Origin of the sequence: Kitasatospora sp. NPDC049285, assembly GCF_040678815.1 — a bacterium.
Classification (GTDB): Bacteria; Actinomycetota; Actinomycetes; order Streptomycetales; family Streptomycetaceae; genus Kitasatospora.
Genome location: NZ_JBFAQR010000008.1, coordinates 112,831 through 170,120, shown reverse-complemented (window position 1 = coordinate 170,120; position 57,290 = coordinate 112,831). Strand labels below are relative to the sequence as shown.

Genomic DNA, 57,290 nt, shown 5'->3' with positions numbered 1-57,290 from the left:
CCGCGGTGATCCTGCTGCTGGCCTTCCTGATCGTGCCGGTGCTGCTCGGCTTCGCCCTGTCCTTCACCAACGCGCGGCTGGTCTCGCCCGAGCCGCTGCGCTTCGTCGGACTCGACAACTTCGTCCGCGCCTTCACCGTCGACCCGACGTTCTTCCGCTCGGCGGTCAACACCTTCGTCTTCGCGGCCGTGGTCGTCCCGGTGCAGGCCGGATTCGGGCTGTTCCTGGCGCTGCTGGTCAACCAGAAGATCCGCGGCGTCACCGCGTTCCGGGTGATCTTCTTCATCCCGGTCGTGACCTCGATCGTCGTGGTCTCGATCCTGTGGAAGTTCATGTACCAGCCGGACGGCCTGGTGAACTCCTTCATCAACTCGATCACCTTCGGCGCCTGGCAGGGCACCGCCTGGCTGAACAACCCCAGCACCGCACTGTTCGCCGTCATCGTGCTGTCGGTCTGGCAGGCCGTCGGGTTCCACATGCTGATCTGGCTGTCCGGCCTGCAGACCATCCCGGAGGAGCTCTACGAGGCCGCCCGGATGGACGGCGCGGGCGCCTGGCGGCAGTTCAAGGACGTGACCTGGCCGTGCCTGCGCCCGACCAGGATCTTCGTCCTGATCACCATCTCCATCGCCGCGCTCGGCCTGTTCGTGCAGATCGACGTCATGACCCAGGGCGGCCCGATCGACTCCACCTCCACGCTGGTCTACCACGCGGTGCTCACCGGCTACCGCCAGCAGCAGATCGGGTACGGCTCCGCGCTGTCGCTGGTCTTCTTCGTGATCGTGCTCGTCATCGCGCTGATCCAGCGTCACCTCACCCGCGACAAGGACTGACCCATGGCCGAGAACGTACGCGCGCCGCGGGCGCGCACCGACGTGAGCGAGCGACAGCTGCGCCGGCGCCGCCGGGTGTGGACCTACCTGGTCCTGGTCGGTCTCGCGGTGTTCTTCCTGTTCCCGCTGGTGTTCATGTTCGTCTCCAGCCTCAAGCCGGACGGGCAGCTGCTCTCCGACATCGGCGGCTGGCGGGCCTTCCTCCCGGTCGGCGACATCAGCCTGCACAACTACGGCGCCGTCTTCGACCGGGTGCCGGTCGGCCGGTTCCTGCTGAACTCGCTGCTCGTGACGGTGGCGATCGTCGGCCTCGGACTGGTCGTCAACTCGATGGCCGGCTTCGCCCTGTCCCGGCTGCGCTGGCGCGGGCGGGGCCTGGTCCTGAGCGTCGTCATCGCCACCCTGATCGTCCCGTTCGAGACGATCGCGGTGCCCCTGGTGTACTGGGTCGCGCACCTGCCGATCCTGTTCCTCCAGGACGGCGCCGTGGTGTGGGACATCGGCTGGCTCAACAGCTACCAGGTGCAGATCATCCCGTTCGTCGCCAACGCCTTCTCCGTCTTCCTGTTCAGCCAGTACTTCTCCACCATCCCGACCTCGCTCGACGAGGCCGCCAGGATCGACGGCGCCGGCTGGTTCACCATCTACCGCAGGATCGTGGTGCCGCTCTCCGGTCCGGCGTTCGCCACGGTGGCGATCCTGACCTTCCTGCCCGCCTGGAACCAGTACCTGTGGCCCACCATGGTGGTCCAGGACGAGAAGCTCCGGCCCGTCATGGTCGGCATGCAGTACTTCTTCCAGGACAACCCGGCCTGGGGCGAGGTCATGGCGTACACGTCGATGATCACGCTGCCGGTGCTGGTGGTCTTCCTCGCCTTCCAGCGCGCCTTCGTCAGCAGCGTCGCCGCGAGCGGCGTCAAGGGCTGACCCCTCCTCCTCCGCGTGACGACCCCGCCGCCGTCCCCGCCGCGGCCGACGGGTCCCCCACGCCTGCCTCCGAAAGGCCCGCATGTTCACGCTGCCCGACTCCTGGGTCTGGGACTTCTGGTTCGCCGACGACGGCGAGCGCCACCACCTGTTCTTCCTGTACGCCTCGCGCGCCCTGCACGACCCCGAGGCCCGGCACTACCGCGCGTCCATCGGCCACGCCGTCTCCACCGACCTGCGGAACTGGACCCGGGTCCCCGACGCCCTGGTCCGCGCCGACGCCCCCGCCTTCGACGACCTCGCCACCTGGACCGGCTCGGTGGTCCGGCACCCCGACGGCACCTGGTTCCTCTTCTACACCGGCTCCACCCGCGCCGCCGACGGCAAGAACGTCCAGCGGATCGGGTACGCCACCTCCACCGACCTGACCACCTGGCACAAGGCCGGCGCCAACCCGGTGCTGAGCGCCGACGCCACCTGGTACGAGACCCTCGACGCCGGCCAGTGGCACGACGAGGCGTTCCGCGACCCGTGGGTGTTCCCCGACCCGGACGGCGACGGCTGGCACATGCTGATCACCGCCCGGGCCACCACCGGACCGGCCTTCGAACGCGGCGTGGTCGGCCACGCCGTCTCCGCCGACCTGCGGCACTGGGAGCTGCGCCCGCCGCTGTCCGCGCCCGCCGTGCACGGCTTCGGCCAACTGGAGGTCCTCCAGAGCGAGATCGTCGACGGCGAGCCCCTGCTGCTGTTCTCCTGCCTCGCCGAGCACGCCTCCGAGGCCCGCCGCGCCACCGGCACCCGCGGCGGCATCTGGGCCGCTCCCGCCGGGAGCCTGCTCGGCCCGTTCGACATCGGCGCCGCCCGGCAGGTCACCGACGACCGCTACTACAGCGGCAAGCTGGTCCGCCGCCGCGACGGGTCCTGGGTCCTGATGGGCTTTCACCACATCGGCCCCGACGGTGGTTTCGCCGGCGGCGTCAGCGACCCGATGCCGGTGTCCTGGGACGGACGCCGACTGACCGTCGCGGGCCTGCCCGACCCCGCCGGGCGCGAGCTCACCCGGGCCGCCCCGGCCTGCTGAGCCGAACTCCCCCCACCCACCCGAAAGTCCAGGAGTCGAGCATGACCCCACGCTCCTCGCTCCACCGGCTGCGGCTCGGCCTCGCCGCGCTGTTCGGCCTCGTGCTGACCGCCGCCGCCGTCATCGCCCCGGGGCCGGCCGCCCCGACCGCGGCCCGGGCGGCGGACAGCCGCCGGTCCGTCTACCACTTCACCGTGCCCGACCACTGGAAGAACGACCCGCAGCGGCCGCTCTGGTTCGACGGCGCGTTCCACTCCTACTACCTCTACAACGCCGACTACGGGCAGGCCGTCGGCACCGCCTGGCGGCAGGCCACCAGCACCGACAACGTGGCCTTCCACGACCAGGGCGTCGCCGCGCCGAAGCAGACCAACGCCAACTACGACCTGTGGTCCGGCTCCGCCGTGGTCGACACCGACGACACCGCCGGGTTCGGCGCCGGCGCCGTGGTCATGATGGTCACGCAGATGGACCACCCCACCCCCGCCCAGATCGCCGACGCCTCCGGCCCGCAGGCCCAGTTCCTCTGGTACTCCACCGACCGCGGACGCAACTTCCGCCCCTACGGCGACACCCCCGTGCTCCCCAACGGCGGCCGCAAGGACTTCCGCGACCCCAAGCTGGTCTGGGACGCCGACCGGCACCGCTGGGTCGCGCTGCTCGCCGAGGGCACGAAGATCAGCTTCTGGACCTCGCCCGACCTGAAGAACTGGACCTGGGCCTCCGACTCCGCCCACACCGGCCTGGGCACCCTCGAATGCCCCGACCTGTTCCGGCTCCGCGCCGACGACGGCACCCTGCACTGGGTGATGGGCGCCAGCGCCAACGGCTACCTCACCGGCGCCCCCAACACCTACGCCTACTGGACCGGCAGCTTCGACGGCACCTCCTTCACCCCCGACACCGCCGCCCCGCAGTGGCTCGACCACGGCTTCGACTGGTACGCCGGCGTCACCTGGGAGGATCCCGCCGCCCCGCTCGACCACCGGTACGCCACCGCCTGGCTGAACAACTGGACCTACCCGTACACCACCCCGACCTGGGCCTCCGACGGCTTCAACGGCACCGACGCGATCACCCGGCAGCTCTCCCTCAAGCACTACGCCGACGGCTACGCCCTGGCCTCCCGCCCCGCGCCCGGCCTCGACCAGCACGCCGCGCGGACCACCGACCTGGGCACCGTGCAGGTGAACGGGCTCACCACGCTGCCCTACCGGGGCACCGCGTACCGCCTGGACGCCGACGTCAGCTGGAACGTCCTGGACAACCTCGGCGTCCAACTGCGGGTCTCCGCGGACGGCACCCGGCACGCCGACGCCGGGATCTACCACGACGTCAGCTACCTGAACCGCGGTCAGACCGGCAACCCCTCCCCGGACGGCTCGCACCTGGAGTCGCACGCCCCCTGGGATCCGGCCCGGACCAGCGCCCACCTGACGGTCCTGGTCGACCGCACCAGCGTCGAGTACTTCGTCGACGACGGCCGCCACGTCCACTCCGACGAGGTCTTCGCCGACCCCGCCGACGACGGGCTCAAGCTGTTCACCAGCGGCGGCGCCGCCACCTTCGCCCACCTCACCGTCACCGAGTACACCGACCTCGCCCAGCGGCCCGCCCGGCTGCTCGCCGACTTCGAGGGCGGCGCCTACGCTCCCGGCTGGGTCGCCACCGGCGACCTCGCCGGCACCGCCCCGACGGTCGAACAGCTCCCCGGTTCCGTCGGAGCCGCCGTCCTCGACACCTTCGCCGGCCGCGACACCGCCACCGGCACCCTCACCTCACCCGCCTTCACCCTCGACCGCAGCACCCTGCACCTGCTCGTCGCCGGCGGCAACCACCCGCTCGGCTCGCCCGGCGCGACCAGCGTCAACCTGCTGGTCGACGGCCGACCCGTACGCACCGCCACCGGTGGCGACAGCGGCAGCCTCCGCCCCGTCGACTGGGACCTGACCGACCTCCAGGGCCGCAGCGCCCAACTCCAGATCCTCGACGACGCCACCGGCGCCTGGGGGCACCTGATGGTCGATCAGGTCGTTCTCAGCGACTGACACCCGAAGGCGGCGCGCCCGGGCCCCTGGCGCGCCGCCCGCACCCGACCCCGGACACAGGAGCAGCCGAGCACCATGGCAGAGCCCACCACCGCAGACGTCGACTTCCTCGTCATCGGCGAGTGCGTCGCCGACATCGTCCGCACCCCCGGCCGTCCCGACCACCCGCACCCCGGCGGCAGCCCCGCCAACGTCGCCTACGGGCTCGCCCGGCTCGGCCGTCGCACCGCCCTGCTCACCCAACTCGGCGACGACCGGTACGGCGAGCTGATCCGCGCCCACCTGGCGGGTGGCGGCGTCACGGTCCTGACGGACGGTCAGCCGGTCGCCACCCCCACCGCCCTGGTCACCCTCGACCCGGCGGGACGGGCCGCGTACGAGTTCGCCATCGACTGGAGCCTCGCACCGACCGCGGTGCCCCGCGCCCGGCACGTCCACCTCGGCTCCCTCGCCTCCGTGCAGGAGCCCGGTGCGGCGGTCGCCCGGCGGCTGCTCCGCGAGGCCAGGACCGGGGGCGCCACCGTCTCCTACGACCCCAACGTCCGACCCGCGTTGTTCGGCGACCACCGCTCGGGAGTCGCGGCCGTCGAGCACTGCGTGGGCCTCAGCGACCTGGTCAAGGCCAGCGACGAGGACCTCGCCTGGCTCTACCCCGGCGTTCCGGTCCGCGACAGCGCCGCCCGCTGGCTCACCCTCGGCCCCGCCGTCGTCATCGTCACCCAGGGCGGCGAAGGGGCCTTCGCCCTCACCGCCGACGGCGAGACCCGTACCGACGCCCCGCCGACCACCGTCGTCGACACCGTCGGGGCCGGCGACTCCTTCATGTCCGCCGTCCTGGCCGCCCTCGACCTCCCCCGCCCGGCCCCGGACGCGCTGGCCGCCGCGCTGCGGACCGCCGCCACCGCCGCCGCGATCACCGTCTCCCGGGCCGGAGCCACCCCGCCCACCGCCGCCGAACTCGCCGCGGGCGCGGGCGAGGCCGGAGGAATGTGAAGGAACGGCGCGTATTTTTACCTGGTGATGGACTGGGCTTGGTTCTTCCTTAAGGTGTTCCCATCTGTCATTCGAGGCCCAGGGGGAGCGCGCAGCACATGGGGGACTATTTCCGGGTCGAGGTGAGCGAGCTCGATCGGCTGCTGCGGCAGTTGAAGGAGAGTCGGCAGGAGATGCGCGAGGCGCTGAGCGCCATGCGGGACACCGGGCCGAAGACGACGGGGAGCAAGGCGCTGGACCGGGCCTGTGACGACTTCGACGACAGCTGGCAGGACGCGATCACCAGGATCGCGCAGGGCGTCGAGGCGATCGAGGGCAAGTTGCGGGAGACCAGCCGGAACTACGCGGAGACGGACGAGGCGATCCGGGCCGCGTTCGCCAAGGGGGCGGCGTGAGCGGGAGGGCCGACTTTCCGGCGCTGGGGTTCGATCCGGCGCCCGGGAACCCGGAGAACGTGGACGGGCTGGTCGCCAAGCTGAACCGGGCGGCGGGGGCGATGGAGAGTGCCCACCGGACGCTGGTGGCGGTCGGGCGCGGGGGCAGCATCTGGGAGGGCGACGCGGCGAAGGGCTTCGCGGGGAAGGTCGGCGAGCTGCCGACGTACCTGAGCGACAGCGTCGACGCGATGAAGACGGCGTCGACGCAACTGGGCAACTGGCGCACGCAGCTGACCTCGTACCAGGACGTCGCCCGCCGCTACGAGCAGCAGGCGGCGGACGCCAAGCGGCGGAAGGAGGCCGCGCAGGACCAGTGGGGGCAGGCCGCCAACCGGTACCAGAGCGCGTCGGAGAATCCGGCGTTCGCGCTCGCCGGGAAGTCCTTCGGCGACGACGCGTCGCTCGCCGACGCGCAGCGCAGGATCAACGTCGCGGCGGCCGAACTTCGCACGGCAGAGAGCGAGTTGGACACCGCCCGGCGCGACCTGGAGTCGATCCAGGACGAGCTGGAGGCGATCGTCAAGCAGGCGAGGGAACTGCTGGAGCACCACCACGACGATGCCGACCGGACCGCGAAGGCGCTGCGCAGGGCCAACCAGAACGCGCCCGAGATCGGCATGTGGGAGAAGATCGGCAACGGCTTCAAGGGCATCGGCAACAAGATCAAGGACTGGGCGACCAGGAACGCCGGCCTGCTGAAGAAGATCGGCGACATCGCGGGCGGCGTCTCCGCGGTGCTCGGCATCGCCGCGCTGGCCACCATGTGGTGCCCGCCGCTGTCGGCCGCGCTCGGGGTGGCCTCGGCGGGTGCCTCGGCGGTCGCGCTGGGCTCGCACGGGCTGGCCAAGCTCGGTGGGGCGGACGTGAGTTGGTCGACGATCGCGCTGGACGGGGTGGGCGTGGTCCCGTTCGTCGGGGCGGTCGGCAAGGCCGGCAAGGGCGCGGTGATGGGGGTCAAGGCCATCGCCAAGGGCGAGGGGGCGATCGCCGCCGGGTCCAAGCTGGCCGAGGCGGGCCGCTCGATCGTCAACACGCACATGGCGGGCGGCCTGCTGCACAGCAAGGTGCTGACGCCGGTGTTCACCAAGACCCCGCTGAAGAACCTGCCCGGCATCGCCTCGATCGGTGAGGCGGGGCAGAAGGTGTTCTCGCTGCCGGCCACCTCGTGGTGGTCGCGCGGCACCCAGATCGGCATGAAGACGGGCGGCCTGATCTGGAACGCGCCCAACCTCTACCACCAGGTGACGGGATCGTGACGGCGGATCAGATCGAACGGACGGACGCTCCCGGGGACGACATCCGGTGGGAGGTCCCGGTGCAGTTCCACTCCCTGGGCGTCGAGCTCTCCGAGGAGCAGCGCGAGGCGCACCTGGGCGAGGTCGCGGCGGAGGTGTGGTCCGGCGGCACCGAGTTCCAGCGGAGCACCGTCGCGTCCTGGTACCGGGAGATCGCCGCGTCGGCCGCGGAGGACGGGGCGGTCTACTCGGGTTTCCTGCTCGGCGGCACCGAGGACGACCGGGTCACGATCGCGACGCTGGTCATCCAGGCCGACGAGGCCGACACCTCGGACGCCGAGGTGGCCGCCGCGGCGCTGCACGACCTGCTCTCGCTCGACCCGGCGGACGAGGTGTTCCGGGCCCAGGCGCCGGTCGGGCCGGTGGTGGTGACGGTCTCCGGTTCGCTGGTCGAACTCCCCGACGAGGGCGAGGGCGCGACCACGCTGGAGCTGGCGCAGGCCTGCGCGTACGTGCCGGTGCCCGGGGCGGACACGCTGGTGACGATGACGCTCAGCACCCCGTCGCTGGTCGACTTCCCCGAGTACGTGGCGATGCTGGCCGGCATCGTCGACACCGTGGTGTACGACCGGCCCGGGGTTCCCGGGGAGGTGGCGCCGGTGGTGCCGGGGCAGGCCGCGGCGAACATCACGGAGGCGTTCGGATGACCACTCGTCACACCCCCGCGCCGCCCGGCGTGGAGACCGGCCCGCTGCCCGCGCGTTCCGAGGTGGGCCTGGCGCTGCAGTTCTGGCTGCAGTGGATCTGGCTGCTGCCGCGGGTGGTCTACGACGTCCTGGACAACGGCGGCGACCCCGACGAGGGCACCGCCGAGCCCGGCCCGTCCAAGCTCGTCCTCACCTCCGCCCGCTACCGGCTGGAGCGCCGCGGCACCCCGCAGGACTGGTCCGACTTCGCCGACCGGGCGATCGCGCGCGGCATCGAACGCGGCCTGCGGATCGCCGACGAACGGCGGGACTGGAACGACAGCGGCAAGTACCGCTACCAGTGGAAGGACACCGCCGCCCACACCTTCGTCCGCAAGCGCTACTACCGCGGCATCGGCCTCGCGGGCGTCGCCGCCCTGGCGGCCCGCCGCGGCTGGGAGGTCGACTGGGAGCGGTCGCGGGACGGGGACGTGGCGCACCTGGTGCTGCGGCGGGAGCAGGGCTGACGGGGCGTCAGCGTTTGAGGTAGGCGAGGACGGCGAGGACGCGGCGGTTGGCGTCGGGGGTGGCGTCCAGGTGGAGTTTGCCGAAGATCGCGGCGGTGTGCTTGGCGACGGCGCTCTCGCCGATGTGCAGGGTGGCCATGATGGCGGCGTTGGAGCGGCCCTCGGCCATCAGGCGCAGGACGTCGAGTTCGCGGGGCGTGAGGTCGGCGGTGGTGCCGCGGGCGGTGGAGCGGGCGAGCAGTCTGGCGATCACCTGGGGGTCCATGACGGTGCCGCCGGACGCGACGGTGCGGACGGCGTCGACGAACTGGTCGGTGCGGGTGACCCGGTCCTTGAGCAGGTAGCCGACCGCGCCGTGGCCGTCGGCCAGCAGTTCCTGGGCGTACAGCTGCTCGACGTACTGGGAGAGCACCAGGACCGGCAGGGCGGGGCGTTCGGCGCGGGCGGTGAGCGCGGCGCGCAGCCCTTCGTCGGAGTGGGTCGGGGGCAGGCGGATGTCCACCACGGCGACGTCGGGGCGCAGCTCGCGCAGGGCGCGGAGCAGGGCGGGCCCGTTGTCGACCGCCGCGGCGACCTCGAAGTCGTGCTCCTGGAGGGTGCGGGTCAGGCCGTCGCGGAGGAGGAAGAGGTCTTCGGCGAGGACGACGCGCACGGCAGCTCCAGGGTGGCGGTGGTGGGCCCGCCCGGCGGGCTGTGCAGGGTGAGGGTCCCGTCGAAGGCGGCCAGCCGGCGGGTGATGCCGCGCAGGCCGGTGCCGCGCGCGGGGTCGGCTCCGCCGCGGCCGTCGTCGGTGACGGTGATCCGCAGCAGCCCGTCCCGGCGGCGCAGCCGGATGCGGACCTCGCGGGCGTGGGCGTGCTTGCCCGCGTTGGCGAGCAGTTCGGCGACCGCGAAGTACCCCGCGCCCTCGACCGCGGCCGGCAGCCGCCCGGGCAGCTCGGCGTCGACGTGGACGTCCAGGAAGGAGTCCAGGGCGAGCGAGCGGACGGCGTCGGGCAGGCCGCGGTCGGCGAGGACCGGCGGGAGGATGCCGTGCACCAGTTCGCGCAGGTCCTGCAGGGCCCGCGCCGAGCTGGCCCGGACCTCGCCGAGCAGCCGGCGGGCGGCCGCCGGGTCGTCGTCCAGCAGCCGCTCCGCCTGATCGAGGGTCAGGCCGAGCGAGACGAGCCGGGCCTGGGCGCCGTCGTGCAGGTCGCGTTCGATCCGGCGGAGCTCGGCGGCCTGGGAGTCCAGCGCGTCGGCGCGACGGTCCGTCAGCTCGTCGATGCGGCGGGTGAGGTGGGCGGTGGTCCGGGGTCCGGCGAGGGCGCGGGCGGTCCAGGCCGCGTGCCGGTCCAGGACGGCCGGGGCGAGGCGGACGGCGGCCGCCAGGAAGACGGCGCCGAGCAGTGCGGCGGCCAGGGCGGTGGCGGGGGAGTGCACGGGGACGAAGGCGTACCAGTTGCCGTCGCCGAACCGCCGCCACAGGAACGGCTGCACCAGGGCGCCGAACAGCCCGTACTCGGCGAACGCCGGCGGGAGGGCGACCAGCAGGCCGCCGGTCCACGGGGCGAGGCAGGCCCAGAGCAGTTCGCGGCGCAGGGCGTCGTCGCCCAGCAGCGCGGCGGTGCGGTGGTAGGCGTTGCCGGTGTCCGGGAGCGGTGCGGGCGCGAGGGCGGCGACGCCGGTGCGGGCTGCGGCCCGGCGACGGGCACGGTCGGCGGTCGCGCGGAGGCCGCGGGCCGCGGGCGGGAGGAGGAGGAATCCCAGGCCGACGGGGAGCAGCAGCAGCGCCCCGGTGACGGCGAGGGCGCGGAGTGCGGCGGCGAGGGCGGCGAGCCAGTGGAGTTGGCAGCGCGCGAGGGCGGCGGGGCCGCGGCCGAGCGATCGTCGGATGGTCTGGCGATCCGTCATGTCAGCGCGATGCTATCCGGCGGAGCCGGGCGGGCAGTGGGCGGTGCGGGAGTGGACTGCGGTGCGGGCACGGCGGGCCTTTCGGAGGGTCGCTGCGGGTGACGGCCTGCAGTGTGACGTCAGGTCAGGGCGGGGCGGGCCGCGCGGGGCCGGAGGGCCCAGGGCAGGGCGGTGGCGGTGGCGGCGAGGGCGAACAGGAGCATCGGGAGGGTGTCGCCGGTCTCCTCGTCCAGGACGAGCAGCATGCCGAGGTTGACCAGGGCGTGGAAGCCGCCGGAGAGCAGGAGGCGGTTGGCGGGGAGGCGTTCCTGGGCGAGCCCGAGGACGACCGACATGGCGACGGTGGCGATGAGGAAGCCGGCCGCGTAGGGCGCCGACCGGGCGAAGACCTGGACGTGCCAGCAGCCCCACAGCAGGCCGACCGTGATCGAGGAGGCGAGCGGGCCGAAACGGGTGCGCAGCAGGGGCTGGAGGAAGCAGCGCCAGCCGAGCTCCTCGCCGCAGGCGCCGAGGAGTTGGGCCGCGGCGACGACGGCGAACGGGGCGGGGAGGGTGGCCGGGTCGGTGAACGGGAGGTGCCCGCGGAGCAGCAGGTGCGCGAGGGCGGCGAGGGCCACCAGCAGCGGGCCGCTGAACAGGAGCGCCGGGGCGGCGGAGCCCTGGCCCGGGCCGGGCAGCGCGCCGGCCAGCCGGTGCCGGATCCGGGCGGGCCGGCCGAGCGCGACCGCGGCGACGCCCAACGTCGGTCCGAACTGGGTGAGTTGCAGCACGTCCGTGGGGAGGCCGGTGGCGGGCTGCAGCGCGCCGAGGGCGCCCGCCGCGGGGAAGGCCACGGCGAGGAACACCGCGGCCTCGGCGAGCCACGGGCGCGCGGGGGTGGGGCGAACGGCGGTTCGCCGGAAGGAGGGCTTGGGCACGACTGGGCCTCGTTCGGTAGTGGAGGGGTTCCGTCCCCGACGACGATTCCGTGCCGCGCCGCCCGTGCCATTGCGTCCAGCTACCCGCTGGGGGTGCAGCCAGCTGTACCCCCGTCACCCATGACATCCGTCATGCCGGTTGGTGGAGCGCCGGCACTGACCCCGCCTCCGGTCCGCCCGGCAGAGTGGGACACGTCGCAGGGAGCGGCAGCAGGGACACGGGGAGCAGACATCATGGCCATCGGCATCGCCACCGCACCGCAGCAGCGCAACGCCCGCACCGACGCGCTGCGTCCGCTGCTGCTGGACGTCGCGCTCCCGGTCGGCGTGTACTACGGGGCGCATGCCGGGCTCGGACTCGGCACCGTCGCCGCGCTGGCGCTCAGCTCGGCGGTGCCCGCGGTCCGCACGGTCGGGGAGCTGCTGCGCGGGCGGTCCGCGAGCCCGCTGGCGGCGCTGATGCTGGTGGTCAACCTCGCCGCGATCGCGCTCTCCTTCCTGAGCGGCGACCCGCGGCTGATGCTCGCCAAGGACGGCGCGGTCAGCAGCGTCGTCGGCGCGTCGATGATCGTCACCGCGCTGCTCGGCCGGCCGCTGATGACCGCCGCACTGAAGCCCTTCGTGGTCAAGGGCGACGCCGCCCGGGAGGCCGCCTGGGAACGGGTGTCCGGGACCGTCGCCTTCCGCCGCGGCGCCCGCGCCTTCTCGCTGGCCTGGGGCGTCCCGCTGGTGCTGGAGTGCGCGGCCCGGGTGGTCGGCGCCTACACGCTGCCGGTCGACACCATGGTCTGGCTCGGCACCGTCCTGCTGCTGGGCGCGCTCGGCGTCGGCGTGCTGGCGGGCGGCGCCCCGGCGAACCGGATCGCCGCACTGGTCGGCGCAGAGGTGAAGGCGGACGCGGTGCGAAACGCCCGGTAGTTCGCTCGAACGGGTGGAGTTCGGCATTCGCACGGCCCAGCGGGGTAGCGGTGACGGCGGGCCCTTGGGCTCGTTAGGCACAGCGCCGATTCACGTCGACTAAGGGGCGGGGACCCAGTGGCTCAGCCGTTCGAACTTCCGGACTTCTACGTGCCGTATCCGGCGCGGATCAACCCGCACTACGAGGAGGCCCGGGTCCACACCAAGGAGTGGGCACGGGGGTTCGGGATGCTGGAGGGCTCCGGGGTCTGGGAGGAGCACGACCTCGACTCGCACGACTACGCGCTGCTCTGCTCGTACACCCACCCCGACTGCGACGCCGAGGCGCTGTCGCTGGTCACCGACTGGTACACCTGGGTCTTCTTCTTCGACGACCACTTCCTGGAGATCTTCAAGCGGACGCTGGACCGCGAGGGCGGCAAGGCCTACCTGGACCGGTTGCCCGCGTTCATGCCGATGGACCTGGCGGACGGCTTCCCGGAGGCCACCAACCCGGTCGAGGCGGGGCTCGCCGACCTGTGGCAGCGCACCGTCCCGCACATGTCCGCCCACTGGCGGGCGCGGTTCGCCGAGTCCACCCGCAACCTGCTGAACGAGTCGCTCTGGGAGCTCTCCAACATCGACGAGGGCCGGGTCGCCAACCCGGTGGAGTACATCGAGATGCGGCGCAAGGTCGGCGGCGCGCCGTGGTCCGCCGGGCTGGTCGAGTACGCCGCGCAGGCCGAGGTGCCGGAGGCGGTCGCCCACTCCCGTCCGCTGCGGGTGCTGCGGGACGCCTTCTCGGACGGCGTGCACCTGCGCAACGACCTGTTCTCGTACGAGCGGGAGATCGGCGAGGAGGGCGAACTCTCCAACGGCGTGCTGGTGTTGGAGACCTTCCTGGGCTGCTCGACGCAGCAGGCCGCGGACGCCGTCAACGACCTGCTCACCTCCCGGCTGCAGCAGTTCGAGAACACCGCGCTCACCGAACTCGCCCCGCTCTTCGCCGAACACGCCCTGGACCCCGGGGAGATCACCCGGGTCCTGGCGTACGTGAAGGGACTGCAGGACTGGCAGTCCGGCGGCCACGAGTGGCACATGCGCTCCAGCCGCTACATGAACGGCGGCGGCGCCGGCGCCCCCGCGCTCGGCCCCAGGGGGCTCGGCACCTCCGCCGCCAACCTGCGCCTGGCCGCGGGCCTGCGCGGTCTGCGGAGCTTCACCCACACCCCGCGCCGCACCGGCCCCTCCGTGCTGCCTGAGCTGCCGATGCCGTACCCCACCCGGCTCAGCCCGCACCTGGACGCCGCCCGCGAGTACGTCGTCGGCTGGGCGCGGGAGACCGGACTGCTGGAGCCGGAGCCCGGCGTACCGGCCACCGACCTGTGGAGCGAGGCCAAGCTCCGCGACTACGACTTCGCGCTGTGCGCGGCCGGCATCGACCCCGACGCCACCCCCGCCGAACTCGACCTCAGCTCCGCCTGGTTGACCTGGGGCACCTACGCGGACGACTACTACCCCGCGGTGTACGGCCGGGGCCGCGACCTGCTCGGCGCGAAGCTCGCCAACGAGCGGCTGCACGAGCTGATGACCCTGGACGGCAGCCTGCCGTTCGCCCCGCGCAACGCGCTGGAGCGCGGGCTCGCCGAGCTGTGGGCGCGGACCGTCGCGCCGTTCGGCCCGCCCGCGCGGGAGAGCTTCCGCCGGGCGGTCGGCGACATGATCGACAGCTGGCTGTGGGAGCTCGCCAACCAGGCGCAGAACCGTATCCCCGACCCGGTCGACTACATCGAGATGCGACGCGCCACCTTCGGCTCCGACCTGACGATGAGTCTGGCCCGGCTGGCGCGCGGCTCGGTGATCCCGGAGGAGGTCTACCGGAGCGGCACCGTGCGGGCGATCGAGAGCTCGGCGGCGGACTACGGCAGCCTGGTCAACGACCTGCACTCGTACCAGAAGGAGATCGAGTACGAGGGGGAGTTCCACAACCTGGTGCGGGTGGTGGAGTCCTTCTTCACCTGCGACTACGCGGTCGCGGTCGACATCGTGGCGGACCTGGTCGCCTCCCGGATGAGCCAGTTCCGGCACCTGGTGGCGGGTGAACTCCCGCTGGTGAAGCAGGACTTCGGGCTGGAGGGGGAGGCCGCGGCGGCCCTCGACGGGTACGTGGAGGAGCTGCAGGACTGGATGGCCGCGGTGCTGAACTGGCACCAGCGGACGCGGCGGTACACGGAGGACGTGCTGAAGCGGCACTTCGCGCCGTCCACGGCGGTGCCGGAGGTGCGGGAGGCCGTGCTGTTCGGCGGGCCGGTGGGGTTGGGGACGTCCGCGGTGCGGATCCTGGCGGAGCTGAGGGGGTAGCCGCCCGGGGAACCCCGCGCCCGGTCGGGGCGCGGGGTTCCTGTTACTACTGCCAGGAGTTCTGCGGTTGGGTGGGCTGGGACTGCTGGGGGATCGGGGCGTGCGGCGGGCGCCGGCGGCCGCGGGGGTGGCGGGTGAGGGAGTAGCCGGCGACGCCGGCGAGGGCGGCGAGGATGCCGCCGGCGGCGGTCCACCACCAACGGGTGTTCCAGCCGGAGAAGAGGTCGGAGTACCAGTGGGTGACGGCGGCGACCGGGGCCGCCGCGTGGGTGGCGGAGGCGGTGGGCGTCGGGGTGGCGGCCGCGGCGCTCGCGGTGGAGCCGGGGTTGACCGGCGGGACCAGCGGGGCCTTGAGCGCGCCGCCCTCGGGCTGGGCGTCGTCCGCGCCGCCCTTGGTGGCGACGTGCAGGTGGACCTGGGCGGCGAGGCCGAGGTCCTGCTGCTGGACGTCGGAGGCGGAGAGCCGGACGTAGTAGGTGCCGGGCAGCGGGTCGCCGTCCCAGGGCTCGGCCCAGGAGCGGATCTGCCGCAGGGTGCAGCTCATCGACAGGGTGCCGGCGGTCTGCTCGGCGGTGCCGCTCTGCGGTCCGGCGGTGCAGGACTGGCGGCGGCGCAGGCCGTCGAAGAGCTCGACGGTCCAGGTCTGCGGGCCGTGCCGGTCCGCCGCGTCCGGCAGGGTGACCTTGACCTGGACGGTCGGGGTCTGGCCCTCGGAGGCGGGGAACGCCCAGTACAGGTAGTCGCCGGTGGAGACCGGGACGTCCGCGTCCTGTCCGGCGGCCAGCGTGGTCGCGGTCAGGAAGCTGGTGCCGACCGAGTTCACCACCGGCTTGCCGGACGAGGAACTGGAGGCGGACGGCGCCGAGGAGCCCGCGCCCGCGGCGGACGCGGCGGCGGACGGGGAACCCGCGGCGGGCGCGGAGGCCGACGGCGAGGGTGTGGCGGAGGGGGAGGCGGCCGAGGCCGCAGGGGCGGTCAGGGCCAGCAGCGCCGCAGCGGCGGTCGCGGGGAGCAGAAGCTTTCGCATGGTCAGTTCTCCCGCCAGACGGCGATCCGCCAGCGTGCCAGCCAGCCGAAGATCAGACCGGTGAGCAGGCCGGCCAGGGTGAGGACGCCGAGCAGGATCCAGCCACGGCCGAGGCCCATCGCGGGGCCGTCGGGCGCGGGGGAGGCGGCGACGACGTCGACGGTCAGCTCCAGCGGCAGACCGGGGTCGGCCTGGACGCCGGCCTGCGAGGCGAAGGAGTTGCTGACGACCAGGCAGACCGTCTGCGTGTCGGTGGAGTTGGCGCCGGCCGAGGCGGAGGCGGAGGGCGAGGCGGAACCGCCGTCGGGCGCGGACCAGCGGACGCCGGTGGAGGCGACGTCGGTGCGGCCGCTGCCGGCGTCGGTGCCGCGCACGAGTTCCTGCCCGCGCTGGTCGGTGGCCTGCAGCAGGACGCCGTAGTCACGGGCGACCGCACGGTCGGGGGTGACGCTGACCGAGGCGCGCAGCTCCTGGCCGGCCTTGACCGGGACCCGGTAGACGCGGTGCTCGGAGAACTTCTCACGGTCGGTGTAGACGCCCGGGGCGAGCACCGGCGCGGTGGCGCACTGGTCGGTGCCGGCGGCCTTGGCGGGGGTCACGGTGTGGGTGTCCTGGGCGCGGGTGACCAGCTGCTTGACGCGCTGGGTCAGCTGCTCCTGGGTGCGGACGTCGGTGAAGGTGCCGCCGGTCGCGTTGGCGATGCACAGCAGCTGCTGGCGGGTCTTGTCGTCGTGCGCCAGGCCCAGCGTGTCGACCACCAGGTGGATGCCCTGGCTGGCGAGTTCGCGGGCCACGTCGCACGGGTCGGGCGGGGCGCAGGTGTCCTCGCCGTCGGTGATCAGCACGATCCGGCGGGTGGTCGGGCCGGTGCCGAGGTCCTGGGCGGCGGCGCGCAGCGCCACGCCGATCGGGGTCCAGCCGGTGGGCCGCAGGGTGGCGACCGCGGTCTTCGCCTCGACCTTGTCGGTCTTGCCGACCGGGAAGAGCTGCTTGGTGTCCTTGCAGCCCTCCTTCTGGTCGTTGCCGGGGTAGGTCGCGCCGAGGGTGCGGATGCCGAACTCGGTCTCGCTGGGCAGCGCGTCGATGACCTCGTCGATCGACTGCTGGGCGACCGCCATCCGGCTCTTGCCCTGGATGTCGGCGGTCCGCATCGATCCCGACCCGTCGAGGACCAGGTTGACCTTGGGTGCTTCGGTGGGAGCGGGCGGCGCCCCGGGCTCGTCGGCGTGCGCGGGGAGGGTGCCGAGCACGGTACCGGCGACTATCGCCAGCGCTCCCAGCAGGGCGGCCCCGCGAGCCGGCCGTGGTGTTCTGGTGGTGGTGATCACCGACGCATCCTAGGGACCGTCCGGTCGGTTCACCCAACGCGGGTGGCGCGAGCCGGGGTTGGCGTGCATAGCATGCGTCGGCGATGAGGAGGACGGGTGACGGTGCGTCTGGCGGGTGTCGGCAAGCGGTACGGGCGGGGCGGGCCCTGGGTGGTGCGCGGGGTGGAGCTGACGGTCCGTCCGGGCGCGCTGGTGCGGATCGAGGGCGCCAACGGGTGCGGGAAGTCGACGCTGCTGAAACTGCTCGCGGGCATCGAGCGGCCGGCGGAGGGGCGGGTGGAGGTGACGGGTAGTCGGGCCTGGGTGCCGGAGCGGTTCCCGGCGGCGCTGCCGTTCGACGTCCTCGGCTACCTGCGCCAGCACGGCCGGGTGCGCGGACTGTCGGCCGCCGAGACGGACCGCCGCTCCCGGGCCTGGCTGGAGCGCTTCGGCATCGCCGAGCGCGCGGGGACGCCGATCGGCCGGCTCTCCAAGGGGACGGCACAGAAGGTGGCGGTCGCCCAGGCGCTGCTCGCCGAGCCGGAGGTGCTGCTGCTCGACGAGGCGTGGACGGGGCTGGACCAGGCGGCGCGGGGCGAGCTCGACGAGGCGGTCGCCGAGCGGGCGGCCGCGGGCGGCGTGGTGTTCTTCGTCGACCACGACCCCGGCCGGCTGGCCGGGCTGGTGGACGCGGCGTACGCGGTGGCCGACGGTCGGCTGCGGGCGGCGGCGCTGCCGGACGCGGACCGCCACGGCCCGCGCACCGTGGTGGTGGTCGAGGCGGCGGAGCTGCCGCAGTGGCTGCCGGGCGGCCCGGAGCGCAAGCCGCTGGCGGACGGGGCGATCCGCCTGGACGTCGCGGCGGCGCACTCGGACGCGCTGCTGCGGCGGCTGCTGGCCGTCCCGGCGGTGCACGTCCGGAGCGTGCGGGCGGAGGAGGGGTCGTGACGGTCCGGGCGCTGACGCGCTATCACTTCGCGCTGCTGGTGCGCTCGCAGCGGTGGGTGCCGCCGGTGCTGGCGTACGTACTGGCGATGGTGGTCGGAGTGGCCGCGGGGGACGAGGAGTTGGGGGCGCTCGGCTACGCGGCGGGGGTCCTGGTGCCGGTGACGGCGTGGCTGGTGCGGACGGTGGTGACGGCCGAGCCGGCCGCCTCGCGGGGCTGCCTGGTGGCCGCGGCCGGATGGTGGCGGGTGCACCTGGGGGCGCTGCTGGCCGCGGTGCTCGCGGCCGCGGTGCCCGCCGCGGCGGGGATCGCCGGCGTCCTGGCGACGGGCGGCGGCTCGCGGGCCGGCGCGGCCCCGACGCTGCTCGCGGGCGCCCTGGCGGCGGGCGTGTGCCTGGCGCTGGGCGCCGCGATCGGCGCGGTGTGCAACCGGCCGGTGCTGCGGCGGTCCCCGTACGGGATACCGCTGGCGCTGGCGGGAGCGGTGGCGGTGCTGGTGCTGCCGGGCTCGCCGGCCAACGCGGTGGTGCGGGCGCTGGTGGCCGGGTCGGCCGGGAAGGGCCTGGTACTGCCGTGGTGGACGGCGCCCGCGGCGCTCGGGCTGGCCGCGGCGGCGGTGGCCGGAGCGGTCGCGCTGGCGGGCCGGGACGAGTGACCGGCAGGAAACGGACACACCGGACCGGATCGGAATAAATATGGCGAATCCTGGCTAGGGTGCTGGAGGACGTGCCCCAAGCCAGTCGGAAGGAAGTCCGCCGTGAGCAACCTGTTCGCGATCGCCTACCCGGATGTCGACACCGCCAAGCGGGTGCGCGACGAGCTGATCGGCCTGCAGAAGCAGAAGCTGATCGACCTGGAGGACGTCGTCGTGGTCGAGCGCCGCGAGGACGGCAAGATCAAGCTGCACCAGGCCATGTCCAACACCGGCATGGGCGCGGCGTCCGGTGCGCTCTGGGGCGGCGTGATCGGCCTGCTGTTCTTCATGCCGTTCCTGGGCGCGGCGATCGGCGGCGCCACCGGCGCGGCGGTCGGCGCCGCCACCGACACCGGCGTGGACGACAACTTCATGCGGCAGGTCGGCATGAAGATGGCGCCGGGCAGCGCGGCGCTGTTCGCGCTGGTGCGCAGCTCGACCCAGGACAAGGTGATCCCGGCGGTGGCGCAGTACGGCGGCGAACTGCTGCAGACCTCGCTGAGCACCGACGAGGAGGAGCACCTGCGGGAGATCGCCAAGGCGGCGTACCCGGGCTCCACGCTCTGACGGCAGGTGGCCACGGACGCTTCGACGCTCGCGGACCGGGCGCCCGGCTTACCGGCGGCCCGGCCGCGGCGCTGGACCGAACTGGTCCTGGTGCTCGCCGCGGTGGGGCTGGCGGTGTTCGGGTACGTCGAGGTGGGCGTCAACATCGACGGGAAGGCGCCGCCGGACGCCGCGGAGTACGGCGCCGCCCTCGGCGTGCTGGCCCTGGCCGCGCACGGCGCGGTGCGCTGGCGCGCCAGGTGGGCCGACCCGCTGCTGCTGCCGATCGCGGTGCTGCTGAACGGCATCGGACTGGTCGTCATCTACCGCCTGGACCGGGCCACTCCGGGCAGCGGGGCGGCCCCCACCCAACTGCTCTGGTCCACCCTGGGGGTGGGCCTGTTCATCGCGGTGCTGCTCCTGCTGCGCGACCACCGCCGGCTGCAGCGCTACGCGTACGTGGGAGCGTTCGTCGCGCTGGTGCTGCTGGTGCTGCCGGTGTTCTTCCCGCCGGTGTACGGCTCGCGGATCTGGATCACGCTGGGCCCGCTCTCCTTCCAGCCGGGCGAGTTCGCCAAGATCCTGCTGGCCGTCTTCTTCGCGGCCTACCTGGCCGCGCACCGCGACGCACTGACCCTGACGGGCCGTCGGGTGCTGTGGTTCCAACTGCCGCTGGGCCGGGTGCTCGGCCCGGTGCTGCTGATCTGGGCGGCCTTCGTCGGCGTGCTGATCCTGGAGACCGATCTCGGCACCTCGCTGCTGTTCTTCGGGCTGTTCGTGGTGATGCTGTACGTGGCGACCGCGCGGACCGGATGGATCGTCATCGGCCTGCTGCTGGCCGCGCTCGCCGCGGTCGGGGTGGGCTGGCTCTCCCCGCACGTGCACAGCCGGGTCACCGACTGGCTGCACCCGCTGGCGTCGATCGATGCCGGGCTGGGCGCCAACCAGATCGCCCAGTCGCTGTTCGCCTTCGCCTGGGGCGGCGAACTCGGCACCGGCCTCGGCCTCGGCCACTCCACGCTGATCGGCTTCGCCACCAAGTCGGACTTCATCCTGGCCACCGTCGGCGAGGAACTCGGCCTGACCGGGCTGCTGGCGGTCTTCCTGCTGTACGCGCTGCTGGTCTCCCGGGGCTTCCGCACCGGCATGGAGCTGCGCGACCCGTTCGGGCGGCTGCTGGCGATCGGCCTGGCCGCGCTGGTGGCGATCCAGGTGTTCGTGGTGGCCGGCGGCGTGCTCGACCTGATCCCGCTGACCGGGATGACCCTGCCGTTCATCGCCCAGGGCGGCTCGTCCGTGGTCACCAACTGGATCATCGTGGCGCTGCTGGTGCGGATGAGCGACCTGGCCCGGCGTCCCGCCCCCGAGGCGGCCCGGTGAGGCGCGGACGGATCGAGGGACCGCGCGACGGCCCGCAGGGACTGCCCGGCATCACCACCACCGGCCGCCGGGCCGGCACCTTCTGCATGCTGCTGATCGTCGCCCTGTCGGTGCAGGCCACCCGGGTCCAGGTCTTCCAGAAGAAGGAGCTCGACCACAACAGCGCCAACCAGCGGGCCACCATCCAGCGCTACAGCCAGCCGCGCGGCAACCTGGTGGTGGCCGGCGCCCCGGTCACCGGCTCCGCCGCGACCGGCGGCCGCTACGCGTACAAGCGCACCTACACCGACGGGCAGCTGTACGCGGCGGTCACCGGCTACTCGTCCCAGACCTACGGCAACACCCAACTGGAGGGCGTCTACGACGACCTGCTCTCCGGCACCGACCCCAGGCTGGCCGGCTGGGCGGTCTGGGACGCCATCTCCCGGCAGCGGCAGCCCGGCGGCGACGTGGTCACCACCATCGACCCGGCCGCCCAGCGGGCCGCCCTGCAGGGCCTCGGCAGCCAGAAGGGCGCGGTCGCCGCGATCGAACCCGCCACCGGCCGGATCCTCGCCCTGGTCTCCACCCCCAGCTACGACCCCGGCACCTTCGCCGGGACCTCCGCCGCCGACCAGGACGCCTGGAAGAAGCTCCAGGACAACCCCGACCAGCCGATGCTCAACCGGGCGCTGCGGCAGATCTACCCGCCCGGCTCCACCTTCAAGGTGGTCACCGCCGCCGCCGCGCTGGCCAACGGCGTGGTGACGGACATTCAGGCCCCCACCAGCGCCCCGTACCCGTACGTGATGCCCGGCACCACCACCGAGCTGCCCAACGACACCACCGCCTGCGACCGGGCCGGGATGTCGCTGGACGAGGCGATGGTGCTGTCCTGCAACAGCACCATGGGCTACCTCGGGGTGCAGACCGGGCTGGACCGGATGACCGCGATGGCGAAGAACTTCGGGTTCAACGACGCCCGGCTGGACGTGCCGGTGCGCGCCGCCCGGTCCAACTTCGACACCGAGATGAACAAGTCGCAGCTCGCACTCTCCTCGATCGGCCAGTACGACACCGCCGCCACCCCGCTGGTGATGGCGATGGTCGCCGCCGGGGCCGCCGCCGACGGCCAGGTGATGTATCCACAGCTTGTGGACAAGCTGACCAAGGCCGACGGCAGCCAGGTCCAGCTGATGCATCCGGTGCTCTACCGGCAGGCGTTCGGCTCCGGAGTCGCCTCCCAGCTGCGGGAGTTGATGACCGACGTGGTGGAGAACGGCACCGGCCGCAACGCCCGGATCGCCGGCGCCGAGGTGGGCGGCAAGACCGGCACCGCCCAGCACGGCGTGGACAACAGCGGGACGCCGTACGCCTGGTTCATCGCCTGGGCCCGCCCGTCCGGCTCCACCGCCGTGCCCCCGGTCGCGGTCGCCGTGGTGGTCGCCGACAGCCAGGCCAGCGAGGTGACCGGCGGCGGGCTGGCCGCGCCGATCGCCAAGGCGGTCATGCAGGCGGTGCTGAACCGGTAACCGGGCCCGATCGGCAGATAGCAGGAGTCATTGGTGCTTTTGGTACTGTCCCTGCCGGATTCCCCATCAGAAGGACATCGATGAGCACCACCCGCCTGCTGCGGCGCAAGCCCGTGGACACCCTGATCGCCGAAGCGGGCGGGAGCGGAACCGGCCACCTGCGCCGCTCCATCGGCCTGTGGCAGCTGTCCGCGATCGGCATCGGCGCCACCGTCGGCACCGGCATCTTCTTCGTGCTCACCACCTCCGTCCCGGAGGCCGGGCCGGCCGTGGTGCTGTCCTTCGTGATCGCCGCCGTCACCGCGGGCCTCACCGCGCTCTGCTACGCCGAACTGGCCTCCGCCATCCCGGTCGCCGGCTCCTCCTACTCGTACGCCTACGCCACCATGGGCGAGGTGGTCGCCTTCGGCGTCGGCGTCTGCCTGCTGATGGAGTACGGGGTCTCCGCGTCGGCGATCGCGGTGACGTGGGGTCAGTACCTCAACCAGTTCACCGACCTGGCGTTCGGCTTCCAGCTGCCCGCCGTGCTGACCGCCCCGCCCGGCGACCACGGCATCGTCAACCTGCCCGCGGTGGTGCTGGTCGCGCTGGTCACCCTGCTGCTGATCCGCGGCGCCGGCGAGTCCGCCAAGGTCAACGCCGTCATGGTGGCGATCAAGCTGGCCATCCTGGTGCTGTTCATCGCGGTCGGCCTGACCGGCTTCTCGGCCGGCAACTTCCACCCCTTCCTGCCGCTCGGCTGGGGCGGGGTGCAGACCGCGGCGTCCACCATCTTCTTCTCCTTCATCGGCCTGGACGCCGTCTCCACCGCCGGCGAGGAGGTCCGCAACCCGCGGCGCACCCTGCCGCTGGCCATCCTGATCTCGCTGGTCGTGGTCACCCTGCTGTACATCGCGGTCGCCGTCACCGCGATCGGCGCCCAGCCCTGGCAGCAGTTCGACGGCCAGGAGGCCGGCCTCGCGCAGATCCTGCAGAACGTCACCGGCCAGAGCTGGCCCGCGCTGGTCTTCGCCCTCGGCGCGATCGTCTCGATCTTCTCGATCACCCTGGTGGTGATCTACGGCCAGACCCGCATCCTGTTCGCGATGGGCCGCGACGGCCTGCTGCCCCGCCGCTTCACCCGGGTCTCCGCCCGCACCGGCACCCCCGTGTGGAACACCGTCGTGGTCGGCGCCGCGGTCGCGCTGCTCGCCGCGGTCTTCCCGCTCAAGCTGCTCGCCGACATGACCTCGATGGGCACCCTGGTCGCGTTCGCCACGGTGTCGCTGGGGATCGTCGTGCTCCGCCGCACCCGCCCCGACCTGCCGCGCGGCTTCAAGGTCCCGCTGTACCCGGTCACCCCGCTGGTCAGCGCCGCGGCGTGCATCTACCTGATCACCCAGCTGCACGCCGATACCTTCCTCGCCTTCGGCGTCGCGCTGGCCGTCGCCGCCGTCGTCTACTTCGGCTACAGCGCCAAGCACTCCCGGCTGGCCCGACCCGCCGACGACCTGACCCGGGTGTGAAGGTGAAACAGGGGCGTGCACTCCGGCGCGCGCCCCTGTTTCCGCTGGCACCGGGCACGGCGCTCGGTGCCGAGTTCGAACCGGAAGCCGGAAATCCGCGCCGAGTCCCGGGACATCGGCACACCCGGGCCCTAGCCTTCGCATGGTGACCACCCGACCGCCCGACCAGGCAGGCCAGGCCACGTGCGCCCTGCACACCCCGTCCGGCGACGCCCCGCCCCGCGGCGACGGGCGGGTGCCCGCCCCGCGCGGCCGCCGCACCCGCCGGGTCGCCCGGCTCGTCGCCCACCCCGGCGTCCAGGCCCTCGGCTGCCTCGCCGCAGCCGGCTGGGCCGCCGCCTTCCCGCTCCTGTCCGACCTGGTCAACCAGGTCTACTGGGGCCGCTTCGCCGCCCCCGCCTACCTGCTCGCCGCCGTCCTCTGCGTCACCCTGCCGCGCGGCCTCGCCCCGCGCGCCGCCGCCACCGCAGCCGCGATCGGCGCCGTCCTGCTGCCGCTCGCCGCGCTCGCCCTGAAAGGCCGTCACCAGTCCGAGGTGATGGTCGTCGAACGCGGCGCGTACCTGCTGCTGCACACCGGCAGCCCGTACCTGACCGACCCCACCCACGTCACCGACTACAACCCCTACCTGCCCGCGATGGCCCTGTTCGGCCTGCCCCGGGCCGCCCTCGGCGCCGCCCATCCCGCCACCCGGCTGCTCGGCGACGCCCGGCTCTGGTTCGCCGCCGCCTTCCTGGCCTGCCTGCTGGCCGGCTGGCGGCTGCTGCGGCCCACCCTCACCCGCGCCCCGATACTGCCGCTCGCGGTGCTCACCGCCTCCCCGCTGATCGCCCTCGCGCTGGTCGTCGGCGGCGTCGACCTCCCGCTGATCGGCGTCTGCTGCCTCGCCATGGCGCTCGCCGAACGCGGCCACCCGGTCCGCACCGGCCTGGTCCTCGCCCTCGCCTGCACCCTCAAGTGGACCGCCTGGCCGGCCGTCCCGGTCGCCCTGCTGCTGCTCCACCACCGCCACGGCCTGCGCCCCGCCCTGCGGGCCGGCGTCCTCGCCGTCACCCTCGGCTGCGCGGTGATCGCCCCGTTCGCCCTCGACCGCACCCGCGAACTGTACGAACAGGTGGTGCGCTTCCCGCTCGGCCTCACCGCCCTGCACACCCCCGCAGGCAGCCCGCTGCCCGGCAAGGTGCTGGCCGGACTCGGCCCGCTCGGTCACACCCTCTCGCTGACCCTGCTCTGCCTCGGCGGCCTCGCCGTCGCCCTCTGGCTGCTCGCCTACCCGCCGCCCACCGCCGTCGCCGCCTGCGACCTGCTCGCCGCCGGACTCACCGTCGCCTTCACCCTCGCCCCCGCCGGACGCTTCGGCTACCTCGCGCTGCCCGCCGTCCTGGTCCTCTGGCCCCGGCTCGCCAGCACCCCCGGACGGCCCCATCCGCCCGCCGACCGCCAGTCGCCGCCACCCGCCGCCGCGGCGCTGCCTAGGGTGTCCCCCGTAACCGTTCGAACTCGGGAGTGACGGCATGGGCGCCACCGGACGACGCCGATTCCTCGGCCTGGCCGCCGGCGCGGCCGCCGGACTGACCGCCTGCGGTCCCGGCCGCGCCCACCCCGGCGCCGCGCCCTCACCCGACGGGGCGCCGATCCCCACCCCGACGCCCGCGCCGTCCGCCACCGCGGCCGAGAACGCCCGCCCCGGCAACGCCGACTGGCGGATCGTCAACGCCGGGCCGGCCGCCGCGATCGAGGGCTGGGCCGACCGGGTCAGCGTCCTGCCCGGCGAACAGTTCGGCCTGCACGTCTCCACCACCGCCCCCGGCTTCACCGTCTCCGCCTACCGGATGGGCTGGTACGGCGGCGCCCGCGCCCGCCTGGTCTGGAAGTCCGGCGCCCTCCCCGGCACCCGCCAGGAGCCGTTCACCGTCGACCAGGCCACCCGCACCGTCCGCACCGCCTGGACCCGCACCACCGCCGTCGACACCACCGGCTGGCCCGAGGGCTGCTACCTGCTCCGCCTGGACGCCGACGGCGGCGCCGGCCAGCGGTACGTCCCGCTCACCGTCCGCTCCCGCACCACCGCCGGCACCACCGTCGTCGTCAACGCCGTCACCACCTGGCAGGCCTACAACGAGTGGGGCGGCTACAACCTGTACAACGGCCCCACCGGCGGCCTGCCCACCCGCTCGCTCCAGGTGGTCTTCGACCGCCCCTACCAGTACGCCGACGGCGCCGGACTCTTCCTGGTCTACGAGGCCCCGCTGATCGCGCTCGCCGAGAAGCTCGGCCTGCCGCTCTCCTACACCACCGGCATCGACCTGGCCGCCGACCCCGCGCTGCTGCACGGCGCCAAGGCGGTCCTGTCGCTCGGCCACGACGAGTACTGGTCCCCCGAGCAGCGCGCCCACGTCACCGCCGCCCGCGACGCCGGCACCCACCTCGCGATCCTCGGCGCCAACTGCTGCTACCGCCGCGTCCGTTACGAACCGTCACCGACCGGACCCGACCGCACCGTGGTCTGCTACAAGGGCGCCTGGAAGGACGACCCCGGCTACCAGGCCGGCCACCCCGCCACGACGGACTTCCGCTCCCCGCCCGGCGCCGACCCCGAATCCTCCCTGCTCGGCGTCCTCTACGACGGCTACCCCGTCGACGCCCCCTACGTCGTCACCTCCCCCGACCACTGGCTGTTCGCCGGGACGGGCGCCAAGCAGGGCGACAGCTTCGCCCACCTGGTCGGCGTCGAGTACGACCGCGTCGACCCGTCCTTCCCCACCCCGCAGGGCATCCAGGTCATCGCCCACTCCCCGGTGGTCTGCGACGGCCGCAAGTCGTTCGCCGACACCGCCCTCTACACCGCGCCCAGCGGAGCCATGGTCTTCGCGACCGGCACCATGCGATGGGTCGAGTCCCTCGACGCGATCGGCCACGGCCTCGACGACCGCACGGCGGCGCTCACCCGGCAGGTGACGGAGAACTACCTGCGGAGGGTTTCTTAGGGAGCTCGGGCAACTTGCACCACCAGGGGCTCGGGGAACTGCGAGGCGAGTGCCTGGTGGTCTGAGCCCGGCTGTAGGTCTTCGGAGACCCCCATCCGTCAGTTGTTGCCGATCTTGAGGACCTTGGAGACGGCCGGGCCGGCCGATTCCGCGCCGTGCTTGCCGCCCTGGACCTCCGCGGCGACGGCGAGGTTGCCGGAGTAGGCGGTGAACCAGGAGTTGGGGTCGTTCTGGCCGGTGACCTCCGCGGTGCCGGTCTTGGCGCCGGAGCCGGCCGGCAGGGCCGGGGTGACGGCGGCGGCGGTGCCGGACCTGACGGTCTGGACCATCAGGCCGCGGAGGTTGGTGAGCACCTCGGGGGAGAGGTTTCGGGCGGCCTTCACCTGGTCCATGCCGGGCACCAGGATCGGCTGGCGGAAGACCCCGGACTGGACGGTCGCGGCGACCGAGGCCATCGCCAGCGGGTTGGTCTGCACCTTGCCCTGGCCGATGAACTCCGTGGCGGCGCCCGCCATGTTGGACTCGACGGGGATCTTGGTGTCGAAGCTGGAGAGGCCGGTCTTCCAGACCAGGCCGAGGCCGAAGACGTCCTGCGCGAGCTTGGGCAGCGAGTCCGGCTTCAGGACCTCCTTGCCCTTCTCGATGAAGGCGGTGTTGCAGGACTTGGTGAAGTCCTCGGTGAAGGTGTAGTTCGGGAACTCTCCCCGGTCGTCGTTGTGCAACTCGAGGCCGGTGACCTTGGTCGTGTCGGGGCACGGCATCGGGGAGTTCGGGGCGACGCCGGCTTCCAGCAGGGCGGCGGCGGTGAGCACCTTCATGGTGGAGCCGGGGGCGGTGGCGCCGCCGAAGGCCCGGTTCTGGCCGGTCGGCGGGGAGAAGGCGAAGGCCAGGATGTTGCCGGTGCTGGGCTCGATGGCGACCAGCGAGGCGGGCTTGCCCTGTTCCTTGACGGCGGCCTCGGCGGCGGCCTGCAGGTTGGCGTCCAGAGTGAGCTTGAGGTTGGCGACCGGCTTGGGGTCCTTGATGGTGAACAGCTTCTCGGTGGCCGCGCTGCCGGAGTCGGCGGAGATCACCACGCCGGTGCCCGCGTCCGCGGGGTCGCCCTGCGGGACGGCGGTCTTGAACTTGTCGAGCAGGCCGGTCAGCGAGGCGTTGCCGCCGAGCGGCTTGCCGTTGCGGTCGGTGACGGCGGCGGGGGTGGCGAAGATCGGCTTGACCGCGATGGTCTCGCCGGCGTCCAGCTTGGGGTGGATGACGCTGGGGGCCCAGTGCACGGCGGCGGTGCCGTCGCTCATCTTGACCACACCGAGCACGCCGTCGTAGTTCCACGGGGTACCGGTGTCGGCGAACTCCATCGACGCCTTGAAGCTCTCCAGCACGCCGGTCGGCGCGGCCGGGGCGGCGGAGGAGGACGCGGAGGCGGAGGTGCTCGGCGCGGCGGTCGCCGACTTGGCGGCGGAGGGGGAGGGCGCGGTGGTGGGGCCGCCGACCGTGAGGTGGACGGCGCTGGGCTTCACCTTGTCCTGGAACGCGGTCAGCGCGGCCTGCGCCTGGTCGGGCGCGTCGGTGAGCTTGGCGGCCCCGAACAGGTCGCCCTTGGCCCAGGCCTCCAGGAACGCCTTGGCGCCGGACGCGGCCAGCTCCGGGCTCGGCGGCTCGGCGACCACCGTGCGGGGCTTGGCCGCCTCCGTCTTCGTCGAGCCGTCGGAGACCAGCGCGTACGCGCCGTACCCGCCGACTCCGAGCAGCACCGCGGCGAGCGCGGCGATGCCGATCTTGGCGCCCTTGTTCACGTGTCCGTCCCCCAGAAGGTGTCCTGCGTCCGCCGGTCATCAGCGGCCACGACACCATAGACAGACGTCATCCGTGCACTCACGACACGCTGCGGGTTTGTGACAGATCCGGTACACGTGACGAGGTGTCAGATCCAGCTGGTGAACCACATCCGGGCGCGCCAGTCCTGCATCGGGATGGTCTGCCCGGTGTAGATCGGATAGAAGTACAGGAAGTTCCACATCACCGCGGCGATCAGCAGGCCGGCGCCGGTGGCCCCGGCCAGTCGGCGGTCGGGTGAGGCGTCGGCGGGGCCGAGCATCGCGCCGATCATCATGGTGACCGCGAGGACCAGGAACGGGACGAAGCAGACCGCGTAGAACAGGAAGATGGTCCGCTCCTGGTACATGAACCAGGGCAGGTAGCCGGCGCCCAGCGCGATCAGGATCGCCCCGGCCCGCCAGTCGCGGCGCAGCACCCAGCGGTACAGGCAGTACCCGAGGGCGGCGATGCCCGCCCACCACAGCAGCGGGGTGCCGATGGCGAGCACCTCGCGGGCGCACTCGGCGGTGGTGCAGCCGGCCTGGCCGTTCTTCGGCGACTCGTAGAAGAAGGAGACCGGCCGGCCCAGCAGCAGCCAGCTCCACGGGTTCGACTGGTAGGTGTGCGGGCTGTGCAGGTTGGTGTGGAAGTCCCACATGGTCTGGTGGTAGTGCCACAGGCTCCGGAACCACGCCGGCCCGAAGCCGCCGGAGTTGTGCAGCGCCCAGTCCCGGTAGTACCCGCCCTTGCCGGGCTCGGTGCTGGACATGATCCAGCCGGTCCAGCTGAGCAGGTAGACCCCGGCGGCGGTGACGCAGACGCTGACGCCGGCGACCGCGGCGTCCAGCAGGCCCCACACGGTCCAGTTGCGGCTGCCGAGCATCCGCCGGGCCGAGACGTCCCACATCAGGGTGAGCAGCAGGAACGCGCCGATCGCCGGGAGGCCGCTCCACTTGGTGGCCATCATCAGGCCCAGGCAGACGGCGGCGGCGAGCCGGTAGGGCCGCCAGCCGAGCACCGTCCAGTCGCCCCGGACGCCGTCCTCCAGTCGGCGGGCGATCAGTGCGCGGGTCCGGTCCCGGTCGAGCAGCAGGAAGCCGAACGCGGCCAGGAACCAGAACATCACCACCAGGTCGAGGATCGCGGTGCGGCTGAGTACGAAGTGCAGGCCGTCGACCGAGAGCAGCAGGCCGGCGACGCAGCCGAGCAGGGTGGAGCGGAACAGCCGGCGGGCGATCCGGGCCAGCATCAGCACCGAGAGGGTGCCGAGCACGGCCATCATGAACCGCCAGCCGAAGGGGCTCATGCCGAAGATCTGCTCGCCCAGGCCGATGATCCACTTACCGACCGGCGGGTGGACGATGTACGCCGGGTCGGTGCGGAACGGGATGTTCGGGTTGGGCGCGGTGATCTGCGCGTTGGCGTCGTCGGCCCAGCTGGTCTCGTAGCCGACCCGCCAGAGCGAGTAGGCGTCCTTGGCGTAGTACGTCTCGTCGAAGATCAGCGCGTGCGGGCCGCCGAGGTTCGCGAAGCGCAGCACGCCGGCGAAGAGCGCGACGGCGATCGGGCCGAGCCAGCCGGACAGCCTGCACAGCAGCGTCCAGAACTCGACGGACATCCGCAGGCCGAGCCGGGCGAGCACGGGGGAGAGTTCCACCCGGTCCGGGGTGACGCCGAAGCCGTCGGGCATCGGAGGCACCAACTGCTCGGCCAGGGACGGCCGTTCGGGTGCCCGATAGCCGACGCCGCGCAGTGCGCGGGCCCAGCGCGAGTCCGGTTCGCCGCTCTCCCGTGGCGCCGGAACGACGGCCGGGTCGGCCGATTCCAGCACGATCACGCCGCCCCGCTCAGGGTGGTCCATACCACTCTCCATGTCGCCGCTCACGCGCCACATCGTAGGGGCAATGCGGTAAGTCACAAGGGGCACCCGCACGACGAGAAGTCACGAGGGGCGCCCGCACTACGAGAGGATGTCAGGGTGACTGGTGTTCTCGTTCTGGCAGGTACCCCCATCGGCGACGTCGACGACGCGCCGCCCCGACTGCGCGCCGAACTGGCCGAGGCGGACGTGATCGCCGCCGAGGACACCAGGCGGCTGCGCCGACTCACCCAGGCGCTCGGCGTCACGCCGGCCGGCCGGGTGCTCTCGTACTTCGAGGGCAACGAGGTGGCCCGTACCCCGGAGCTGGTCGCCGCGCTGCTGGACGGCGCCCGGGTGCTGCTGGTCACCGACGCCGGCATGCCCTCGGTCTCCGACCCCGGCTACCGGCTGGTGGACGCCGCGGTCGCCGCCGGGGTCAAGGTGACCGCGGTGCCCGGCCCGTCCGCGGTGCTCACCGCGCTGGCGCTGTCCGCGCTGCCGGTGGACCGCTTCACCTTCGAGGGCTTCCTGCCGCGCAAGGCCGGCGACCGGGCCCGGCAGCTGGCCCAGATCGCCGCCGAGCCGCGCACCATGGTCTTCTTCGAGGCCCCGCACCGGATCGCCGAGACCCTCGCCGCGATGGCCGAGGCGTTCGGCGCGGACCGCCTCGCCGCGGTCTGCCGGGAGCTCACCAAGACCTACGAGGAGGTCCGCCGCGGCCCGCTCGACGAGCTCGCGGCCTGGGCCGCCGAGGGCGTCAGAGGCGAGATCACCGTGGTGGTGGCCGGTGCCCCGCCCGCCGCGCCCGAGGAGGTCGGCCCGGCGGAGCTGGCCCGCCGGGTGGCCGCCCGCGAGCAGGCCGGCGAGCGCCGCAAGGAGGCGATCGCCGCGGTCGCCGCCGACCTGGGCCTGCGCAAGTCCGTGGTCTTCGACGCCGTGGTGGCCGCCAAGCACGGCGCGTGACCGGTACGTGCCACCTGGGCTTTTCGCGCGTACGTTGGAATGAGCACCCCAGCGGAGGGCCAATTCGGGACCAAGACTTGGCAAGCCGGGTATCGCTCGGAGCCTCCCGGGCATTCCCTGGGATGGAACAACCCGCGCCGCGGTCGTCCGACCCGGCGGCGGGCTCCGAGCGAAGCGAGGTGGCGCATGAGCGACACGATCGACAGCCCCCGGAACGACGGAGCACCCAGCGGACTCGGGGTGACCGCCCGGCCGCGCACCTCCGTGGAGACGGTCCGCGAGGCGTACTCCTTCGCCTGCCTCAACTGCGGCTACGGCTGGGAGCAGGCCTACGACATCGAGCACCACACGGCCAGGGACGGCCACACCGTGGTCGAGTACAAGGCGAACGGGGTGCGGGTGCCCTCGCCGCTGCGTGAACTGGTCTGCCCCGGCTGCGGCGGCGAGCGGGTCCGGATCATGCAGGCCGGCCGGGTCGCCGAGGTGGCCGCCACCGCGGCACCCGGGTACGCGCCGACCGCCGAGCCCGAGGGGCCGCCGAAGCCGGCCCGGCTGAAGGAAGAGCACCGTCGCCGCTGGTTCTCCCGCTCCCACCCGACCGGATGACCACCCGGGCCCGGGCCGCCCGCACCCGTGGGCGGCCCGGTGCTCCGACTAGGATCCGGGGGTATGGCGGCCTCCGAAGAGCACAGCAGCACCCCGGCGTACTACGTCACCACCCCGATCTACTACGTGAACGACCGCCCGCACCTGGGCCACGCGTACACCACCGTCGCCGGTGACGTGCTCACCCGCTGGCACCGCCAGCGCGGCGCCGACGTCTGGTACCTGACCGGCACCGACGAGCACGGCCAGAAGATCCTGCGCACCGCCGAGGCCAACGGCGTCACCCCGCAGCAGTGGTGCGACCGGCTGGTCGAGGAGGAGTGGAAGCCGCTCTGGCGCCACCTGGAGATCGCCAACGACGACTTCATCCGCACCACCGAGGCGCGCCACACCGACCGGGTGCGGGAGTTCGTCCAGGACCTGCACGACCGGGGCGAGATCTACAAGGGCAGCTACACCGGCCCGTACTGCGTCGGCTGCGAGGAGTACAAGCTCCCCGGTGAGCTGCTGCCCGGCGCCACCGAGGACGAGAAGCTCTGCCCGATCCACCGGCGCCCGGTCGAGTGGCTGGAGGAGGAGAACTACTTCTTCCGGCTCTCCGCGTACGGCCCGAAGCTGCTGGAGTTCTACGCCGCCAACCCGGAGTTCATCCAGCCCGCCTCGGCCCGCAACGAGGTGCTGCGCTTCGTCGAGCAGGACCTCAAGGACCTGTCGATCTCCCGCTCCACCTTCGACTGGGGCATCCCGCTGCCCTGGGACGAGAAGCACGTGCTGTACGTGTGGGTGGACGCGCTGCAGAACTACATCACCGCGGCCGGCTACGGCGCGGACCCCGAGCGCTTCGCCCGGCTGTGGCCCGCCTCCGTGCACCTGGTCGGCAAGGACATCCTGCGCTTCCACGCGGTGATCTGGCCCGCCATGCTGATGGCCGCCGGACTGCCGCTGCCCAAGCGGGTGGTCGCCAACGGCTGGCTGATGGTCGGCGGCGAGAAGATGTCCAAGTCCAACCTGACCGGCATCGCGCCCACCGACCTCACCTCGCACTTCGGCGTCGACGCCTACCGCTACTACTTCCTGCGGGCCATCCCGTTCGGCACCGACGGGTCCTTCTCCTGGGAGGACTTCACCGCCCGGTACACCTCCGAACTCGCCAACGACTTCGGCAACCTGGCCTCCCGGGTGGCCGCCATGGTCGGCCGGTACTTCGACGGCGTGCTGCCCGCCGCGACCGCCGCCGGCCCCGCCGAGCAGGTGATCGCCGACGGGCTGGCCCGGGCTGCCGCCGAGGCCGACCGGAAGATCGGCGAGGAGCTCGACTTCGCGGGCGGCATCGCCGCGGTCTTCGAGTTCGTCAAGCTGGTCAACGGCTACCTCACCGAGCAGGAGCCCTGGAAGGTCGCCAAGTCCCCCGACGGGCAGGACCGGCTCGCCACCGTCCTGTACACCGCCGCCGAGGCGCTGCGCGCCACCGCGGTGCTGCTCAACCCGGTGATGCCGTCCGCCGCCGCGAAGCTGTGGGAGTCGCTGGGCGCCGAGCCCGGCCTCGGCGCGCTCGCCGACCAGACCATCGCCACCGTCGCCGACTGGGGCCGCCTCCCGGTCGGCGCCACCGTCACCAAGGGCGAGATCCTGTTCCCCCGCCTGGAAGAGAAGGCTGCCTCCTGATGGCCGGCAAGAAGAACGACGACCGCGCCACCCCGCCGCCGCTGCCCGAGCCCCTCGCGGTGCCGGTCGCCGACTCGCACACCCACCTCGACATGCAGTCCGGCACCCCCGCGGAGGGCCTGGCCCGGGCCGCGTCGGTCGGCGTCACCACCGTCGTCCAGGTCGGCTGCGACATCCCCGGCTCGCGGTGGGCCGCCGCACTCGCCGAGCAGTTCGAGCAGGTGCACGCCGCGGTCGCGCTGCACCCCAACGAGGCGCCGCGGATCTTCCTCGGCGACCCTGGGGGCACCTCCCAGCCCCCTGGGGCTGGGGGAGGCTGGTCGGGCCAGCACCGCGCCCCCGGCGGGCAGGCCGCCCTCGACGAGGCCCTCGCCGAGATCGACCGCCTCGCCGCCCTCCCGCAGGTGCTCGCCGTCGGCGAGACCGGACTCGACTACTTCCGCACCGGCCCCGAGGGCGTGGACATCCAGAAGGAGTCCTTCCGCCGCCACATCGAGATCGCCAAGCGCCACGGCAAGGCACTCGTGATCCACGACCGCGACGCCCACGAGGACGTCATCGCCGTGCTGCTCGAAGAGGGCGCCCCCGAGCGCACCGTCTTCCACTGCTACTCCGGCGACGCCGCGATGGCCAAGACCTGTGCCGAGCACGGCTGGTACCTCTCCTTCGCCGGGCCCGTCACGTACAAGGCCAACCACGCCCTGCGCGAGGCCCTCACCGCCACCCCGCTCGACCGCGTCCTGATCGAGACCGACGCCCCGTTCCTCACCCCCCACCCCTACCGCGGCCGCCCCAACGCCCCGTACCTGATCCCGGTCACCCTCCGCGCCATGGCGGCCCACCTGGACCTGGCCGAGGACGAACTCGCCACCGCCATCGCCGCCAACACCGCCCGCGCCTTCGGGTACTGATCGGCCCGTATCCTTGCCGGGTGAGCACCACCGAACCCACCTCCGACGGCCACCTGCTGGGAGCCGCCGACATCCGCGCGCTGGCCGAGGCGTTCGGCGTGAAGCCGACCAAGCAGCGCGGGCAGAACTTCGTCATCGACGGCAACACCGTGCGGCGGATCGTCCGGGCGGCGGGGGTGACGGAACGGGACGCCGTGGTCGAGGTCGGGCCGGGGCTCGGGTCGTTGACGCTGGCGCTGCTCGAAGTGGCGCGGCACGTCACCGCGGTGGAGATCGACCCGGTGCTGGCGCGCCACCTGCCGGACACCGTCAGGGGCCGGATGCCCGGCAAGGCCGACGCGTTCGACCTGGTGCTGAGCGACGCCATGGACGTCACCGAGCTGCCCGGGCCGGAGCCGACCGCGCTGGTGGCGAACCTGCCGTACAACGTCGCGGTGCCGGTGCTGCTGCACATGCTGGAGACCTTCCCGAGCATCGAGCGCACGCTGGTGATGGTGCAGAGCGAGGTCGCCGACCGGCTCGCCGCCAAGCCCGGCAACAAGGTCTACGGGGTGCCCTCGGTCAAGGCCAACTGGTACGCCGACGTGAAGCGGGCCGGCGCCATCGGCCGCAACGTGTTCTGGCCGGCGCCGAACGTCGACTCCGGCCTGGTGTCGCTGATCCGCCGCGACCCGCCCGCCACCACCGCCTCCCGCCGCGAGGTGTTCGCCGTGGTGGACGCCGCGTTCGCGCAGCGCCGCAAGACCCTGCGGGCCGCCCTCGCGTCCTGGGCCGGCTCGCCCGCCGCCGCCGAGCAGGCCCTGCACGCCGCCGGGATCGACCACACGCTGCGCGGCGAGATGCTGACGGTGGAACAGTTCGCCGCGATCGCCGAGCACAAGCCCCACCCGGAGGAGCGGTAGACATGGTCACGGTCCGCGTGCCCGCCAAGGTCAACGTCCAGCTCGGCGTCGGCGGGGTCCGCCCCGACGGCTACCACGACCTGGCCAACGTCTTCTTCGCGGTCGCCCTCGGGGACGAGGTGACCGCCACCCCCGGCGAGGGCGTCACCCTCTCCTGCACCGGACCGGACGCCGACGCCGTCCCGCTGGACGACACCAACCTGGCCGCCCGCGCCGCCCGCCTGCTCGCCGCCCGCCACGGCCTCGCCGACCCCGGCGTCCACCTGCACATCGACAAGGCCATCCCGGTGGCCGGCGGCATGGCCGGCGGCAGCGCGGACGGCGCGGCCGCGCTGCTCGCCTGCGACGCGCTGTGGCAGCTCGGCACCCCGCTGGAGACCCTGCTGGAACTGGCCGCCGAGCTCGGCTCCGACGTGCCGTTCGCCCTGCTCGGCGGCGTCGCCCTGGGCCGCGGCCGCGGCGAGATCCTGGAGGCCCTGCCGGTCTCGGGCACCTTCCACTGGGTCTTCGCGGTCGCCGACGGCGGACTCTCCACGCCGGCCGTCTTCAAGGAGTGCGACCGCCTGCGCGAGGAGTCCGGCCTCGGCGCGAGCATCGACGACGTCCCCACCCCCGACGCCGACCCGGCGCTGCTCGCCGCCCTCGCCGAGGGCGACCCGGTCGCGCTGGCCGCCGCCCTCGCCAACGACCTGCAGGCCGCCGCGATCTCGCTGCGCCCCGCCCTCGCCGACACCCTGCGGGCCGGCACCGAGGCCGGCGCCCTGGCCGCGCTGGTCTCCGGCTCCGGCCCGACCTGCGCCTTCCTGGCCAAGGACGCCGACACCGCCGAACAGATCGCCACCGCCCTCCGCACCTCCGGCACCTGCCGCACCGCCCACACCACCCACGGCCCGGTCCCCGGCGCCCACCTGGTCTAGTCCTCTCACTCGGTCCGCTCGCTTGACCTGGAGCGCGCTCCAGATTCCAGACTCCTCTCCGTGGCCCGCACCGGGCGGGCTGCGGAGACGAGGGGAACCCGGATGCGCCAGCGCACCATCGGAACCGATCCGCGCACCCGCCGCGAGGTCGGCGTGCTCAGCCTCGGCGCGATGCTGTTCGGCACGTTGACCGACGAGCCGACCGCCTTCGCCGTGCTGGACCGCTTCGTCGAGGCGGGCGGCACCTTCATCGACACCTCCAACAACTACGCCTACTGGATCGACGGCAGTCAGGGCGGTGTCAGCGAGGAGGTGATCGGCCGCTGGCGCGCCGCCCGCGGCATCACCGACGAGGTGGTGATCGCCACCAAGGTCGGCGCCCGCCCGAAGGCCCCCGGCACCGGGTTCGTGGAGAACGGCGAGGGGCTGGGCGCGGAGGCCGTCCGCGCGTCCGTGGAGGCCAGCCGCAAGCGCCTGGGCGTCGAGCGGCTCGACCTGCTGTACGCGCACGTCGAGGACCCCGCCGTCCCGCTCGCCGAGACCGTCCGGGTGTTCGGCGAACTCGTCGACGAGGGCGCGGTAGGCCTGCTCGGCGTCTCCAACCACTGGTCGTGGCGGGTCGAGCGGGCGCGCCACCTCGCCGCGCGGGCCGGACTCCCCGGCTACGAGGTGCTCCAGTACGGCCACAGCTACCTGCGCCGCCGCGGCGACTGGCCCGGCCTGCTCTCCGCCGACGGCGACCAGGCCGCCGTCCAGGGCGACCTGATCAGCTACGTCCGGGAGAACCCCGAACTCACCCTGGTCGCCTACTCCCCGCTGCTCGGCGGCGGCTACGTCCGCGACGACAAGCCGCTCGGCCCGTCCTTCGACCACGCCGGCACCCCGGCCCGGCTCGCGGCGCTCGACACCGTCGCCCGGCAGACCGGCGCCACCCGCAACCAGGTCGTGCTGGCCTGGCTGGTCGACGGCCCCGTCCCGTGCATCCCGCTGGTCGGCGCCTCCTCGGTGGCCCAGCTCGACGAGAGCCTGGCGGCGCTGGACCTGGAGCTGACGGAGGATCAGCGCCGCCTGCTGGACGCCGCACGGTGATGACTCGGGAAGCCCGCGACTAGGCTGGGGTGCGTTCTACCCCCCGTCCCGTCAGGAGCACACCAGCTGTGGCCGTCAATCTCGCCACCATCGAGTCCGTCACCAAGGTGTACGGCACCAGGGCCCTGCTGGACGGGGTGAGCCTCGGGGTCAGCGAGGGCGACCGGATCGGCGTGGTCGGCCGCAACGGCGACGGAAAGACGACGCTGATCCGGATGCTGGCGAAGCTGGAGGAGCCGGACACCGGGCGGATCACCTGGTCGGGCGGGCTGCAGATGGCGGTGCTGACCCAGCACGACTCGCTCGACCCGAAGGCGACCATCCGGCACGAGGTGATCGCGGACCGCGCCGACCACGAGTGGCTCGGCGACGCGCGGATCCGCGACATCATCCAGGGCCTGTTCGGCGGCCTCGACCTGCCGGGCTTCCCGGACGGCCTGGACACCGTGATCGGCCCGCTCTCCGGCGGCGAGCGGCGCCGCATCGCGCTGGCCAAGCTGCTGCTCGGCGAGTGGGACCTGATCGTGCTCGACGAGCCGACCAACCACCTCGACGTCGAGGGCATCGCCTGGCTCGCCCAGCACCTGCAGAACCGCCGCTCCGGCCTGGTCTGCGTCACCCACGACCGGTGGTTCCTGGACCAGGTGTGCACCCGGATGTGGGACGTGCAGCGCGGCGAGGTCCGCGAGTACGAGGGCGGCTACTCGGACTACGTGTTCGCCCGCGCCGAGCGCTCCCGGATCGAGGCCACCGAGGAGCAGAAGCGGCAGAACCTGGCCCGCAAGGAGCTGGCCTGGCTGCGCCGCGGCGCGCCGGCCCGCACCTCGAAGCCGCGCTACCGGATCGAGGCGGCGAACGCGCTGATCGCCGACGTGCCGGAGCCGCGCGACAAGTCCGAGCTGATGAAGTTCGCCAACGCGCGGCTCGGCCGGACCGTGTTCGACCTGGAGGACGTGACCGTCAAGGCGGGCGACAAGCTGCTGCTGGAGCACCTCACCTGGCAGCTCGGCCCGGGCGACCGGATCGGCCTGCTGGGCGTGAACGGCGCGGGCAAGACCTCGCTGCTGCGGGCGATGCAGGCCGCGTACGCCACCGACGGCGACGTGCAGCCGGCCGGCGGCACGGTCAAGGTCGGCAAGACGGTGCGCCTGGCGTACCTGTCGCAGGAGATCGCCGAGCTGGACCCGACGACCCGGGTGCTGCAGGCGGTCGAGCAGATCCGCGGCCGGGTCGACCTCGGCAAGGGCCGGGAGATGAGCGCCGGACAGCTCTGCGAGCAGTTCGGGTTCGGCAAGGACAAGCAGTGGACGCCGGTCGGCGACCTGTCCGGCGGTGAGCGCCGCCGCCTCCAGCTGCTGCGGCTGCTGATGGACGAGCCGAACGTGCTGTTCCTCGACGAGCCCACCAACGACCTCGACATCGAGACGCTGAACCAGCTGGAGGACCTGCTCGACGGCTGGCCCGGCTCGATGGTCGTGATCAGCCACGACCGGTTCTTCATCGAGCGGACCACCGACACCACCTACGCCCTGCTCGGCGACCGCCGGATGCGGATGCTGCCGAACGGCGTCGACGAGTACCTGCAGCGCCGCACCGCGATGGCGGAGGCCGCCGCGGCGACCGCCGCGGCCCAGCTCCCGGCCGCCGAGCCCGCCTCCGGGCTGTCCGCGGTCGACCTGCGCGCCGCCAAGAAGGAGATGCAGAAGCTGGAGCGGCAGATCGCCAAGCTGGACCAGCAGGAGTCCACGCTGCACGCCCGACTCGCCGAGCACGCCGCCGACTTCTCCAAGGTCGCCGAGCTGGACGCGCAGCTGCGCAAGGTCCGCGAGGACAAGGAGGAGCTGGAGCTCAGCTGGCTGGAGCTGGCCGAGCAGGTCTGACGCCGACCCGGTCGCCCGGCCCGCTCAGCCGAGCAGCACGTCCAGTTCGTCCGCGGCGCGCGCCATCGCGCTGCGGGTCGGGTCGTGCGGCGCGCCGGGCGGGGCGGTCCGGCCGGACGGCGGGCGGTGCGCGCGGGCCGCGTCGGTGAGCCGGTCGAGCGAGGCCAGCACCCGGTCGATCACCGGCCGTTCGGGCTCCCGGCCGCCGTAGCGCAGCTGGGCGGCGTACGCGGCGACCGCACCGCTGAGCCGTTCCAGCGCGGCGGTGGCGGGCAGCCACTCCTCGGCCAGCCGGCCGGCCGGCGGCGGTTCGGCCAGGCCCAGCTGGACCTGCCGGCGGGCGTCGGCCAGCGCCCGGTACGCGGTGCGGCGCAGCCACACCTCGGCGACGGGTTCGGCGCGGTCGGCCACCACCGAGGCCAGGTAGCGGCGGACGGTCGAGGCGGCGGTCACGATGCTCGGCTCGATCCGGTGCGGTGGGCGCTCGGGCCACAGCAGGTAGCCGAAGACCAGCACGATCGCGCTGGCCAGCGTGGTGTCCAGCATCCGCGGCCAGAACTCGGCGGCGCCGCTCTCCCCGCCGAGCTGCACCAGCAGCAGCGCGACCGGCGTCATCACCGCGGTGTTCAGCCCGTAGTGCGCGGCGTTGGAGTACGGCAGCAGCGCCACGCAGAGCGACACCAGCAGGCTCAGCGCCCACGCGTTGTCGGTCAGGGCGAGCAGGACGGCGGTGGCGGCGATGCCGAGCACGGTGCCGAGCGCCCGGCTGACGGCCCGTTGGAAGACCGAGCCGAGGTCCGGTTTGAGGACGAAGGCCACCGTCATCGGCACCCAGTAACTGCGGCTCAGCGTCAGCCCGTTGACCGCGGCCTCGGCGATCGCCACGCACAGGGCCACCCGCAGCCCGTAGCGCACCGAGCCGCGGGAGAGCAGCCGGACCCGCAGCCGCCACGGGTCCGGGGGCGGCGGGGCGGCGGTGTCCAGCGGCGCCCACCGGCCGGCGACGGTGTCCACGGCCGCCCGCAGCGCCGTGTCGAAGGCGGTCCGGGACGGGGTGTCCGGCTGCCAGTGCGGGTACCCGTCGGGCGGCGGGCCGCCGGTGACCTGCCGGGCCAGCGCCGCCGGGACGGCCGCCACCTCCGGCGGGACCGGGCGCCACGCCCAGAGCAGTCCGCTGGCCGCCTCGGTCGCGCCGAGCGCCGCCTCGTAACTGCGGCGCAGCCACCGCAGCCGCTCCGACTCGCGGCGCCCGGGCCGGGCGGCCGGCAGCAGGTCCTGCATCTCGTTGAGCCGGCCGGTGAGGACGCGGCGAGCGGCCGCGCCGTCGGGGGTGCCGAGCGCGGCGAGCATCCCGGCGAGGGCCAGGTAGACGTCGGCGAGCGCCCGGGTCCGCGGGTCGGTGCGCACGTCGGTGCGGTACCGCAGGCCGAGCAGCAGGACCAGAGCCGCACCGCAGGGCATCATCGCGGGCGCCGCCCACCACGGGTGCGGCAGCGCCATCCCGCCGCCCAGCGAGGCGGAGACCAGCAGCAGCAGTCCGGCCGCCGAGCCGCGCGGACCGGTCGCGCTGAGCGCGCCGCCGGCGAAGCCGACCACCGTCAGCGCCACCCCGATCAGCAGGCCGCTCGCGCCGCCGTGCTGCAGCGCCGCGCCGACCAGCATCCCGGTGGTGGAGGCGGCCAGGGCCAGCGCGATCCGCGGGGCCCGCAGCCGCAGCGGCTCCACCCGGTCGTTCATGGTCGCGTGCATCGCCCCGAGTGCCGCGAACACCCCGAGATCCAGCCGCCCGGACACCAGGCCCGCCAGCAGCGGCACCGCCATCCCGACCGCGGCCCGGCCCGTCGTCGTCCACGGCACCGCCGGACGGTCCGGCCGCAGGGCCAGCGCCCACCACGCGGTCGCATTCCCACGGCCGGGGCCTGACAAGTGATCACGCGCCTTCGCTGCACCAGTGGTTCGTGGCTGCTGGGCGACATTGCACGGCAGAACGGGTCTTCTCGGGCAGTCTATCGCCGCCCTGATCAGCCGAGGCTCGGCTCGAAAGCCGATTTCCCAACCGGTCGGCGGACCATGTAAAGTCTTCCTCGTCACAAGGGGAACCGAGAGGAACCCCGAGCAGCAAGCCCCTATAGCTCAGTCGGTAGAGCGTCTCCATGGTAAGGAGAAGGTCTGCGGTTCGATTCCGCATGGGGGCTCCGAAACGAAGGCCCCGCCGTCACGGCGGGGCCTTCGTCGTTTCGCGTGGCGGGAGTTGACCGAAGACGGGCCGATTGCCACCTGGCGGGGCGGGCACGAATGCGCTGTGATGGTGCGTCTGTCGAGCCGGACCGGTGGAGGTGGCGGGTGAGTGCTCGACTCGTGGTGGCCGATGACCACCGGCTGATGGCCGAGGCCCTGGGGACCGCCCTGCAGCAGCGCGGGCACCGGGTGCTCGGGGTGGGCTCGCCGTCCGCCGCCGTGCTCGAACTGGTGGCGGGGCGCCGGCCGGAGGTGTGCCTGCTGGGGACGGCCGCCGCGGTGGAGGACCCGTTCGAGGCGTTGCGCCGGCTGCGGCGGGAGCGTCCGGAGATCGCGGTGGTGGTGCTGGGTCCGCTGGGCGCGCCGGCCCGGGTGGCCGCGGCGTTCGCGGCGGGCGCGAGCGGCTACGTCCGCAGCGACGAGCGGATCGACGTGGTGGACCGGGCGATCGCCCGGGTGCGGGCCGGGGAGGCGGCGGTCGCGGTGGAGGTGCTGCGGGCGGCGTTCGAGCACCTGCTGTGGCCGGTGACCGAGCCCGACGACGAGGCGGTGCGGCTGCTGCGGCTGCTGACCCGGCGGGAGATCCAGGTGCTGGCGCGGATCGCGGAGGGCGAGGACACCGCGGCGATCGCCGCGGCGATGCGGATCGCCCCGTCGACGGCCCGCACCCACGTGCAGCGGGTGCTGACCAAGCTCGGCGCGCGGTCCCGGCTGGAGGCGGCGGCGCTGGCCGCCCGGACCGGGCTGCTCGACCAGCTCGGCTGAGCGGCGCGTTCTCCCATCCGGACGGTCGACCGGCCGTTCAGTCCGGTGGCCTATGCTCCCCAGCGAAAGAGTGTCGACTGTTGCGGAGGTCGAGGGCATGGGCAAGTACCTGGTCACGGGCGGGGCCGGCTACGTGGGAAGTGTGGTGGCGGCGCACCTGCTGGAGGCGGGCCACCAGGTGACGGTGCTGGACGACCTGTCGACCGGGTTCGTCGAAGGCGTGCCGGACGGCGCGGAGTTCGTCCGCGGCCGGATCCAGGACGCCGCCGAGGTGCTGGACTCCTCGTTCGACGGCGTGCTGCACTTCGCGGCGTCCTCGCAGGTCGGCGAGTCGGTCGCGGACCCGGAGAAGTACTGGCGCAACAACGTCGCCGGATCGCTCGAACTGGTGACGGCGATGCGCAAGGCCGGGGTGGGCACCCTGGTGTTCTCCTCCACCGCGGCGGTGTACGGCGAGCCGGAGGAGGTGCCGATCCCGGAGACCGCGCGGACCGCGCCGACCAACACCTACGGCGCCACCAAGCTGGCCGTGGACCACCTGATCACCTCCGAGGCGGTCGCGCACGGCCTCGCCGCGGTCAGCCTGCGCTACTTCAACGTGGCCGGCGCGTACGGCCGTTACGGCGAGCGCCACGAGCCGGAGTCGCACCTGATCCCGCTGGTGTTCCAGGCGGCGCTCGGGCAGCGCCCGCACATCGCGGTGTTCGGCGAGGACTACCCGACCCCGGACGGCACCTGCATCCGCGACTACATCCACGTCGCCGACCTGGCCGAGGCGCACCTGCTGGCGCTGACCGCCGCCAAGCCGGGCGAGCACCTGATCTGCAACCTGGGCAACGGCAACGGCTTCTCGGTGCGCGAGGTGATCGAGGCGGTCAAGCGGGTCACCGGCCGCGAGATCCCGGTGCACGTCGCCGACCGCCGGGCCGGCGACCCCGCCGTCCTGGTGGCCGCCGCGGGCCGCGCCCACGAGGTCCTCGGCTGGACCCCGCAGCGTCCGGAGCTCGACCGGATCGTCGCCGACGCCTGGGAGTTCACCCTCGCCAACCGCGTCTGACCTGCCGCCCTGGGCCCGACTCCCACCGGCGAAGACCCTGTGTACAGGAACTTCACCAAACCCCCACGCCGCCCTGCCGTCCGCCCGTAGGCTGAGCGAGGCACCGGTGGGGGTCGGGCCACGAGCAGGGGGGCAAGGACGATGGGGCGGATTCGCGTCCTGGTGGTCGACGGCCACCGGATCTTCGCCGAGGCGCTCGCCACGGCGCTCGCCGCCGAACCCGACGTGGACGTCGGGGCGGCGGGCAGCGCCGTCGCGGCGGAACGCGCACTCGACCGGGCGGTGGCCGAACACCGCCCGTACGACGTGGTGCTGGTCGACGCCGACCTGGGCGCCGCGCCGCCGCCGGCCGTGCGCCGCCCGCCCGTCGGCGTCGTCCCGGCTCCCAGACGCACCTTACCGAGCGCCCAACAGCGCAGCTCGGCAACGCAGTTGACCAGCCGTCAAGTTCCGGCGGCGGCACCCCAGTCGACCCCCTCCCGGGCCCTGTCGGACGGGATCGCCCTGCTCGGCCGGATCTGCCGCGCCCATCCGCGGCTGCGCACCGTGGTGCTGGCCGCCGCGGACGACCCGCAGCGCGCCGTCCGCGCCCTGCAGGCCGGCGCCAACGGCTGGGTGGCACGCGAGAGTTCGCTCGGCGCGCTGATGGCCGTGATCCGCGGCGTGCTGCGCGACGAGACCCACCTGCCCCCGGCGCTGCTCACCGGCGTGGTCCGGGAGCTGACCTCCGCCCGGCGGGACCGCTCGGAGAGCGAACGCCTGGTCGCCGCGCTCACCCCGCGCGAGGAGGAGGTGCTGCGCTGCATGGTCGCGGGCCTCGGCCGGCAGGCGGTGGCGGAGCGGCTCTACCTGTCGCCGCACACCGTTCGCACCCACATGCAGAACGTGCTCGGCAAACTCGGCGTGCACTCCACGCTCGCGGCGGTCGCGGTCGCCCGCCGGGCCGGGATCACGCCCTCCGAACCGCCCGTGCCGCCCGCTCCTCCCGTCCCCGTCACCCCGCCGACCGTCGCCTCGACCGCAGGCACCGGCGCGGACTGACCCCAGTCCGCGCCCCAGCAGCACGTTCCACTCCGTGAGTCAGGGAGACCGGAGGTCAGATGTCGCCGAACCGTACTGCCGCACGCCCCGAGGCGTTCAGTCCCCACCCCACCGCCCCGAGGCCGGGACCACCCGGCCTGCGCACCCTGGTGGTGGGTGCCGGCGCGGCCGGCACCGCCCTGGTCCGCGACCTGGGCCGCACCCCCGAGTTCGGGCTCACCCCGGTCGGCGTGCTGGACGACGACCCCGCCAAGGCGGGTACGGACGTCTCCGGCAGCCGCGTCCTGGGCCCGCTCGCCCGGCTCACCGAACTCGCCCTCGCGCACCGCGCCCAGGTCGTGGTGCTGGCCATCCCCGGCCTGCCGCACCAGCGGGTCCGCGCCCTCGCCACCGCCGCCGCGGCGGCCGGCGCCGCGGTCCGCTACCTGCCGTCCTTCCTCGCCGCGCTGCGCCGCGAGGTGGTCGGCTCCGACCTGCGCGCCCTGGACGTCAACCGGCTGATCGGCCGGCACGAGGTGCACGTGGTCTCCCCGGACGTGCGCACCGTCATCGAGGGCCGCCGGGTCCTGGTGACCGGGGCCGGCGGTTCGATCGGCTCCGAACTCTGCCGCCAGGTCCAGGCGTTCGGCCCCGCCGAGCTCTACATGCTCGACCACGACGAGTCCAACCTGCACCGCCTGCAGCTCGACATCTGGGGCGAGGCGCTGCTCACCGACGACTCGCTGGTGATCGCCGACATCCGGGACCAGCCGCGGATCCAGCAGATCTTCCGCGACCTGCGCCCCGAGGTGGTCTTCCACGCCGCCGCGCACAAGCACCTGCCGCTGCTGGAACGCCACCCCAGCGAGGCGGTCAAGTCCAACGTGCTGGGCACCGACCACCTGGTCGAGGCCGCGCTGGCCACCGGCGTCGAGCGGTTCGTGCTGATCTCCACCGACAAGGCCGCCGACCCGACCTCGGTGCTCGGCGCCAGCAAGCGGCTGGCCGAGCTGATCGTGCAGGCCAACGCGAGGGACGCGCGCAACCTGGGCACCGGCGTGTTCTCCGCGGTCCGCTTCGGCAACGTGCTCGGCTCGCGCGGCTCGCTGCTCTCCGTCCTGGAGGAACAGCTGCGCAGCGGCGGCCCGGTGACGGTCACCCACCCCGACGTCACCCGCTTCTTCATGACCGTCCCGGAGGCGGTCGGCCTGGTCCTGGAGGCCGGGCGGATGGCCGAGGGCGGCGAGGTGTTCGTGCTGGACATGGGCGAGCCGGTGCGGATCGTCGACCTGGTGCACAACTTCGCCGAGCAGGTGCAGCTCGGGGCGGAGGAGGTGGAGATCCGCTACACCGGCCTGCGGGCGGGCGAGAAGCTCAACGAAGCGCTGTTCGCCGACACCGAGGAACGCCTCCCCACCGCCCACCCCCGGATCTTCGCCACCGTCGCCGACCACGCGACCGTCCCCGAGGACCTGGCCGGCGGCCTCACCGCCCTCTACGACGCCGCCGCCACCAACGCCGACGCCCGCGTCCGCGACCAGCTGGCGGAACTCCTCCCCGGCTACCACACCCCGGTCGCCGCCCCGTCCCCCCAACCGGCCCTCGCCACCCCGTACCCGGACGGCTTCTGAGCACGCCCCGGCAGGGGTACGGCTCAGCCCGCGCTGTCGAAGGGGGCGACCAGGCGGCGTAGCAGGGTGGCGAGTTCGGTCTGCTGGCCGGGGGCGAGTTGGGCGAGGATCTCGCGTTCGTGGGCGAGGAGGCCGGCCAGGGCCTGGTCGGCCTTGTCGCGGCCGTCCTCGGTGAGGCGGACCAGGACGCCGCGGCGGTCGTCGGGGTCGGGGAGGCGGCGGACCAGACCCTTGGTGGTGAGGCGGTCGATCCGGTTGGTCATGGTGCCGGAGGTGACCAGGGTCTGGGTGAGGAGCTGCCCGGGGGAGAGCTGGTAGGGGTCGCCCGCGCGGCGGAGCGCGGTGAGGACGTCGAACTCCCAGGGTTCGAGGCCGTGCTCGGCGAACGCGGTGCGGCGGGCACGGTCGAGGTGCCGGGCGAGTCGACTGACCCGGCTGAGGACCTCGAGGGGTTCCACGTCGAGGTCGGGGCGCTCGCGGCGCCATGCTGCGACCAGGCGGTCGACCTCGTCCTCCATGACGATCAGTGTATCGGTGGTTGTGTCGATGTGAAGTCTCTTGACATCAAGAGATAACAAAAGGCACCCTCGAATTAATATCTTGATGTCGAGATACTTGCGAGAGCGAGGCCCCCTCATGCACGCCACGCCGCCGACCTGGGACGCCCGGCAGTACCTCCGCTACGCGGACGAACGCATCCGACCGCTCCACGAACTCCTCTCCCGGGTACCGGAGTTGCCGAAGAACCCGACCGTCCTCGACCTCGGCTGCGGACCGGGCAACTCCACCGCCGTGCTGCGCACGCACTGGCCGGACGCCCGCCTGATCGGCCTCGACAACTCCGCCGAGCTGCTCGCCGCCGCCCGGGCCGGCGGGGAGCCGACGGCCGAGTACCGGGAGCAGGACGTCACCCGCTACGACCCGGCCGGCGACGCGCCCGACCTGATCGCCTCCAACGCCGCGCTGCACTGGATGAACACCCCCGAGGCCGACCACCTCGCGCTGCTGCCGCGCTGGGCGGCGGCGCTGCGGCCCGGCGGGGTGATCGCCTTCCAGCTGCCCGGCAACTTCGCCGCGCCCAGCCACACCCTGCTGGCCGCCCTGCGGCACAGCCCGCGCTGGGCGGCCAGGCTGGGCACCGCCCGGCCGGACGCCACCTGCCACGACCCGGCGGTCTACCTGACCGCGCTGCTGGACGCCGGCTGCACCGCCGACGTCTGGGAGACCACGTACCTGACGCTGCTGCCGGGACCGGACCCGGTGCTGGAGTGGGTCAAGGGCAGCGCCCTGCGCCCGGTGCTGGACCTGCTGCCCGACCCGGCGGAGCGGGCGGCGTTCCTGGCCGAGTACGGGGCGCTGCTGCGCGCGGCGTACCCGGCGACGGCGCACGGCACGGTCTTCCCGTTCCGCCGGGTCTTCGCGGTGGCCGTGAGGAACTGAGCGCCCGTCAGGACGGGTCGGCGGCGTCCCGGCGGGCGTCCGGCATGGCCGGGTGGCGGCCGAGCAGGATGACGCCGGTGACCACGGCGACCAGGCCGGCGCACTGCCAGGCGAGGGCGGCGGGGGTGACCCGGAGGCGGTCGCCGAGGAAGCCGACCGCGCAGGCGATGCCGGCCAGCGGCTGCGCGGCGGTGAGGGCGGGCAGCGACATCCGCAGCGGGGCGGCCTCGAACGCGGACTGCACCAGCAGCAGGCCGATCACGCCGAGGCCGAGCACGGTGTAGGGCTGCCAGGAGGAGAGGGCCGCCCCCGGACCGTCGGCGTCGATCCGGTCGAAGGTGCTGCGGGTGAGCGCGTCCTGCAGGCCGTAGAGGAGTCCGGCGGCCAGCGCCAGCAGGGTGGCCTCCTCGAACAGCGGGAGCCGGCGGGCGACGGTGACCAGCAGCAGGGCGAGTCCGGAGACCACGCCGAAGACCAGCCAGTAGCGCAGGGCGCTGGCCTCGCCGCCGCCGCCCTGCGGCTGGCCGGCGGCGATGAAGGCGGTCACGCCGAGGGCGATCAGCGCGACGCCGATCCAGCCCGATGCGCCGAGCCGGGTGCCCGTGAGGGTGCGGGCCAGCAGCATCGCCCAGACCAGGTTGGTGGCGAGCAGCGGTTCGACCAGGGCGACCTCGCCCTGGCTGAGCGCGAGGGCGGAGAGCACCTGACCCGCGATCATGAAGCCGATGCCGAGCAGCCAGTCGGGCATCCGCATCAGGTCGAGCAGCAGCCGCCAGTGCAGCAGGTCGCTGCGCGGGGCGCGCTGGGCGGCGCGCTGCTGCAGGACGAAGCCGAGTCCGAGGCAGCAGGCCGCGCCGAGGGCCAGCAGGAAGACCGCCAATTGCCGTTCCCGTCGTGCTCTGGCCCGGGGCCCGGTCTTCCGGGGCCGGGCCGGTCAGGTCTTGCGTTCGCCGACCAGCTTGGGGTGCCGTTCCAGGCCCTCCAGGCCGTGCCAGGCGAGGTTCACCAGGTGCGCGGCGACGTCCGACTTGGCCGGCTTGCGCACCTCCAGCCACCACTGGCCGGTCAGCGCCACCATGCCGACCAGCATCTGGGAGTACATCGGGGCGAGCCGCGGGTCGAAGCCCCGGGACTTGAACTCCAGCCCCAGGATGTCCTCGACCTGGGTGGCGATGTCGCTGATCAGGGACGCGAAGGAGCCGGTGGACTGGGCCACCGGCGAGTCGCGCACCAGGATCTTGAAGCCGTCGGTGGAGGTGTCGATGTAGTCCATCAACGCGAACGCGGCCTGCTCCAGCAGCTCGCGGGAGTGGCCACCGGTGAGCGCGCCGGTGACCATGTCCAGCAGCAGCTGCATCTCGCGGTCGACCACCACCGCGTACAGCCCCTCCTTGCCGCCGAAGTGCTCGTACACCACCGGCTTGGACACCCCGGCCCGCTCCGCGATCTCCTCGACCGAGGTGCCGTCGTACCCGCGTTCGGCGAAGACCGACCGGCCGATCTCCAGCAGCTGCTCGCGGCGCTGCTTGCCGGTCATCCGCACCCGGCCGCCGCTCTTGCCCCCGCCGCGCCGCGAAGGCTGCTGATGGCCGGCGCTGTCTCCGTTGGTCCCGTTCACCCCTACATCATGCTGCAGGCGCTGCCTCATGCGGCGCGGCGGGCGGCGATCCGCTCCGCACCGGGCCAGCGCACGTCACTCGCCCAGCCCGCCTGCTCGAACCAGCGGATCAGCCGGGCCGAGGAGTCGATCTGGCCGCGCAGCACGCCGTGCCGGGCCGCGGTGGGGTCGGCGTGGTGCAGGTTGTGCCAGGACTCGCCGCAGGACAGCACGGCCAGCCACCAGACGTTGCCCGAGCGGTCCCGGGAGCGGAACGGGCGGGTGCCGACGGCGTGGCAGATCGAGTTGATCGACCAGGTGACGTGGTGCAGCATCGCGACCCGGACCAGCGAGCCCCAGAAGAAGGCGGACAGCGCGCCCTGCCAGCTCCAGGTGGCCAGGCCGCCGACGACCGGCGGGACGGCCAGCGAGATCAGCGTCCACAGCCAGAACATCCGGGAGATCGTCCTTATCGCCGGGTCGGCGATCAGGTCCGGCGCGTACTTCTGCTGCGGGGTCTGCTCCTCGTCGAACAGCCAGCCGATGTGCGCCCACCACAGGCCCTTGACCAGCGCGGGCACGGTCTCGCCGAAGCGCCACGGCGAGTGCGGGTCGCCCTCCTTGTCGGAGAAGCGGTGGTGCTTGCGGTGGTCGGCGACCCAGCGCACCAGCGGGCCCTCGACGGCGAGGCTGCCGGCCACCGCGAGGCCGAGCCGCAGTGCCCGGTTGGCCTTGAACGCGCCGTGCGTGAAGTAGCGGTGGTAGCCGATGGTGACGCCGTGACAGGTCAGGAAGTACATGCCGACCGCCAGGCCGGCGTCCAGCCAGGACAGCCCCCAGCCCCAGGCCACCGGGACGGCGACGGCCAGCGCGGCGAACGGCACCGCGATGAACAGGGCCAGCGCGATCCGCTCCATGGCGCCCTGCTTCTCGCCGCCCCTGGTGGCGGAGAGCTGGGTGGGAAGAGGTCTGTCCGCGGCGGCGCTCGGCAGCGCCTCACCGGCCTGAATGGTCATGGCGCATCCCGGGTGAGGAGAGGGCGGGTGGTGCCTGGGCGGCTACCTACGTGGGCGTAACCTACGGCATCGTAGGTAGCCGGAGGGGGCAAGGGGAAGGGCGCCGCGCGGACGTGTCGGAGTGTTCGCCGCCCGGATTCCTGTCCGTCGGCCGACCAGCGGCTGGACGTCGTCCGGAATGGTGGTGGAGGTACGGGCCGTCAACCCGTAGGCTGTGCTGGGCGCTCAGCGCGTCCGTTCCGCCGTGGTGTAATGGCAGCACAGGGCCCTTTGGAGGCCTTTGTCTGGGTTCGAATCCTAGCGGCGGAGCCCGGCAGTCGATTTCCCGCCACTCGGCCTCGGTATTCTCGGTGCTCCCTCACCCCGCATCGACCGAGGAGCCCTCTCGCGTGAGTGCCAACCAGCCCGCTGCCGTGATCGTGCTCGCCGCCGGCGGCGGCACGCGGATGAAGTCCAAGGCCCTGCCGAAGGTGCTGCACGAGATCTGCGGACGCTCCCTCGTGGGCCACGCGGTCGCCGCCGCCGGTGAGTTGACGCCCGGTCAGCTCGTCGTCGTGGTCGGCCACCTGCGCGAGCTGGTGGAGGCCCACCTGGCCGCCCACTACCCGGCCGCCCGCCCGGTGGTCCAGCAGGAGCAGAACGGCACCGGCCACGCGGTGCGCACCGCGCTGCAGGCGCTGGCCGCCGACGGCGTGGAGCTGGACGGCACCGTGCTGGTGACCACCGGCGACGCCCCGCTGCTGACCGGCGACACCCTGGCCGCGCTGGCCGGCGCCCACGCCGAGCAGGGCAACGGCGTCACCGTGCTGACCGCGATCGTCCCGGACGCCACCGGCTACGGCCGGATCCTGCGCGCCGCCGACGGCCGGGTCACCGCGATCGTCGAGCACAAGGACGCCACCGAGGAGCAGCGCGCCGTCGCCGAGATCAACTCCGGTGTCTTCGCCTTCGACGCCAAGCTGCTGGCGCACGCGCTCTCGCTGGTCGGCACCGACAACGTGCAGGGCGAGGAGTACCTGACCGACACCCTGGAGATCCTGCGCGCCGAGGGCCACCGGGTGGGCGCGGTGGCGGCCGCCGACTACCGGGAGATCGTCGGCATCAACGACCGGGTGCAGCTCTCCCAGGCCCGCCGGATGCTGAACGACCGGCTGCTGGACCGGGCGATGCGGGCCGGCGTGACCGTGGTCGACCCGGCCTCCACCTGGATCGACGTCCAGGTCAGCTACGAGCCGGACGCGGTGGTGCTGCCCGGCACCCAGCTGCACGGTGCGACCCACCTGGGCGAGGGCTGCGAGGTCGGTCCGAACTCGACGCTGACCGACACCCGGGTCGGCGCGGGCGCCAAGGTGAGCAACACCACGGCGGACCGCGCCGAGATCGGCGAGTCGGCGAGCGTCGGCCCGTACGCCTACCTGCGGCCCGGGACCAAGCTGGGCCGGAAGGCGAAGGCCGGCACCTACGTGGAGATCAAGAACTCGGAGCTCGGCGAGGGCGCGAAGGTCCCGCACCTGTCGTACATCGGGGACGCCACGATCGGCGAGGGCACCAACGTCGGTGCGGCGTCCGTCACAGTGAACTACGACGGCGTGAACAAGCACCGCACGGTGATCGGGGCCCACTGCCGCACGGGTTCCGACAACATGTTCATCGCTCCGGTGACGGTGGGTGACGGTGCCTACACCGCCGCCGGATCGGTCATCACCAACGACGTCCCGCCGGGTGCGCTGGGCGTCGCGCGGGCCCAGCAGCGCAACATCGCGGGCTGGGTTGAGCGGAAGCGGCCGGGTTCGGAGTCCGCCCGGGCGGCCTCCGAGGCCAACGGCACGGCCTGACCTCCGGGACGCGGCCGGGGATCTTGCAGGGTGGTCCCCGGCCCCGACCCGTGTCCGGGGCGCGTAACCTGAAGTACATACGTGCGCCATCGGGGCCTGGCCGGCCGTGTCTCGGCGTACTCACCCAATGCGAGGAGACGGTGCAGTGAGCGGGATCACGACCTCCGGTGAGAAGAAGCTCAAACTCTTCTCCGGCCGTGCCCACCCCGGACTTGCCGAGGAGGTGGCCCGCGAACTGGGCACCGAACTCGTCCCGACCAAGGCCTTGGACTTCGCCAACGGCGAGATCTACGTCCGCTTCCTGGAGTCCGCCCGCGGGGCGGACTGCTTCGTGATCCAGAGCCACACGGCTCCGATCAACCAGTGGATCATGGAGCAGCTGATCATGATCGACGCGCTGAAGCGCGCGTCGGCCCGCAGCATCACCGCGATCCTCCCCTTCTACGGCTACGCCCGGCAGGACAAGAAGCACCTCGGCCGCGAGCCCATCTCGGCCCGCCTGGTCGCCGACCTGCTCCGGCAGGCCGGCGCCGACCGTCTGATGGCGGTCGACCTGCACACCGCGCAGATCCAGGGCTTCTTCGACGGCCCGGTGGACCACCTGTTCGCGCTGCCGATGCTCGCCGACTACGTGGGCGACCGGGTTCCCGACCGCTCCAAGCTGACCATCGTCTCCCCGGACGCCGGCCGGGTGAAGGTCGCCGACCAGTGGTGCGACCGCCTGGGCGCCCCGCTGGCGATCATCCACAAGCGCCGCGACATGTCGCAGGCGAACACCATCCTCTCCGCCGAGGTGGTGGGTGACGTCCGGGACCGGGTCTGCGTCCTGGTCGACGACATGATCGACACCGCCGGCACCATCTGCGCGGCCGCCGAGGCGCTGTTCGACGCCGGCGCCGCCGACGTCATCGTCGCGGCCACCCACGGCGTGCTCTCCGGCCCGGCCGCGGACCGGCTGAAGAACTCCCGGGTCAGCGAGTTCGTCTTCACCAACACCCTGCCGACCCCGGCCGAGCTGGACCTGGACAAGATCACCACGCTCTCCATCGCCCCGTCGATCGCCGCCGCGGTCCGCGAGGTGTTCGAGGACGGATCGGTCACCAGCCTCTTCGAGGGCGTGCACTGACACCTCGTCAGCCACTGGAACCGGCCCCCGGCGCACGCTGCGCCGGGGGCCGATTTCTCGCTTCGCGGCCGACCCGTTAGGCTGGGGAGACTGCTCGGCGAGGGATGCCACCTGTGCTCCGTGATCGACGCGCGTGAACGATTGCGCATGATCGAGCCGCCGAGCGCCCCCCAACGCAATTTGAGGGTGTGGCCCGGCGGCTCTGTCGTTCCTGCACCCCTTCGCCTTCACGAGGAGTGCCGTCGTGTCCGAGATCCGCCTTGCCGCTGAAGCCCGTACCGAGTTCGGCAAGGGTGCCGCCCGTCGCGCCCGCCGCGCCGGCTTCGTCCCCGGTGTCGTCTACGGCCACGGCCACGCCCCGGTTCACCTGAACCTGCCCGGCCACGAGCTGATGATGGCCCTGAAGACCCCGAACGCCCTGCTGGTCGTGCCGATCGACGGCAAGGACGAGTTCGTGCTGCCGAAGGCCGTCCAGCGCGAGGCCATCAAGCGCTCCATCGAGCACGTCGACCTGCTGCTGGTCAAGCGCGGCGAGAAGGTCACCGTCGAGATCCCGGTCCACACCGAGGGCGAGCTGGCCCCCGGCGGCAACCTGATCGAGAACGTGCTGAACGCCCTCCCGATCGAGGCCGAGGCCACCCACCTGCCCGAGTCGGTCACCGTCTCCGTCGAGGGCCTGGAGGCCGGCGCCTCCATCACCGCCGGCGACATCGCCCTGCCGTCCGGTGTGACCCTGGCCGTCGAGGCCGACGCCGTGGTGCTCCAGGTCATCGGCGCCCAGGCCCCCGAGGCCACCGAGGAAGAGGCCGCCGAGGCCGCCGAGGAAGCGGCCGTCGAGGCCTGATCCCCGCGATCCCCGCGCTGCCCCGGCCGCCTCGCGCTCACGCGCGACGGCCGGGGCAGCGGCGTGTTCCGGGATGATGACCCCACAGACACCCGCGTGAGGAGCGCAGCGCTATGAGCGAGTACGACGGCCCCTGGCTCGTGGTGGGCCTCGGCAACCCCGGCAAGGAGTACGCCCGCAACCGGCACAACATCGGCTTCATGGTGGTCGAGCTGCTGGCCCAGCGGATCGGCGCCAGGTTCAAGGCCCACAAGAGCCGCGCCCAGGTCGCCGAGGGGCGCCTCGCAGGCAAGCGCGTCGTGCTGGCCGAGCCGATGACCTTCATGAACCTCTCGGGCGGCCCGGTCACCGCGCTGCGCGACTTCTACAAGGTCCCGGCCTCGGCGATCGTCGCGGTGCACGACGAACTCGACCTGGACTACTCCGTGCTGCGGCTCAAGCTCGGCGGCGGCGACAACGGTCACAACGGCCTGAAGTCGATCACCAAGTCGCTCGGCCCGGACTACCACCGGGTGCGCTGCGGCATCGGCCGCCCGCCCGGCCGGATGGAGGTCGCCGACTTCGTGCTGAAGGACTTCTCCGCCACCGAGCGCAAGGACCTCGACTGGTTCGTCGACCGGTCCGCCGACGCCGTCGAGGCCCTGCTCTCCGAGGGCCTGGAGCGCGCCCAGCAGAACTACAACTCCTGAGTCTTGACTGTTCGTCAGGTTCAACACAACGGTCGTGCAACGCTTGCCCGCAGGTCACCCGAACGGGGCCGGATCACACCGTTCCATCGGATACGGTCGGACTCGTCCAGGGGTTGAGGTGCAGTCGTAGGGGGTAAGCACCATGGTTCGGTCCGCACGTGCGCTCGGTGCGGTAGGCGGGGCGGTCCTCCTGCTCGGCGCCGTCACCGGCGTCGCCGCCGCCGAGACCCCCGCCGCCTCCCCCGCGCCCGAGCCCGCCGCGGCCCGGCTCACCCCGCCCGCCACCGCCTCGGTCGGCTCGGCCGGCATCTACGCGGTCGGCGGCGGCCTGGTGGTCGTCGCGGGCGGCGCGGCCACCTGGCTGCGCAAGCGGAAGAAGAGCTGACGCACAACAGGATCCGCCCGAAGCGAGAACTCCCGCTTCGGGCGGATCCTGTTGTCTGCGTCAGTCGCTGCGGGGCGCGGCTCCGGGCGTCAGCCGGTGTTGCGCAGGCCGGCCGCGATGCCGTTGACGGTGAGGAGCAGCGCGCGGGCGCGCAGCGGGTCCTCGGGGCGGCCGGTGGCGACCTCCTCGCGCTGGCGGCGGAGCAGTGCGACCTGGAGGTAGGAGATCGGGTCGAGGTAGGCGTCGCGGACGGTGAACGTCTGCTTCAACACCTCGTTGTGCTCCAGCAGTTCGTGCTCGCCGGTGAGGCGCAGCACCTCACGCATGGTCAGGTCGTGCTCGGCGACGATCTGGTCGAAGACGTGGTGCAGCTCGGCGGGGACCAGCTGCTCGACGTAGTGCCGGGCGATCCGCAGGTCGGTCTTGGCCAGCGTCATGGCGACGTTGGACAGGAAGTTCCTGAAGAAGTGCCAGTTCCCGTACATCTCGTCGAGCACGTCCGACAGCCCGGCCTCGCGGGCCGCGGCGAGGCCGGAGCCGACGCCGTACCAGCCGGGGACGATCTGCCGGGACTGGGTCCAGCCGAACACCCACGGGATGGCGCGCAGGCCGTCCAGGCCGGCGCCGCTGTCGGGGCGGCGGGACGGCCGGGAGCCCAGGTGCAGCGAGGCGAGCTGGTCGACCGGGGTCGCGGCGAAGAAGTACTTCGGCAGGTCCTCCTGCTCGACCAGGGCGCGGTAGGAGGTGTGCGCGGCCTCCGAGACCTGGTCCATCGCGGCGTCCCAGCGGGCCAGCTCCTCGGGGGCCTGGCGCGGGGCGGTGTGCAGCGCGGAGGCGGCGAGCGTGGCGGACAGGGTGAGTTCGAGGTTCTCCCGGGCCAGCGACGGCAACAGGTACTTGTCGGAGATCACCTCGCCCTGCTCGGTCACCTTGATCTCGCCCTCCAGCGTGCCCCACGGCTGGGCGAGGATCGCCTCGTGCGAGGGGCCGCCGCCGCGGCCGACGGTGCCGCCGCGGCCGTGGAACAGCCGCAGCCGGATGCCGTAGCGGTGCGCGACGTCGCGCAGCCGGCGCTGGGCGCGGTGGATCTCCCACTGCGAGGTGGTGATGCCGCCGAACTTGGAGGAGTCGGAGTAGCCGAGCATGACCTCCTGGACGTCGCCGCGCAGCGAGACCAGCAGCCGGTACGACGGGTCGGAGAGCATCTCCTCCATGATCCGGTCGGCCTGCTGGAGTTCGTCGGTGGTCTCCAGCAGCGGCACGATGCCGATCTTGGCGATCCCGGCGTGCAGGTCGATCAGGCCGGCCTCGCGGGCCAGCACCGCGGCGGCGAACACGTCGTCCGCGCCCTGGCACATGGAGATGATGTACGACTCGACGATCTCGTCGCCGAAGCGCTCGAAGCCCTCGCGGATGGTGGTGAAGACGCCGAGGGTCTTGGCACCGGCCGGGTCCAGCGGGGCCGGGGTCGGGGCGAGCGGGCGGCGCGAGCGCATCTCCTTGGAGAGCAGGCGCTGGCGGTACTCGCGCGGCATGTCGGTGTAGCGCCAGGCCTCCTCGCCGAGCCGGTCGAAGAGCTGGCCGAGCGCGTGGTGGTGGGCCTCGGCGTGCTCGCGGACGTCCATGGTGGCGAGCTGCAGGCCGAACGCCTCGATGGTGCGGATCGCCCGGGCCAGCCGGCCGTCGGCGATCAGGCCGCCGCGGTGGGCGCGCAGCGAGTCCTGGATCAGCCGCAGGTCGGCGAGGAGCTCGCGGGTGCCGACGTAGTCCCGGCCGGGGAGGTGCGGGGTGCCGGCGGCGAGCCGGTCGCGGGTGTGCTCCAGCTTGATCCGCACACAGGTGGCCTTGAGCCGGTACGGCTCCTCGGCGTTCATCCGCTTGTAGCGCGGGCTGACCTCGGGCAGCTGGGAGAGGTCGGCGTCGAGCGAGGCGAGCAGCTCCTCGGAGGCGCCGGCCAGCCGGACCGAGGTGGAGAGCGAGGCGCGCAGGTCGTCGACGGCGGACAGCGCGTCCATGATGCCGTACTCGTGCTGCAGGTTGAGGACGTCCCAGGTGACCTGCGGGGTGACGTTCGGGTTGCCGTCGCGGTCGCCGCCGATCCAGGTGCCGAAGGTCAGCGGGCGGACCCCCTCGGGCAGCGTGAGGCCGACCCGGGCGAGCTCCTCGTGCAGCTCCTCCAGTACCTCCGGGACGGCGTCGCGGTACAGCTCGTCCAGGTAGTAGACGGCGTTGCGGGCCTCGTCGGTGGGCTCGGGGCGGGCGATGCGCAGCTCGTCGGTCTGCCACAGCAGGTCGAT

General features: G+C 73.2%; 50 protein-coding genes and 2 tRNA genes (2 of these 52 only partly in view). 39 read left to right on the top strand and 13 right to left on the bottom strand.

Annotated features, from left to right (window positions below; translation table 11 throughout):
• The 9 genes from AB0K51_RS08680 to AB0K51_RS08640 form a co-directional block, all read left to right on the top strand.
• On the top strand, positions 1-833 hold the 3' portion of the coding sequence (locus AB0K51_RS08680; RefSeq protein WP_363452040.1) for a sugar ABC transporter permease. The gene continues 85 nt to the left of window position 1, outside the view; only the last 833 of its 918 coding nucleotides appear in the window; the start codon falls outside the window, past its left edge; it ends in the stop codon at positions 831-833.
• A gap of 3 nt (positions 834-836) precedes the next feature.
• A complete protein-coding gene (locus AB0K51_RS08675; RefSeq protein WP_363452038.1) occupies positions 837-1,760 on the top strand; it encodes a carbohydrate ABC transporter permease in 924 nt (307 codons plus the stop codon).
• An 82-nt stretch (positions 1,761-1,842) separates the two neighbouring features.
• Complete coding sequence (locus AB0K51_RS08670; RefSeq protein ID WP_363452036.1) at positions 1,843-2,844, top strand: glycosyl hydrolase family 32; 1,002 nt, start codon at positions 1,843-1,845, stop codon at positions 2,842-2,844.
• A gap of 41 nt (positions 2,845-2,885) precedes the next feature.
• Positions 2,886-4,892 carry a glycoside hydrolase family 32 protein gene (locus AB0K51_RS08665; RefSeq protein ID WP_363452034.1) on the top strand — a complete coding sequence of 669 codons (2,007 nt, stop codon included), beginning with the start codon at positions 2,886-2,888 and terminating at the stop codon, positions 4,890-4,892.
• Positions 4,893-4,967: 75 nt separating this feature from the next.
• Positions 4,968-5,885, top strand: coding sequence for a carbohydrate kinase (locus AB0K51_RS08660; protein WP_363452032.1), 918 nt, complete (start codon positions 4,968-4,970; stop codon positions 5,883-5,885).
• A gap of 98 nt (positions 5,886-5,983) precedes the next feature.
• A complete protein-coding gene (locus AB0K51_RS08655; RefSeq protein WP_363452030.1) occupies positions 5,984-6,280 on the top strand; it encodes a type VII secretion target in 297 nt (98 codons plus the stop codon).
• A complete protein-coding gene (locus AB0K51_RS08650) occupies positions 6,277-7,578 on the top strand; it encodes a putative T7SS-secreted protein (RefSeq protein WP_363452028.1) in 1,302 nt (433 codons plus the stop codon). The genes AB0K51_RS08655 and AB0K51_RS08650 overlap by 4 nt, the downstream gene beginning before the upstream one ends.
• A complete protein-coding gene (locus AB0K51_RS08645) occupies positions 7,575-8,264 on the top strand; it encodes a hypothetical protein (protein WP_363452026.1) in 690 nt (229 codons plus the stop codon). The genes AB0K51_RS08650 and AB0K51_RS08645 overlap by 4 nt, the downstream gene beginning before the upstream one ends.
• A complete protein-coding gene (locus AB0K51_RS08640) occupies positions 8,261-8,770 on the top strand; it encodes a hypothetical protein (RefSeq protein ID WP_363452024.1) in 510 nt (169 codons plus the stop codon). Before AB0K51_RS08645 ends, AB0K51_RS08640 begins: the two co-directional genes overlap by 4 nt.
• Positions 8,771-8,777: 7 nt before the next feature.
• Here AB0K51_RS08640 and AB0K51_RS08635 read toward each other — a convergent pair whose 3' ends face one another.
• The 3 genes from AB0K51_RS08635 to AB0K51_RS08625 all read right to left on the bottom strand — a co-directional run bounded on the left by AB0K51_RS08635 (position 8,778) and on the right by AB0K51_RS08625 (position 11,580).
• On the bottom strand, positions 8,778-9,422 hold the full coding sequence (locus AB0K51_RS08635; protein WP_363452022.1) for a response regulator transcription factor: 645 nt from the start codon (positions 9,420-9,422) through the stop codon (positions 8,778-8,780).
• Positions 9,374-10,663, bottom strand: a complete 1,290-nt coding sequence (locus AB0K51_RS08630) for a histidine kinase (RefSeq protein WP_363452019.1) — start codon at positions 10,661-10,663, stop codon at positions 9,374-9,376. Before AB0K51_RS08630 ends, AB0K51_RS08635 begins: the two co-directional genes overlap by 49 nt.
• A 119-nt stretch (positions 10,664-10,782) precedes the next feature.
• Entirely contained in the window at positions 10,783-11,580 is a 798-nt protein-coding gene (locus AB0K51_RS08625; RefSeq protein WP_363452017.1) for a CPBP family intramembrane glutamic endopeptidase, read from the bottom strand.
• Positions 11,581-11,814: 234 nt separating this feature from the next.
• Between AB0K51_RS08625 and AB0K51_RS08620 the strand changes: the two genes are divergently transcribed.
• Both AB0K51_RS08620 and AB0K51_RS08615 read left to right on the top strand, forming a co-directional pair.
• Complete coding sequence (locus tag AB0K51_RS08620; protein ID WP_363452015.1) at positions 11,815-12,498, top strand: VC0807 family protein; 684 nt, start codon at positions 11,815-11,817, stop codon at positions 12,496-12,498.
• Positions 12,499-12,615: 117 nt separating this feature from the next.
• Positions 12,616-14,838, top strand: coding sequence for a terpene synthase family protein (locus AB0K51_RS08615; protein WP_363452013.1), 2,223 nt, complete (start codon positions 12,616-12,618; stop codon positions 14,836-14,838).
• A gap of 46 nt (positions 14,839-14,884) precedes the next feature.
• Here AB0K51_RS08615 and AB0K51_RS08610 read toward each other — a convergent pair whose 3' ends face one another.
• Together AB0K51_RS08610 and AB0K51_RS08605 are read right to left on the bottom strand one after the other, a co-directional pair.
• Positions 14,885-15,865 (bottom strand): peptidase, encoded by a 981-nt coding sequence (locus AB0K51_RS08610; RefSeq protein WP_363452011.1) that lies wholly within the window; start codon positions 15,863-15,865, stop codon positions 14,885-14,887.
• A gap of 2 nt (positions 15,866-15,867) precedes the next feature.
• Complete coding sequence (locus AB0K51_RS08605) at positions 15,868-17,193, bottom strand: VWA domain-containing protein (protein ID WP_363452009.1); 1,326 nt, start codon at positions 17,191-17,193, stop codon at positions 15,868-15,870.
• A 102-nt stretch (positions 17,194-17,295) separates the two neighbouring features.
• Here AB0K51_RS08605 and AB0K51_RS08600 point away from each other — a divergent pair, with 102 nt between their 5' ends.
• The 8 genes from AB0K51_RS08600 (at position 17,296) to AB0K51_RS08565 (ending at position 26,741) form a co-directional block, all read left to right on the top strand.
• Positions 17,296-18,120 (top strand): ABC transporter ATP-binding protein, encoded by an 825-nt coding sequence (locus AB0K51_RS08600; RefSeq protein ID WP_363452093.1) that lies wholly within the window; start codon positions 17,296-17,298, stop codon positions 18,118-18,120.
• Complete coding sequence (locus AB0K51_RS08595; protein WP_363452007.1) at positions 18,117-18,773, top strand: ABC transporter; 657 nt, start codon at positions 18,117-18,119, stop codon at positions 18,771-18,773. Before AB0K51_RS08600 ends, AB0K51_RS08595 begins: the two co-directional genes overlap by 4 nt.
• A 102-nt stretch (positions 18,774-18,875) precedes the next feature.
• Complete coding sequence (locus tag AB0K51_RS08590) at positions 18,876-19,379, top strand: DUF1269 domain-containing protein (protein WP_363452005.1); 504 nt, start codon at positions 18,876-18,878, stop codon at positions 19,377-19,379.
• Between the two features lie 6 nt (positions 19,380-19,385).
• Positions 19,386-20,738 (top strand): FtsW/RodA/SpoVE family cell cycle protein, encoded by a 1,353-nt coding sequence (locus AB0K51_RS08585; protein ID WP_363452003.1) that lies wholly within the window; start codon positions 19,386-19,388, stop codon positions 20,736-20,738.
• Positions 20,739-20,824: 86 nt separating this feature from the next.
• The gene (locus AB0K51_RS08580) at positions 20,825-22,249 is read left to right on the top strand and encodes a penicillin-binding transpeptidase domain-containing protein (protein WP_363452091.1); all 1,425 of its coding nucleotides are present in this window, start codon (positions 20,825-20,827) and stop codon (positions 22,247-22,249) included.
• Positions 22,250-22,329: 80 nt separating this feature from the next.
• Positions 22,330-23,754: an amino acid permease gene (locus tag AB0K51_RS08575; protein ID WP_363452001.1), complete on the top strand. Its 1,425-nt coding sequence runs from the start codon at positions 22,330-22,332 to the stop codon at positions 23,752-23,754.
• Positions 23,755-23,896: 142 nt separating this feature from the next.
• On the top strand, positions 23,897-25,264 hold the full coding sequence (locus AB0K51_RS08570) for a hypothetical protein (RefSeq protein WP_363451999.1): 1,368 nt from the start codon (positions 23,897-23,899) through the stop codon (positions 25,262-25,264).
• Positions 25,265-25,268: 4 nt separating this feature from the next.
• Positions 25,269-26,741 (top strand): N,N-dimethylformamidase beta subunit family domain-containing protein, encoded by a 1,473-nt coding sequence (locus AB0K51_RS08565; RefSeq protein WP_363451997.1) that lies wholly within the window; start codon positions 25,269-25,271, stop codon positions 26,739-26,741.
• A gap of 98 nt (positions 26,742-26,839) precedes the next feature.
• On the opposite strand, the gene AB0K51_RS08560 is transcribed toward AB0K51_RS08565, so the two are convergent.
• Both AB0K51_RS08560 and AB0K51_RS08555 read right to left on the bottom strand, forming a co-directional pair.
• The gene (locus AB0K51_RS08560) at positions 26,840-28,534 is read right to left on the bottom strand and encodes a penicillin-binding transpeptidase domain-containing protein (protein ID WP_363451995.1); all 1,695 of its coding nucleotides are present in this window, start codon (positions 28,532-28,534) and stop codon (positions 26,840-26,842) included.
• Between the two features lie 128 nt (positions 28,535-28,662).
• Positions 28,663-30,417: a glycosyltransferase family 39 protein gene (locus AB0K51_RS08555; protein WP_363451993.1), complete on the bottom strand. Its 1,755-nt coding sequence runs from the start codon at positions 30,415-30,417 to the stop codon at positions 28,663-28,665.
• A gap of 117 nt (positions 30,418-30,534) precedes the next feature.
• Here AB0K51_RS08555 and rsmI point away from each other — a divergent pair, with 117 nt between their 5' ends.
• From rsmI to AB0K51_RS08515, 8 genes are all read left to right on the top strand, one after another.
• The gene (gene rsmI, locus AB0K51_RS08550) at positions 30,535-31,380 is read left to right on the top strand and encodes a 16S rRNA (cytidine(1402)-2'-O)-methyltransferase (RefSeq protein WP_363451991.1); all 846 of its coding nucleotides are present in this window, start codon (positions 30,535-30,537) and stop codon (positions 31,378-31,380) included.
• A gap of 186 nt (positions 31,381-31,566) precedes the next feature.
• Complete coding sequence (locus AB0K51_RS08545; protein WP_363451989.1) at positions 31,567-31,986, top strand: hypothetical protein; 420 nt, start codon at positions 31,567-31,569, stop codon at positions 31,984-31,986.
• A 63-nt stretch (positions 31,987-32,049) separates the two neighbouring features.
• The gene (gene metG / locus AB0K51_RS08540) at positions 32,050-33,651 is read left to right on the top strand and encodes a methionine--tRNA ligase (RefSeq protein WP_363451987.1); all 1,602 of its coding nucleotides are present in this window, start codon (positions 32,050-32,052) and stop codon (positions 33,649-33,651) included.
• Positions 33,651-34,562: a TatD family hydrolase gene (locus tag AB0K51_RS08535; protein ID WP_363451985.1), complete on the top strand. Its 912-nt coding sequence runs from the start codon at positions 33,651-33,653 to the stop codon at positions 34,560-34,562. The genes metG and AB0K51_RS08535 overlap by 1 nt, the downstream gene beginning before the upstream one ends.
• Before the next feature lie 20 nt (positions 34,563-34,582).
• Entirely contained in the window at positions 34,583-35,464 is an 882-nt protein-coding gene (rsmA, locus tag AB0K51_RS08530) for a 16S rRNA (adenine(1518)-N(6)/adenine(1519)-N(6))-dimethyltransferase RsmA (RefSeq protein WP_363451983.1), read from the top strand.
• Between the two features lie 2 nt (positions 35,465-35,466).
• Complete coding sequence (locus AB0K51_RS08525; protein ID WP_363451981.1) at positions 35,467-36,381, top strand: 4-(cytidine 5'-diphospho)-2-C-methyl-D-erythritol kinase; 915 nt, start codon at positions 35,467-35,469, stop codon at positions 36,379-36,381.
• Between the two features lie 102 nt (positions 36,382-36,483).
• Positions 36,484-37,470, top strand: a complete 987-nt coding sequence (locus tag AB0K51_RS08520; RefSeq protein WP_363451979.1) for an aldo/keto reductase — start codon at positions 36,484-36,486, stop codon at positions 37,468-37,470.
• A gap of 68 nt (positions 37,471-37,538) precedes the next feature.
• A complete protein-coding gene (locus tag AB0K51_RS08515) occupies positions 37,539-39,350 on the top strand; it encodes an ABC-F family ATP-binding cassette domain-containing protein (protein WP_363451977.1) in 1,812 nt (603 codons plus the stop codon).
• A 24-nt stretch (positions 39,351-39,374) separates the two neighbouring features.
• Here the strand turns inward: AB0K51_RS08515 and AB0K51_RS08510 are convergent, their stop codons facing one another.
• Positions 39,375-41,207 carry an FUSC family protein gene (locus AB0K51_RS08510; RefSeq protein WP_363451975.1) on the bottom strand — a complete coding sequence of 611 codons (1,833 nt, stop codon included), beginning with the start codon at positions 41,205-41,207 and terminating at the stop codon, positions 39,375-39,377.
• A 265-nt stretch (positions 41,208-41,472) separates the two neighbouring features.
• On the opposite strand from AB0K51_RS08510, the gene AB0K51_RS08505 reads away from it, so the two are divergent.
• The 5 genes from AB0K51_RS08505 (at position 41,473) to AB0K51_RS08485 (ending at position 46,061) form a co-directional block, all read left to right on the top strand.
• Positions 41,473-41,545: transfer RNA gene (locus tag AB0K51_RS08505), tRNA-Thr, on the top strand.
• Positions 41,546-41,693: 148 nt separating this feature from the next.
• Positions 41,694-42,353 carry a LuxR C-terminal-related transcriptional regulator gene (locus AB0K51_RS08500; protein WP_363451973.1) on the top strand — a complete coding sequence of 220 codons (660 nt, stop codon included), beginning with the start codon at positions 41,694-41,696 and terminating at the stop codon, positions 42,351-42,353.
• 97 nt (positions 42,354-42,450) lie between these two features.
• On the top strand, positions 42,451-43,410 hold the full coding sequence (gene galE / locus AB0K51_RS08495; protein WP_363452089.1) for a UDP-glucose 4-epimerase GalE: 960 nt from the start codon (positions 42,451-42,453) through the stop codon (positions 43,408-43,410).
• Between the two features lie 141 nt (positions 43,411-43,551).
• Positions 43,552-44,451 (top strand): response regulator transcription factor, encoded by a 900-nt coding sequence (locus AB0K51_RS08490; protein ID WP_363451971.1) that lies wholly within the window; start codon positions 43,552-43,554, stop codon positions 44,449-44,451.
• 59 nt (positions 44,452-44,510) lie between these two features.
• Complete coding sequence (locus AB0K51_RS08485) at positions 44,511-46,061, top strand: nucleoside-diphosphate sugar epimerase/dehydratase (RefSeq protein ID WP_363451969.1); 1,551 nt, start codon at positions 44,511-44,513, stop codon at positions 46,059-46,061.
• Positions 46,062-46,084: 23 nt separating this feature from the next.
• Here the strand turns inward: AB0K51_RS08485 and AB0K51_RS08480 are convergent, their stop codons facing one another.
• The gene (locus AB0K51_RS08480) at positions 46,085-46,579 is read right to left on the bottom strand and encodes a MarR family transcriptional regulator (protein ID WP_363451967.1); all 495 of its coding nucleotides are present in this window, start codon (positions 46,577-46,579) and stop codon (positions 46,085-46,087) included.
• A gap of 118 nt (positions 46,580-46,697) precedes the next feature.
• On the opposite strand from AB0K51_RS08480, the gene AB0K51_RS08475 reads away from it, so the two are divergent.
• On the top strand, positions 46,698-47,501 hold the full coding sequence (locus AB0K51_RS08475; RefSeq protein ID WP_363451965.1) for a methyltransferase domain-containing protein: 804 nt from the start codon (positions 46,698-46,700) through the stop codon (positions 47,499-47,501).
• A 7-nt stretch (positions 47,502-47,508) separates the two neighbouring features.
• Here AB0K51_RS08475 and AB0K51_RS08470 read toward each other — a convergent pair whose 3' ends face one another.
• The 3 genes from AB0K51_RS08470 to AB0K51_RS08460 are packed head-to-tail and all read right to left on the bottom strand — an operon-like array spanning position 47,509 to position 50,114.
• Positions 47,509-48,381: a DMT family transporter gene (locus tag AB0K51_RS08470; protein WP_363451963.1), complete on the bottom strand. Its 873-nt coding sequence runs from the start codon at positions 48,379-48,381 to the stop codon at positions 47,509-47,511.
• Positions 48,382-48,435: 54 nt separating this feature from the next.
• The gene (locus tag AB0K51_RS08465) at positions 48,436-49,119 is read right to left on the bottom strand and encodes a TetR/AcrR family transcriptional regulator (protein WP_363451961.1); all 684 of its coding nucleotides are present in this window, start codon (positions 49,117-49,119) and stop codon (positions 48,436-48,438) included.
• A gap of 26 nt (positions 49,120-49,145) precedes the next feature.
• Positions 49,146-50,114 (bottom strand): fatty acid desaturase, encoded by a 969-nt coding sequence (locus AB0K51_RS08460; protein ID WP_363451959.1) that lies wholly within the window; start codon positions 50,112-50,114, stop codon positions 49,146-49,148.
• A gap of 238 nt (positions 50,115-50,352) precedes the next feature.
• Between AB0K51_RS08460 and AB0K51_RS08455 the strand changes: the two genes are divergently transcribed.
• From AB0K51_RS08455 to AB0K51_RS08430, 6 genes are all read left to right on the top strand, one after another.
• Positions 50,353-50,423 (top strand) — tRNA-Gln (locus tag AB0K51_RS08455).
• 80 nt (positions 50,424-50,503) lie between these two features.
• Positions 50,504-51,949: a bifunctional UDP-N-acetylglucosamine diphosphorylase/glucosamine-1-phosphate N-acetyltransferase GlmU gene (glmU, locus tag AB0K51_RS08450; protein ID WP_363451957.1), complete on the top strand. Its 1,446-nt coding sequence runs from the start codon at positions 50,504-50,506 to the stop codon at positions 51,947-51,949.
• Between the two features lie 145 nt (positions 51,950-52,094).
• Positions 52,095-53,075, top strand: coding sequence for a ribose-phosphate diphosphokinase (locus tag AB0K51_RS08445; RefSeq protein ID WP_363451955.1), 981 nt, complete (start codon positions 52,095-52,097; stop codon positions 53,073-53,075).
• Positions 53,076-53,319: 244 nt separating this feature from the next.
• Positions 53,320-53,919, top strand: coding sequence for a 50S ribosomal protein L25/general stress protein Ctc (locus AB0K51_RS08440; RefSeq protein ID WP_363451953.1), 600 nt, complete (start codon positions 53,320-53,322; stop codon positions 53,917-53,919).
• A 113-nt stretch (positions 53,920-54,032) separates the two neighbouring features.
• A complete protein-coding gene (gene pth, locus AB0K51_RS08435) occupies positions 54,033-54,608 on the top strand; it encodes an aminoacyl-tRNA hydrolase (protein WP_363451951.1) in 576 nt (191 codons plus the stop codon).
• 142 nt (positions 54,609-54,750) lie between these two features.
• The gene (locus AB0K51_RS08430) at positions 54,751-54,993 is read left to right on the top strand and encodes a hypothetical protein (RefSeq protein ID WP_363451949.1); all 243 of its coding nucleotides are present in this window, start codon (positions 54,751-54,753) and stop codon (positions 54,991-54,993) included.
• An 89-nt stretch (positions 54,994-55,082) separates the two neighbouring features.
• Here the strand turns inward: AB0K51_RS08430 and ppc are convergent, their stop codons facing one another.
• Positions 55,083-57,290, bottom strand: partial view of a phosphoenolpyruvate carboxylase gene (gene ppc, locus AB0K51_RS08425; protein WP_363451947.1) — the 3' portion only. 591 nt of this gene lie beyond the right edge of the window; only the last 2,208 of its 2,799 coding nucleotides appear in the window; the start codon falls outside the window, past its right edge; the stop codon is at positions 55,083-55,085.

What these genes read in the sequence shown, in the direction of transcription:
- AB0K51_RS08675 (WP_363452038.1), top strand. Translation starts at nt 837, where the DNA reads ATGGCCGAGAACGTACGCGCGCCGCGGGCGCGCACCGACGTGAGCGAG.
- AB0K51_RS08670 (WP_363452036.1), top strand. Translation starts at nt 1,843, where the DNA reads ATGTTCACGCTGCCCGACTCCTGGGTCTGGGACTTCTGGTTCGCCGAC.
- AB0K51_RS08665 (WP_363452034.1), top strand. Translation starts at nt 2,886, where the DNA reads ATGACCCCACGCTCCTCGCTCCACCGGCTGCGGCTCGGCCTCGCCGCG.
- AB0K51_RS08660 (WP_363452032.1), top strand. Translation starts at nt 4,968, where the DNA reads ATGGCAGAGCCCACCACCGCAGACGTCGACTTCCTCGTCATCGGCGAG.
- AB0K51_RS08655 (WP_363452030.1), top strand. Translation starts at nt 5,984, where the DNA reads ATGGGGGACTATTTCCGGGTCGAGGTGAGCGAGCTCGATCGGCTGCTG.
- AB0K51_RS08640 (WP_363452024.1), top strand. Translation starts at nt 8,261, where the DNA reads ATGACCACTCGTCACACCCCCGCGCCGCCCGGCGTGGAGACCGGCCCG.
- AB0K51_RS08630 (WP_363452019.1), bottom strand. Translation starts at nt 10,663, where the DNA reads ATGACGGATCGCCAGACCATCCGACGATCGCTCGGCCGCGGCCCCGCC.
- AB0K51_RS08620 (WP_363452015.1), top strand. Translation starts at nt 11,815, where the DNA reads ATGGCCATCGGCATCGCCACCGCACCGCAGCAGCGCAACGCCCGCACC.
- AB0K51_RS08610 (WP_363452011.1), bottom strand. Translation starts at nt 15,865, where the DNA reads ATGCGAAAGCTTCTGCTCCCCGCGACCGCCGCTGCGGCGCTGCTGGCC.
- AB0K51_RS08580 (WP_363452091.1), top strand. Translation starts at nt 20,825, where the DNA reads ATGCTGCTGATCGTCGCCCTGTCGGTGCAGGCCACCCGGGTCCAGGTC.
- AB0K51_RS08575 (WP_363452001.1), top strand. Translation starts at nt 22,330, where the DNA reads ATGAGCACCACCCGCCTGCTGCGGCGCAAGCCCGTGGACACCCTGATC.
- AB0K51_RS08570 (WP_363451999.1), top strand. Translation starts at nt 23,897, where the DNA reads ATGGTGACCACCCGACCGCCCGACCAGGCAGGCCAGGCCACGTGCGCC.
- AB0K51_RS08565 (WP_363451997.1), top strand. Translation starts at nt 25,269, where the DNA reads ATGGGCGCCACCGGACGACGCCGATTCCTCGGCCTGGCCGCCGGCGCG.
- AB0K51_RS08555 (WP_363451993.1), bottom strand. Translation starts at nt 30,417, where the DNA reads ATGGACCACCCTGAGCGGGGCGGCGTGATCGTGCTGGAATCGGCCGAC.
- AB0K51_RS08545 (WP_363451989.1), top strand. Translation starts at nt 31,567, where the DNA reads ATGAGCGACACGATCGACAGCCCCCGGAACGACGGAGCACCCAGCGGA.
- metG (WP_363451987.1), top strand. Translation starts at nt 32,050, where the DNA reads ATGGCGGCCTCCGAAGAGCACAGCAGCACCCCGGCGTACTACGTCACC.
- AB0K51_RS08535 (WP_363451985.1), top strand. Translation starts at nt 33,651, where the DNA reads ATGGCCGGCAAGAAGAACGACGACCGCGCCACCCCGCCGCCGCTGCCC.
- AB0K51_RS08525 (WP_363451981.1), top strand. Translation starts at nt 35,467, where the DNA reads ATGGTCACGGTCCGCGTGCCCGCCAAGGTCAACGTCCAGCTCGGCGTC.
- AB0K51_RS08520 (WP_363451979.1), top strand. Translation starts at nt 36,484, where the DNA reads ATGCGCCAGCGCACCATCGGAACCGATCCGCGCACCCGCCGCGAGGTC.
- galE (WP_363452089.1), top strand. Translation starts at nt 42,451, where the DNA reads ATGGGCAAGTACCTGGTCACGGGCGGGGCCGGCTACGTGGGAAGTGTG.
- AB0K51_RS08490 (WP_363451971.1), top strand. Translation starts at nt 43,552, where the DNA reads ATGGGGCGGATTCGCGTCCTGGTGGTCGACGGCCACCGGATCTTCGCC.
- AB0K51_RS08485 (WP_363451969.1), top strand. Translation starts at nt 44,511, where the DNA reads ATGTCGCCGAACCGTACTGCCGCACGCCCCGAGGCGTTCAGTCCCCAC.
- AB0K51_RS08480 (WP_363451967.1), bottom strand. Translation starts at nt 46,579, where the DNA reads ATGGAGGACGAGGTCGACCGCCTGGTCGCAGCATGGCGCCGCGAGCGC.
- AB0K51_RS08475 (WP_363451965.1), top strand. Translation starts at nt 46,698, where the DNA reads ATGCACGCCACGCCGCCGACCTGGGACGCCCGGCAGTACCTCCGCTAC.
- AB0K51_RS08460 (WP_363451959.1), bottom strand. Translation starts at nt 50,114, where the DNA reads ATGACCATTCAGGCCGGTGAGGCGCTGCCGAGCGCCGCCGCGGACAGA.
- pth (WP_363451951.1), top strand. Translation starts at nt 54,033, where the DNA reads ATGAGCGAGTACGACGGCCCCTGGCTCGTGGTGGGCCTCGGCAACCCC.
- AB0K51_RS08430 (WP_363451949.1), top strand. Translation starts at nt 54,751, where the DNA reads ATGGTTCGGTCCGCACGTGCGCTCGGTGCGGTAGGCGGGGCGGTCCTC.